We start from the raw sequence: 56,130 nt of genomic DNA, 5'->3' as shown, positions 1-56,130 counted from the left end.
TCTGCTTCAGAACGGAAAACTGGGCCTGGATGTCGCTCATGGCGGAGGCTCTATCTGGGGTGGATCGCGCCATCGGGCAGACGAATGTCTGTCACCGACGCGTGATGCGGAACAAGGGTGAGTGGTCCGGCTGGGTCGTCACGACGCCGAGCGGGATCACCGGAACCCTGTCGGCAAGCTCGATACGGAAGGCGCCGATCAACCGGGCCAGCGCCAGCACGGATTCGGCTTGCGCGAACGGCGCGCCGATGCAGACGCGCGGACCCGCGCCGAACGGCAGGTAAGCGAAACGGTCGGGCGCCTCGTTCGACATGAAGCGTTTGGGAATGAAGGCGTTCGGCTGATCCCACAGCTTCTCATGCCGGTGCAGCAGCCAGGGCGCGATCATGATGATGTCGCCCTTGCCGATCTCGACGCCGGCCGCATTGTCCTTCTCGCGCGCGGCGCGCGCGACCAGGAAGGCCGGCGGATAGAGCCGCATGGTCTCCTCGATCACCGCACGGGTGAACTTCTGGCGATCGATGTCGGCCATGCTGTCGAGGTGCTCGCCGTGGGTCTCGGAGGCAACTTCCTCCTGCGTCTCCGGATCGAGCGCGAGCAGATAGAGCGCCCAGAACAGCGCCGTCGCCGTGGTCTCGTGACCCGCCAGGATCATGGTCGCGACCTCGTCGACGAGTTGCGCGTCCGAAAAGCCCTTGCCGGTTTCGGGATCGCGCGCCGCGTCCATGAGATCGAACAGGTCGCGCGGCGGCGCGCCGTCCTTCTTGCCCATCGTGCGGCGCTCGGCGATCAGCATCGCGACGAATTCGGTCCAACGCTTGCGGAAGCGCGCGCGGGCAAAATCCATCGGGGTCGGCCAGGACACCGGCAGCAGCATGTCGAGGAAATAGGGCCGTCCGAGCCGCGCGCCGTATTCCATGACGAAGTTGCGCAAGGTCGGGCCGTGACGGTCCATGCCGAACGAGAACATCGTGCGTCCGGCGATCTCCAGCGTCATACGCTGCATCGTCTCGCGCAGATCGACCGGCTCGCTTGTTCGCGCATCGAGCTTTGTGATGGTCTCGTCGAGCACCGCGGTCATATGCGGGACGAGATTTGCGGTCGCACGCGGCGTGAAGGCCGGCGCGAGCGTACGGCGCTGATGCGCCCAGGCGTGGCCTTCCGCGATCAGAACTCCTTCGCCGAGCACCGGACGCAGCATGCGGATCCCCGCCGGCGTGCGCGTGTAGTTTTCATAATTGCTGAGCAGGACATGCCGAATTGCATTCGGCTGATTCAGAATGAAGCTGTTGTGGAGGAAAAAGCGGCCCTTGATGACCTCTTCTTCGTAGGCACGCTGGCCCCAGGTCGCGATCATGTTCTGCTTGAGGACCGCGACCCGGCCGAGAAACGACATGTCGTCGGGCGCACGCGGCGGGGTCGGAGGGATGATGGGCCGACGCACACTGGCGATGTTCATGGCTCTCTCCCGCAGATATGACCCAAGCCAATAGCTAGTAAGTCAGCTCGGCAATCGCAATCCTGTTCTCGGAGGCGGGCCAGGCACGCGCCACAATTCGTTCTTCGCCGAACTGGGCCACGACGTTACGCCCGGCCTCCGCGGCCGGGAGCCGCAAGGTTGCTGCCGAATCCGTGGGCACACCCGGCTTGACGTCGGCCGGCTCCTTGCCGTCGAGCAGCACCACGTCCCGCGGCAGGCCGAAATAGCCGCGCGGGCGTGACATGATCACGACGGCGCCGGCATCCTTGTCCGCCGGCCCGAGCGGGCGCGCGGCACGCAGATGCACGACATCGGACGAGCGCGGGAAGGGCGTGCGGTAGATATGCGTCGTCGGCGCGTCCGGCGATGTCAGGACGAATTCGAGGAACCAGGAAGGCTCGACCTGCGCCGGACCCCAGCGGCCGTCGGCGCCGGTCTTCGCGCTGTGCACCGCGCTGCCTTTGCGCTCCCCGGTATCAGGATCAACGCGGAAGACATCGACGGTTGCACCTGCCACCGGGCGATTGGTCGACACGCCGCCTGGCGTACCGGTCACAAGGCCGCTCAAACTGACGCTCTGCTCCGGCACAATCGCGATGCGCGCGGGCTCGCGGCCGGCAATGAATTTGTAGATCTCGCGGAAGGCGCGCGGGTGAAACGCCACTTCGCGATGGTCGAGCGCGCCGAGCACGAGATTGGTGGCGCCCTTCAACTCCGGCCCTTCGACGGTAACACCGGTCGGCGTGCCGGGCTTGCCGATGAAGCGGCCATCCGCCTGGGCGTATTTGTCCATGCCGTCGCTGCGCAGCGTAAGGAAGGCAACACCCGGCGTCACCTCGCTCTCGCCCTCGTTGAGACCGCGCAGAAATGTGCCGCGGCCGTTGAACTCGTTGTTCGGCTGGTCATCGGTCGCGAACACGCCGTGATTGGGTGTGCCGCACAGCACGGCATGGCTGACATCGCCGGCACCGCCGTTCCTGATGACGTTGCGAATCGCATAGCCACCGCGCGAGCTGCCGACCAGCGCCACGCGGGCCGCGCCGGCGCGGCGCTTCAATTCCGCGATGGCCGCCGCGAGTTCGCGGCGCTGGTCCTCGGTCGAGGAGCGCCCCGCTTGCTCGACCTTGTCGTCGCTCCGCGCATTGGGATCAGTGAAGTTGATCGCCATCATGCGATCGCGCGCGACGCCGTTGGATTCCATTCGCCACAAGGTCGTCATCCAGAGCGCGTCGTACTCGCCATTGCCGTGGACGAACAGGACCGGCGGCACCTCGGCAGTCTGAGCCGCGGGCACGGTCTGGGCCAGCGCGCCTGTCCGCAAGCTCGCAACCGCGAAAGGCAAGCTGCCTACTCCCAGCAGGATCGACCGTCGCGACAGCTTCATATGTTTCTCCGGAAAAACCATGTCTTTGTGCCGCTTATAGCGGCCTAACCACTGGACAGCGAAGGACTTTCGCAGGCATCACTGGACTTGCCGGAATCACCCAAAGACCATTCCAAGACCACTTCTGCCAGCCCATATGGAAGGGGATATGACCGAGCAGCCGAACCGTCAGAAATTCGCCGGCGACGGCATCGCCGCACCCCTGCGGTACACCGTGTTCCGGCGCATCTGGCTCGCCAGCCTGCTCTCCAATCTTGGCCTCTTGATCCAGGGCGTGGGCGCGGCCTGGGCGATGACGCAGATGGCGGCCTCGGCCGACAAGGTGGCGCTGGTGCAGACCGCGCTGATGCTGCCGATCATGCTGATCTCGATGCCGGCCGGCGCCATCGCCGACATGTATGACCGGCGCATCGTGACCTTGATTTCGCTCGCGATCGCGCTGATCGGCGCGACTGCGCTGACGGTGCTGGCCTGGCTCAAGCTGATCACCCCGGAAACGCTGCTCGTGTTCTGCTTCGTGGTGGGCAGCGGCAATGCGCTGTTCGGGCCGGCGTGGCAATCCTCGGTCAGCGAGCAGGTGCCGCCCGAATCACTGCCGTCAGCCGTCGCACTGAACGGCATCAGCTACAATATTGCACGCAGCTTCGGTCCCGCGGTCGGCGGCGTCATCGTCGCCTCGCTCGGCGCGGTGGCCGCGTTTGCCTGCAACGCGATCCTCTATCTGCCGCTGCTGGTGGTGCTGCTGCTCTGGCGGCGCAACACCGAGCCCTCGCGCCTGCCGCGGGAGAAGCTCAACCGCGCGATGGTCTCGGGCTTCCGCTACATCACCAATTCGCCGCCGATCAAGATCGTGCTGTTGCGCACGCTGGTGATGGGCCTGATCGGCGGCGCCATCATGGCCCTGATGCCGCTGATCGCGCGCGATTTGCTGCATGGCGGCGCGCAGACCTACGGCATCATGCTGGGTGCCTTCGGCATGGGCGCCGTCGTCGGTGCGCTCAACATCCATGAATTGCGCAAGCGCATGAGCGGTGAAGCGGCGATCCGCGCCTGCACCATCTCGATGGCATTTGCGATGGCCGCGCTCGCCGTGAGCACGGAGCCGGTGTTGACGGCGGCGGCGCTTGTGCTCGCCGGTGCGGTCTGGATGGCGGCGGTCGCGCTGTTCAACATCGGCGTGCAGCTCTCGGCGCCGCGCTGGGTCGCGGGCCGTTCGCTCGCGGCGTTCCAGGCCTCGATATCCGGCGGCATTGCGATCGGCGCCTGGGGCTGGGGCCATCTCACCGATTATGCCGGCGTCGAGGTCGCGCTGCTGACGGCCGCCAGCCTGATGCTGATCTCGCCGGTGCTGGGCATTTGGCTGGCGATGCCGCGCGTCGGCGCCCGCAACGAGGACGCGGACGTGCTCGCCGATCCGGAAGTCAAACTGTCGCTCACGGCGCGCAGCGGGCCGCTGGTGGTCGAGATCGAATATAGGGTGAGCCAAGAGAATGCACGCGCCTTCCACAATGTGATGCAGGACGTGCAGCTCTCCCGGCAGCGCAACGGCGCCTATGGCTGGTCGATCGCGCGCGACATCGCCGACCCCGAATTGTGGACCGAGCGCTACCACTGTCCGACCTGGCTCGATTACTTGCGCCAGCGCAACCGCTCGACGCAGTCCGAACGCGCGTTGCATCAACAGGCGATCGATTTCCACATCGGCCCCGATCCGGTGCGGATCCGCCGCATGCTGGAGCGTCCGTTCGGCTCGGTGCGCTGGAAGGAAGAGACGCCGGATCGTGCCGGCGCCGAGGTGCTGCCGGTGGTCGCGAGCGCGGCGGGAAGCAGCACGTAGGTTTTGGCCTGTAGCCCGGATGGCGCGAAGCGCAATCCGGGACGATCTCACCGCGCGGGCAGACCCCGGATTTCGCTCAGCCGGGCTGCGACGGCACGTCTTACTGCCCGTGATCCGTCAACACCTTGTCGCAGGCTTTGCTGAGGCGGGTACGGTTCTGCTTGAGGCAAGCGAGCACGGCGCCATCGCCATTGTTCATCACGGCACGGCAGAAGCGCGTCACATCGCGCGCGCAGGCATCGTGGCCGGGCTGCTGTTGCGCTGAGGCGCTCGATGCGCACAGAATCAAAGAAACAATGAAAAGAAATCTGGTCATCGCGTAATGCCTCTTACCCCAAGGATGTGCGGGCGAAGCTAGTGCGACGATCCTGGAGCCGCAACGGCTTTATTGCCGAGCGGGACTGGCGCGCGTGGCCCCGGCTTGACGCCGGGAGCACATCGCGAGGGGAGCCAACAACGATCGCCGTTGCGCGTTGTCCTACTGCTTGTCCTGGGCGTCAGCGACCTTGCGTGAGGCGCCCTTTGCGAGGTCCTTGTCCATCACCGCGCGGCAGCCGGCGCTCAGATCAGAGCGATGCTTCATCATGCACGCCGTGATCTTCGGGACGTTGGGGATTTCCGAGGAGCACAGGCGGAAGGCATCGCCGGTGCACTGCTGCTGCGCCTCGGCCGAGAAGGCGAAGCTCGCGGTCGTCGCGACGATCGAGACGATCGCGGCAAAGCCCAGAGCCAGGCTGGTGTCGCGGATCCTACTCGTCAGCAATTTCGCAGAGAAAGACTTGGCCGAAGAAGATTTGGTCATTTGAAGCTCCCATTGGCGCCGCTGGAAGCGGGGCCCGTTGTTGGTGGGAACTACGATGCTCCGGCAAAACAGTTTCCACTGTGATGACGGTCACGGGTGGCCATCCATCTGTGACCTCCGTCACATGGCGCACCTCGCTGAAAATCCGGCGCAAACGCCGTCGTGTTGGTGTCACGTTAACTGTTCCTTCGCATTAATGGCTCGTCGCGCGGGAGATTCCGCAGGGTTGGTTGCGTAATTGGAAAGAATAGCGATGCGTAATGCGTTGGGCCTGATGCTGGCCAGTGTAGTTGCGGCGGTCGTGATCGCCGTCGGCGGTTGGTTTTATTATTCCGCGCGCGCCGATCAGGGCGCCCCCAAAACAACGGCCGCCCGTGCCGCCGATCAATTGCCGGCACAGGCGAAGCTCGCCGCCAAGGATGACGTCGAGACCACCGCGGCGATCGCGGCCAGGCCGACGGCAGTTGCTCAGGCAGCGGCGCCTGCGCCCGCTCCGGCCATGCCGGTGCAGCAGCGGTCGACCTGTGCCAATCCGAACGCGCTGGGCGTTGCCCGCGTGGTCGAGATCGACACCACCGGCGGACCCGGCTTCGGCTTCGAGCATTTCAAGCAGTTCGACTTCCTCACCGACAAGGAGGTCGTGCTGACCTTCGACGACGGTCCGTGGCCGGTCAACACGCCCGCGGTGCTGAAGGCGCTCGGGGATGAATGCACCAAGGGTCTTTTCTTCTCGGTCGGCAAGCACGCGACCTATCATCCCGAAATCCTGCGCCAGGTGCTGGCCCAGGGCCACACGGTCGGCACGCACACGTGGTCGCATGTCAACCTGAACAGCAAGAAGATGACGGAGCAACAGGTCAAGGACGAGGTCGAGAAGGGCTTCAGCGCGGTGAGGTTCGCGCTCGGCACCAATCCGGCACCGTTCTTCCGCTTCCCTCAGCTTCAGCACAATCCGGCGATGGTGAGCTATTTCGGCACCCGCAATGTCGCGATGTTCTCGACCGACATCGACTCCTTCGACTTCAGGAAAGGTGCCACGCCGGAGAAGATCGTCGACAACGTGATGACCAAGCTCGACAAGCTCGGCAAGGGCATCATCCTGATGCACGACTTCCAGAAGCACACCGGCGAAGCGATGCCGGCGCTGCTCGCGCGGCTGAAGGCTGGCGGATACAAGGTCGTGCAGATGAAGGCCAAGGCGACGCTCCAGACGCTGCCGGAATATGACGAGGCGCTGCTGAAGGACCTGAAGGTACCGACCTCGAGCGCGCGTCCGATAACGAGCGTGGTGCAGACGGTGTCGCAGTAAGCCCGAACCGCTTCCTCAATACGCGCATGGCCGGGCTCTTGCCCGGCCATTTGCTTTTGCAGCGGGTCGCGGCCTTACCAGTAGATGCCGTGGCGGTGCAGCTCGCTGATGATGCGGCCTTCGGTCCACGTGCGCTTGTGCTTCGGCTTGCCCGCCTTTGCGGTCTTCGTGGCAGTCGCCGCCGGCGCTGAGGTCGTCGTTGTCGCGGTCACGGCAGGAGCCGTCGCCGCGGCGGGAGCAGGGGCCGAGACTGCCGGCGGACGATCGACGTATTTCGGAGCTTCCGTGGCTGGCGCGACTTCGCTGATTTGTGTCATCGGGGCGATGGTCGTGGTGGCCTGCGGAGCGGCCGTCGCCGTGGCCAGCGACAGGCTGCGGTCGGCGGCATGGGCAGATGCAGAAGCCAGGACCATGGCGGCAACCAGAATGATCTTGCGCATGTGAAATCTCCCCGTGTTTGCGTGACCGGGAAATTAGGGGAGATCTGATCTGCGTTATGTGACTGTCATCACGTAGACTGCGCTCGGTCTTGAACCCGCGATCAGCATCCGCGGCGATCAACCCGCAACGTCATGTCGCGTTTGACGATTGTTTCCAAATATTTCTGATTGTGGCAGACGCTCGACACGTATCAAAAGGCGTGCCGAGTCCGCCCGTTGTGACCTTCATCAAGCGAGTGAAGCGTAAGCTGCTGCCGCCGCGAGAGGTTATTCAGGGGTACGAGAACCCGGAACTGGTTGAAACGATTTTCCTGAAGACAATCAACTACAACCCGGACAGCGACTGGCCGCTGGTCGCGGGCATAAACACGGTTCTGGATTTCGGCGGAGGCGCCGGCCTGCATTACAAGGTGGCGCGCCGGCAATGCCCGGACATTCGATGGGCGGTGGTTGAGACGCCAGCAATGGTGCAGCGCGCCAAGGAGCTTGGCACCGATAGGCTGATGTTTTTCGAGCGCATCGACCAGGCCGCCGACTGGCTCGGCACTGTCGATCTCATCCACTCGAATGGGACCATACAGTACGTCCCGGATGCATTGGAAACCGTCAGAACGCTGTGCTCGGTTCGGCCGGCAATGTTGGCATGGTACCGCGTTCCGATCAGCGAAGAGACCCGGCGAGAGGTTCAGACCTCGTACCTGAGCGACAACGGTCCAGGATCGTCGCTCGCCTCCAAGGAGAAGCTCGTCAGATACGAGCGCAACTGGATCTCCGAGCAAGCATTCATCCAGGCTCATGAGGGATTTCGCATCACTGAGCGGAGCCCGGATCCCACCGAGCGCGGCACGCAACAATTCAGGTTCGCGCGGGTCTAGCTTGCGACAATACGGGGGCGATGTGTTTGACAAGTTTGCAGACTGGTTACGTCAGACGGCCTTTTTCTCGACGGCTATCGACATCGCGCGCCAGACGTTACCGGAGCCCGCGCTGATCTGGTTGCGCACGCAGATGGTGCGCAATCTCCGTGGAACGCCTGGCGAGGTGTTCGGCGAGATCTATCGTCGCAACGTCTGGGGCTAAAAGGAAACCGCTTCCGGCGGCGGATCCACGCTGCACAATACCCAGAGGGTGCGAGAAAGCCTTCCTGGTCTGGTTGGCGACCTCGGGATCCGTACCCTGCTCGATTTGCCTTGTGGTGATTTTCATTGGTTGTCGAAGATCGAACTTCCAATTTCTCGCTACATTGGAGGAGACATCGTTCCGGAACTGATTGCGCGAACGGCTGACCAATACAGTCGCCCAGATCGCACGTTCCTCCGGATCGATCTCTGCAACGATCCGCTCCCGGAAGCTGACCTGCTGCTCTGCCGCGATTGCTTCATTCATCTGTCCGAAGAGATGATTTTTCAAGCAATCGACAACATTCGTCGATCCAACATCAAGTATCTCCTGACGACCACTTACCCGGCGGGCCGAAATCGTGCGATCCGCACGGGTGACTTCTTCTCCATCGATCTGAGCGCTCCGCCCTACAACTTCCCGCCGCCGATCAAGGTGCTGGACGACTACGCCCCACCGTTCGACCGGCGGCAACTGGCGCTGTGGGAAATCGAAAGCCTGCGCAAAGTCTGAGGCGATGGCACGCCGTCTCGCGGCGAGGCTGCTTCGGAGGATGAAACAACGGCGCGGAAAACAACGGAAAATCAGAGTGATAAATGGTGCCGCAAGAGGGATTCGAACCCCCGACCCCGTCATTACGAATGACGTGCTCTACCAACTGAGCTATTGCGGCGAACCCTACCGGGACCCGCGCAATGCAGGTCCCGATACGCGCGCTCCTGATATCGGGCATGGCCCGAATTGGCAAGGTGGAGCGGGCTTCGAAATGTGCCTCACGCGCCCCAGCGGGACCAGAATCCGCGCCAGCCGCCGGCCTGGGCCTTTGCATGGGTTCTGGGCGTGCCGATTTGTTCCGCAAATTCATCGCTCGGACCCTCGTCATCAATCCCGGGATCATCGGGGGCGCGGACTATCGGGATGACGGCCTGGATCGGGGCCGGCGCAGGCTTGCCGAGGTCGGCGCGGGTCCGGAACACCGGCGTTGCCGCCTCCGGCGATGATTCGGCCGCCTCAGGGGCGGGATTGACCGGCTCGGCAGCCGGCGTGACCGCAGGCTCTTCTTTGGCGGCCTCCCCGGTCGTTTCCTTGGCCTCAGGGGGCGAATTGTCCTGTGCGGCGGGGACCGGATCCGGTGCAGCCGCGGGCGGTTCCACCGGGGCTTCGCTCGGGGCTGCCGTCACCCGCTTCGGCGGCGGGGCGGCCAGCATGGCTTCCTCGAAGGCCGAGGATTCGATGGTGGCGCCCTTGTCGGAGGGCAGGCTCGCGACCGGCGTTTGCCACTGGAAGGCATCGAGACGGCCGGTGACCGGCGAGACCGGACGCCAGCGGTCGCTGACATAGCCGTCCGCGGTCCAGGCCGGATCGTGACGGGCGCGCACCGCGCGCAAGGTCCAGGCGCGGGCACGGCCGCCGTCGCCGTGCTCGGTGCGCTCGAGCTCGGCCATCAGCAGCGCGACGCGCTGGGTCGGATCATTGACGTAGGGTGCCAGCACCGCGCGCGCACGCGCGAACTCGGAGGCGTCGATCGCGGCGCGCGCGATCGCGAGCTGGCCCTCGACATGGCCCGCCTTGTCGGCGGGCGTCTTGGCCGCCAGCGTCTCGACCCGCTGCAAGCGCTGCCGCGCAGAATCGCCGAGCTTCACATGCGCGTAGGCGTCAGCGAGATCCGGATGCGGATTGGCGAGCCACGCGGCCTCGACCAGCTTCATGGAGCGGCGCACCTGATGCGCTTCGCTCTCGAACTTCGCCGCAAGTACCGCGGCCGGCACCAGCGTCGGCGCGAGCTTGATGGCCTCCATCACGCTCTCGCGCGCCACGTCGCGGTCCATGGTTTCCAATTCCAGCGCGCGGGCCGTGAGCAGCACGCCGCGCTGGCGACGATAGGCCGCCTTGTCGATCAGGCCCGCGGACAGATTCGAATCGAGGATCGCGAGTGCGCCGCTCCAATCGCCGCGCGCGCAGCGGAAGCCGAGCACCGCGTGCGAGGCCCAGGTCGAGGACGGCGACAGCTTGATCGCCTCCTCCGCGATCATCACGGCGCCGACCGCATCGTCGGCACGCTGCGCCTCGATGAACAGGCCGCGCAGGCCGAGCAGCCGGGTATCCTCGCGCTCAGCCATGACGCGGAAGACGCGCTGGGCCTCGTCGCGATTGCCTTCGAGCTGGGCCGACTGCGCGTGCAGCAGCAGTGCGAGCGGATCGTTCGCGGCCAGCCGCCGCGCGGTATCGGCGTGGCGGCGGGCGAGGGCGGTATCGCCATGACCGATCGCGAGCAGGCCGTGGGTGATGGCATGGCGGCCGCGCGCATGGCGTTTCTCGTGACGGCGGCGGCGCAGGCGTCCCGGCGCGCGCCAGATCATCGTCACGATGCTCCAGACCAGCACGACCGCCGCCGCAAAGACGCCGAGCAGAAACACGAACCTCGGAAGCGTCGTTGACGCGCGGAAACCGCCCGCGGTCAGGACGAGATCACCGGGCTGATCGGCAACCCAGGCCGCGCCGGCCGCCGCCAGCGCGATCAGGACGAGGAAGAGGACGATGCGAAGCATGGCGATCCCTATTACGCGCTGATTATTGCGCGAACCTTTACTGAGCAGGCTTGACCAGATCGGGCTTGGCGAGATCCGCCATGGCATCGTCGGCGAATTTGCGGGAGGCGCCGAGCGCGGCGTCGCGCGCATCGGCCTTGTCGAGCCAGGCCTGTGCCGGTGCACGATCGGCCTCGGGCAGCGTCTTCAGCTCGCGCCGCGCTTCCGCGAAATCGTTGCGAAGCGCCGCCGCCGTCACCCGTGCGACGATGGCGCCGCGATCATTGCCGACGCCGTCGGTGCGCTCGATACGAACGAGTTTCGAGGCCCCCGCCTGGAGGCGCTCGACGATGCCGGCACCGGCGGCCGGGGCTTCCGCCGGCGGCGAGAGCTTGGGCACGATGTTGAGCAATTCGCGGCTCAGCGCGACCGGCGTCGGAATGCCTGACGACGCAAAGGTGTCGAGCGGCTTCAGCATATCGGGCTTGGCCGCGAGCGACCGCGCCGTGGCCAATTGCGATTCGTAGGGATCGCCATGCCGAACCGCGACGTCGAGCAGAGCCGCCGCCACGACATGGCGCAGGGGCTTGTCATTCGTCGCCTTGTTGTCGGCAATCTTCTCGCCCTGCTGTGCGAGCTCGGCGCGCTCCGTCTTGCTGGCGCGCTCCAGCTGCGCAATGCGGTCGCTGAGCGCGGCAAGATCGGGCGCTGCAGCGCGCGGTGCCGATTTCACGTCGTTGGCGGTCTTGTCGGACTGTGCGCGCAGATTGGCGATGTCACTGCGCAAGGCATTTGCGGATTTCTCCAGTGCATCGATCCGCGCCACCGTGGCCGGATCGGCGGCGGGCTTGCCCGCCTTGGCTTCGACCGCGGCGACACGTCCGCTGAGCGCGTCGACCGTCGCGCTCGTGACTTGCGGCGCGGCCGGCGGCGCCTCCACGGCGGGCCAGCCCAGCATCCAGCCGACGGCAATCACGATTGCGGCTGCGACCGCGCCGGAGAACGGCGCAATGACCCAGGGCGAAACCGGCGCCGACGCGGGAGCGGAAGCAACCGCGGCCTCCGCATGCGCGGGCTCCGGGTCGGGCCTGGCCTCTTCGGATTTGGACTCTTCGACCGTGGCCTGCTCTGGCGTGGCCTGCTCCGGCGTTGGCTGAACCTCCGGTTCGGCGGCCGCCGTTGGCTGCGGCTGGGTCGAGATTTCGGTTGCCTCAAGGTCGATGGTGGGCGGGGTGCGCTTGGCACGGCCTGACTCGGGAGCCAATCCTGCGTCTTCAGGCTTGTCGTCGGCCATCGTGACGGTTCCTCACACTCAAATGCCCTGAACGGACCCGATCGCGTCGGATTCGGCCCGACCTCTTACGCCAAACGGGTCCGCAAAGCACGCTCCAAGGTATCAAATAGGGCATTTTCGTCCGGCGTCGCAGCCCCCAGAACCTGCGACGCGCCGGCATCGCGCAGCACGCTGGCGACCGTCTCGGACAGGCAGCATTGCGGGATCGCCAGCGCCGAGATTTCGACGCCTTCGTCCCGTGCCGCATCCAGGAAGGCCCGCGCGCTGCGGCGGGAGTAGTGCAGCACCGCCTCGATCCCATGTGCGGCAAAGCCATCGCAGACATCGCGCGGCAGGATCTTGACCGGAGTCATGCGATAGGTGGTCTGCGTCACCACGCTGAAGCCCTCCGCGCCAAGCTCGCCGCCGAGATCGCGCGACAGATCCGCGCCCGCGAGATAGAGCAGCGTGCTTTTCTTCTTCAGCAGCTTCTCGCGCGCGCTCTGCATCACCTTGTCGCGCAAGGCCGCGGCATCGCCGCCGGCGACGATCACCTCGGCGAAGCCGGCGTCGCGCGCCGCAGCAGCCGTGTGCTCGCCGACCGCAAACAGCGGCAGCTCCAAAAGGCCAAGGTTCTTTAAGCCAAGATCCTGCAATTGCGGCGCGACGGCGCGGATCGCGTTGGCCGACGTGACGATGATGGCGCCGTAGTCGGCCTCACTCTCGTCATGGAAGGCGACCGGCTCGAACTTGAGCATGGGGGCGAGCAGCACCACATGACCCCGCGCCCTCAAATTTTCCGCCGTTGCCTCATTGTCGGGATGCGGCCGTGTGACAAGAATGGACATCGCTTGTGTTCCCGAACCGCGTGGCGGTGACGCATTCACGAAGGCGGCTGCGCGTGACGATTGCGCAAGTGGACCCCGGAATGCTACCGGACGTACCAGAACTCTGCTTTACGGATGAGCGCAAGGGCGCAAATTGGATAACAATTCGCCAATGCTGGTACTGGGCATCGAAACCACCTGCGACGAGACCGCCGCGGCCGTGATCGAGCGCGCGCCCGACGGCAGCGGCAAGATCCTGTCCAACATCGTGCGGTCCCAGATCGAGGAGCATGCCCGCTTCGGCGGCGTGGTGCCGGAGATTGCCGCACGCGCGCATGTCGACGTCCTCGACGGCATCATCGACCGGGCCATGCACGAGGCCGGCATCGACTATGCGCAGCTCAACGGTGTCGCCGCCGCGGCGGGGCCGGGGCTGATCGGCGGCGTCATCGTCGGCCTCACCACCGCCAAGGCGATCGCGATGGTGCACGACACGCCGCTGGTCGCGGTCAACCACCTCGAGGCGCATGCACTGACGCCGCGCCTCACCGACGGAATTGAATTTCCCTACTGCCTGTTCCTCGCCTCGGGCGGGCATACCCAGATCGTCGCCGTCACCGGGGTCGGCCAATATGTACGGCTCGGCACCACCGTCGACGACGCGATGGGCGAAGCTTTCGACAAGGTCGCGAAGATGCTGGGCCTGCCCTATCCGGGCGGGCCACAGGTCGAACGCGCGGCGGCAACCGGCGATACCACGCGCTTCGCCTTCCCGCGCCCGATGCAGGGACGGCCCGATGCCAATTTCTCGCTGTCGGGATTGAAGACGGCGGTGCGCAACGAGGCGAGCCGGTTAACCGAGATCGCGCCGCAGGATATCAGCGATCTCTGCGCGAGTTTTCAAGCCGCAGTGCTCGACTCGACCGCCGACCGGCTGAGCGTCGGCCTGAGGCTTTTCCGCGAGCAGTTCGGCGCTCCGCATGCCCTCGTCGCCGCCGGCGGCGTCGCGGCCAATCAGGCGATCCGCGGCGCCCTGCATGACGTCGCGCGGCAGGCCGGGACGCAACTGATCATGCCGCCGCCCGCGCTCTGCACCGATAACGGCGCGATGATCGCCTGGGCCGGCGCCGAGCGCCTGGCGCTCGGCATGATCGACACGATGGAAGCCCAACCCCGCGCACGCTGGCTGCTCGATGCCAACGCCACGGCGCCGGCCGGTTACGGCAACACGCGGGCGGGATTCTAGCTATGACGGCGTTCCGGTCCGTCGCGGTGATTGGTGCGGGCGCATGGGGCACGGCACTGGCGACGGTCGCGGCGCGCGCCGGGCGGAACGTGACGCTCTGGGCGCGCAACAGCGAACATGCCGCGCGAATCGCCTCGACCCGCGACAATCCGCGGCTGCCCGGCGTGCGGCTGGCGCCGGAGATCGTCGTGACGCACGAGCTTGCGGAGGCCGCGCGCGCGGACATGGTGCTGATCGCGACGCCCGCACAGCATTTGCGCGGCGCAGTCAACATGCTCGCCTCGCATCTGACAAAGCCGGTGCCGATCGTCGCCTGCGCCAAAGGCATCGAGCACGGCACCCATAAATTCATGACCGACGTCATCGCGGAAGCCGCACCTCACGCGCCGCCGGCGATCCTGTCGGGCCCGAGCTTTGCCGACGACGTCGCGCGCGGCTTGCCGACCGCGGTGACGCTGGCGGCGAAGGATGAAGCGCTGGCGAGCGCGCTGGTGCAGGCGCTGGGCTCGGCGACCTTCCGGCCCTATCACACGACAGATGTCCGCGGCGTCGAGATCGGCGGTGCGGCCAAGAACGTGTTGGCGATCGCGGTTGGCATCGCGGTCGGGCGCAAGCTCGGCGCCTCCGCCCAGGCTGCGCTGACGACCCGCGGCTTTGCCGAACTCACGCGCCTCGGCCGTGCCCTCGGCGCGCGCGGCGAGACGCTCACGGGCCTGTCCGGCCTCGGCGATCTGATCCTGACCTGCTCGAGCCCGCAATCGCGCAATCTCGCGCACGGCCTTGCGCTGGGCCGCGGCGAGCAGCCTCCCGCGGGCAAGCTTGCCGAGGGCGAGTTCACCGCACCTGTGTTGATCGAACTCGCAGCTTCGCACAACATCGAGATGCCGGTATCAGAAGCGGTCGCTTCGATCCTGAGCGGTCGGAGCACGATCGACGCCGCGATCTCGGGGCTGTTGACGCGCCCCTTCAAGGCAGAGGAATGACGTCTTTCTCGTCATGCCCGCGCTTGTCGCGGGCATCCACGTCTTGATATTGAATTGGTGGCAGAGACGTGGATGGCCGGGACAAGCCCGGCCATGACGAACGGATAGGACGCGCGATGAACTACTGGCTGGTGAAATCCGAACCGTCGGTATGGTCCTGGGACCAGCAGGTGGCGAAAGGCGCCAAGGGCGAGGCCTGGACCGGCGTGCGCAATTACACCGCGCGCATAAACCTCGTGAACATGAAGAAGGGCGACAAGGCGTTCTTCTATCATTCCAACGAGGGCAAGGAGATCGTCGGCATCGCCGAGATCATCAAGGAGGCCTACCCCGACCCGACCGACAAGACCGAGAAATTCGTTTGCGTCGATATCAAAGCCGACAAGCCCTTGAAGACGCCGGTGACGATGGCCGCGATCAAGGCGGACAAGAAGCTCGCTGATATGGCGCTGGTGAAATATTCGCGCCTGTCGGTGCAGCCGGTGACGGCGGAAGAGTGGAAGCTCGTCTGCAAGATGGGCGGGATGTAATCGACTTCAACGGTAGGGTGGGCAAAGCGTAGCGTGCCCACCAATCGAAACCGGAGCTTGCCGTGAGATGGTGGGCACGGCGCGCAAGAGCGCACTGCGCTTCGCTCCGTCGGGGCTACGATATCCGGGCTTGCGTCGCCGGTAGCGTAAACACCTCGCATGGCGAAGCGATGCCGCGCAGCGGATGCGATCCGAGCGCGACGAGAGGCGTGTCCGTCTCCGCGGCAAGCGCCCCCGATACCAGGACGGTCCGTTCCAAGGGCTTGCACAATCCCTCGAGCCGGCTGGCGAGATTGACGGCGGGACCGATCGCCGTGAAATCGAGCCTGTTGGCGGCGCCGATATTGCCCCAGAGTATTTCGCCGAGATGAAGGGCCGCTCCGAACGCAAGCGGCGGCAGTCCTTGAGCGCCGCGCTCCCCGTTGAGATACGCCATGCCGGCTTCGGCTGCGCCTGCGGCACGCAGGGCGGCGTCGCAGGCGCGGCGCGGTGAGGCCTCGACCACCGGGAAGATTGCGAGCACGCCGTCGCCGATGAATTTCAGCACCTCGCCGCCGAAGGCATGAACGGCACCGGCGATGCGATCGAACCAGGCGTCGAGCGCTGCGATGACGTCGGCCGGCGGTGTGGTTTCCGACAAGGTCGTGAAGTTGCGCAGATCCGCATAGAGCAGCGCGGCTTGAATGGTCTCGCCGAGATCGCGCCGCAGCGGCGCCGCCAGCACCCGCTCCGCGCTGCGCTTGCCGAGATAGGCATCGAGCGTCGCGCGCAACGTGGCGCGCGCGGCGAGTACGGCAAGCGGCGTCGCGGCGAAACGCGCAGCCTGGCGCAATTGCTCGATCTCGTCTGCGGTGAACGGACGCGGCCCGATCCAGCCGAGCTGCGGCCCATCCTGTCGCCCGACCACCTCTTCGTGCACCTCGCCGCCCGCGATGTCGCGCAGCCAGCGGCGGCCGGCATCATCGGGCGGGTCGGGCGCCAGCCCACTTGGTGCGAAGCCGAGCGCCTCGATGACCCGGCCGTTCTCCGCGCGCCACAGCCAGGTCCGCTTCGCGATCAGCGGATGCGGCACCTCCAACGTCAGGCTGCCTGCCGCAAGCGGCACACCGTCGGCGACCAGATGAGCGCCGAGTTCCGCGAGCAGACGGTCGGCCCCGGGGCAGTCCGAGGCGGCATCGACGAGCCAGGCGAGGGTCCGGGAGAGTTGCATGGCCCGATGATGGCGAAGGTGGCCCGTCTTTGTCACGGGCAATCCTTGACGCACCGCTCCACCGCCGCCATGTGGCCAGTGTCAGCCCAGGGATGATCGCCGATGACCGAGCCGTTCGTAGTGCGACGCGAAACCCAGATCGCAGCCCCCCGCGCCACCGTCTTCGCCTATTTGACCGACCCCGAGAAAATCCTGAGCTGGATGGGCTCCGACGCGACCACGGAGCCGCACCCTGGCGGGCTCTATCTCCTCAAGGGCATCGGCCCGCGTGGCGGCGTCGGCCGCGGCACCTTCCGCGAGGTCGTGCCGGTGCATCGTCTGGCCTACACGTTCGGCTGGGAGGGCGGTCAGGAAGTGCCGCCCGGCTCGAGCCTGATCGAGATCGACCTGATCGAGCGCGACGGCGGCACGCTGCTGCGCATGACCCATAGCGGGCTCCCGACCGAGGAACAGGCCGCCGCGCACGCGAAAGGATGGGCGCATTATCTGGGCCGGCTCACGAGCGCAGCCGCGGGCCGCGATCCCGGTCCGGACAAGGGTATCTCAGACAAGATGTAGCTCTCGTAGGGTGGGCAAAGCGAAGCGTGCCCACGCGGCCTATCAACAATGTCGTGAGAATGGTGGGCACGGCGCTTCGCGCCTTTGCCCACCCTACGGCACTCCCGCTTAAACCGCCGCGGTCGCCACCACCTGCTGCAAAAGTTGCTCGCGCCTGGCCTGTGAACGCTGGCCCTTCATGGTCGCGGCGAAGCGTTCGAGGATGCCGTCCTCGAAGGCGGTGACGATGGTGTCGTGGACGTAGCTCTTGCGGCAGATGGCCGGCGTGTTGGAGAGCTTGTCGGCAGCGGCGCGGATCGCGTCCAGCACCTGCTTCTTGCGGCCGCGCTGGCTGGTCGCCGGCGTGATCCGCGACAGCGATTCCACCACGACTGCGGACGCCATCAGCGTGCGAAAATCCTTCAGCGAAATCTTGATGCCGGCGATCTCGCGCAGAAACGCGTTCACCTGCGTGGTGCTGACCGCGCGCACGATGCCGTAGGCGTCGCGATACTGGAACATGCGCTTGCCGGGAACGCCGTTCAGAATGCCGATGGCGCGCACCAGCTTCGCAGCGTCGCACTCTTTCCGCACCGCCTTGCCGCCCTTGGCCTTGAACGTCAGCACGAAGGAGTCGTCCTCGAGCGTAACGTTCGACTTCAGCATCGTGGTGGCACCGCGGGTGCCGTTGAGGCGGGCATAGGATTCGTTGCCGGGACGGATCGCGGTGCGCGCGATCAGCTCAATCACGGCCGAGAGTGCGAATTCACGCGTCGGCTCGTCGCCCGACAGGAACGCGGAGACCTTGCGCCGGATCTTTGGCAGCGCGCCAACAAGCTTTTCCAGCCGGTGCGCCTTGCGGTGCTCGCGGACCTTTTCCCAATCGGCGTGGTAGCGGTATTGCAGCCGGCCCGCGGCATCGCGTCCCACCGCCTGGAGATGCGAGCTCGGATCGGCGGAGTAGCGCACCTGGCGATAGGCCGGCGGCACCGCCATGGCGTGCAGCCGGCGGATAGTGCGGGCGTCGCGGATATGCGCGCCGTTGGGACGGACGAAGGAATAGCCCTTGCCGCGCTTGATGCGCCGGATGGTCAGCTCGTTCTGGTCGCCGAGCCGCAGGCCCAGCTCCTTGGCGATCGCCTCAACCGAGGTCGCAGGCGCGGTGTCGAAGACCTTTTTCGGGCTGAGACGGGCGGAACCGGCCGGTTTCGGCCATTGTCCGAGGGCTTTCGCCAGCGCGACAGCAGCAGGATCGGCCGAAGCGAGCCGCATCGTCCCGAGATTCTGCTGATCCATCATAGTCTTAAGCCTTAGCCCTGTCTGTTATCGGTCAATGCCGCTGTTCTGATTTTTGTTCCAAGGGTCTCTTGGACGGTCTCGTTGGACCCGGGTTGGCCATTTAGGGTGTTCCGAACCGCATTGCGAGTCCCGAATCAGTGACAGACGGTTTCTAAATACCTCCTGCGGCGCATGGGCGCCCTGCACGGGCCTCTTCCGGCGATTTGGTAAAGACCTGGAAAGCCGCGCCGGCCTGTTTCAGATCTGCGACAGTCGCGCCAGGCGGCGTTGATCTTCCGCATGGCTGGCCGCTCGCCGAAGGTCCAGCTTGTGCTCCTTGTCGGGTCCGGTTAGGCGGACGCATAATCGGTTCAACGATGACGTCGGCTCGCCAGTCGCCTGGGCTCGGCTTGCCGTATCTGGAGGGAAGCATGTCCGAGAAGACCTACGACGTCCCCGCGGAATGGGCCAAGCGCGCCTGGATCGACCAAGCCAAGTACAAGGACATGTACGCCCGCTCGATCGCGGACCCGAACGCCTTCTGGGCCGAGCAGGCCAAGCGTATCGACTGGATGCACGCGCCGACGAAGATCGAGAACGTCTCCTTTGCCCCCGGCAACATCTCGATCAAATGGTTCGAGGACGGCATCCTCAACGTCGCCCATAATTGCATCGACCGGCACCTGCACAAGCGCGCCAACCAGACCGCGATCATCTGGGAGGGCGACGATCCCTCGCAATCCCGGCACATCACCTACAAGGAGCTGCACGACGAGGTCTGCCGGATGGCCAACATCCTGCGCACCCGCAACGTCAAGAAGGGCGACCGCATCACCATCTACCTGCCGATGATTCCCGAAGCGGCCTACGCGATGCTGGCCTGCGCGCGGATCGGCGCAATCCACTCCGTGGTGTTCGCGGGCTTCTCGCCCGACAGCCTCGCCCAGCGCATCAACGACTGCCAGTCCAAGGTGATCATCACTGCCGACGAAGGTCTGCGCGGCGGCAAGAAGGTGCCGCTGAAGGCCAATGTCGATGCAGCGCTCGCCAAGGCCGATGGCGTCGACTGGGTCGTCGTTGTCAAGCGCACCGGCGGCACGGTCGAGATGAATCCGTCGCGCGATCTCTGGTATCACGACGCCGCCAAGATGGTGACGACGGAATGCCGGGCCGAGCACATGCACGCCGAGGATCCGCTGTTCATCCTCTATACGTCGGGCTCGACCGGCCAGCCCAAGGGCGTGCTGCACACCTCGGGCGGCTATCTCGTATTCGCCGCGATGACGCATCAATACGTCTTCGACTATCACGACGGCGACATCTACTGGTGCACCGCCGACGTCGGCTGGGTCACCGGACACAGCTATATCCTCTATGGGCCGCTGGCGAACGGTGCGACCACGCTGATGTTCGAAGGCGTGCCGAATTATCCGGACAATTCCCGTTTCTGGAACGTGATCGACAAGCACAAGGTCAACATCTTCTACACCGCACCGACCGCGATCCGCGCGCTGATGCAGAGCGGCGACGAGCCCGTGAAGAAGACGTCGCGCGCAAGCCTCCGGCTGCTTGGCTCGGTCGGCGAGCCGATCAATCCCGAAGCCTGGGAGTGGTATCACCGCGTCGTCGGCGACGACCGCTGCCCGATCGTCGACACCTGGTGGCAGACCGAGACCGGCGGCATCTTGATCACGCCGCTGCCGGGCGCGACCAAGCTGAAGCCGGGCTCGGCGACGCAGCCGTTCTTCGGCGTCGTGCCTGAGATCGTCGATGCCGACGGCAAGGTGCTGGACGGCGAGACATCAGGCAATCTCTGCCTGACGCGATCATGGCCGGGCCAGATGCGCACGGTCTATGGCGATCACGCCCGCTTCGAGCAGACCTATTTCTCGACCTACAAGGGCAAGTATTTCACCGGCGACGGCTGCCGGCGCGACGCCGACGGCTATTACTGGATCACCGGCCGCGTCGACGACGTCATCAACGTCTCCGGCCACCGCATGGGCACCGCGGAAGTCGAGAGCGCGCTGGTCGCGCATGAGAAGGTGTCGGAAGCCGCCGTGGTCGGTTACCCGCACGACATCAAGGGCCAGGGCATCTACGCCTATGTCACCCTGATGGCCGGCGTCGAGCCGACCGACGAATTGCGCAAGGAGCTCGTCACCTGGGTGCGCAAGGAGATCGGCCCGATCGCCGCGCCCGACCAGATCCAGTTCTCGCCCGGCCTGCCCAAGACCCGCTCCGGCAAGATCATGCGCCGCATCCTGCGCAAGATCGCCGAGGACGAGCCGGGCAGCCTCGGCGATACCTCGACGCTCGCCGATCCGGCCGTCGTCGACGATCTCGTCAAGAACCGGCAGAACAAGAAGTCGGCGTAAGCCACGCTCTCGTGCCCCGGAGTCAGCGCAGCGCTTCTTCAACGGTGCGCTGCAGAGCCGGGGGCCGATCCAACGGCAGAGCGCGTGGCCTCCTGGGTCCCGGCTCTGCGCAGCAGCGCCAAGGCGCTGTGGCGCGTCCGGGACACAGAGCCCCCCTCGAAACAACAGCCATTCACACCCTCACGCACTTGTCAGGGCGCGCGGCGCCGCGCCCGCGTCTTTCCAGCCAAGTGTTGTTTTCTTGTCATTTACTTTATTTCGAACATTTTCTTTGTTCCGCGTGCTGGCGGGCCCTTGGCGGCCGCGCGTGGAAACCATCCGGTTAACAGGCGCGATTAAGAATATCCGGGTAAGCGGGCAATTGCCGGTGCTGCGTAGTTTTGGACGATCCGTTCGGGGCAGAGGAAAAATTGATGTCGGTAAGGATTGCTGTGGCGCTCGCCGCCACCATCGGGGCAGGGGTCTTGATGTCGACGGCCGCAGAGGCGCGGCCGGAAATGGTTGGGACGCACGTCGCCAACTATTCACCCGGTACCATCGTGGTCAAAACCAACGAGCGGCGGCTCTATCTCATCCTCGATGACGGCCACGCCGTGCGCTACCCGGTCGGCGTCGGCAAGTCCGGCAAGCAGTGGGCCGGCACCACCCGCATCGACGGCAAGTATCGCAATCCGGCCTGGTCGCCGCCCGCCGAAGTGAAGCGCGACAAGCCGCAGCTTCCCGACGTGATCCCGGGCGGCTCACCGCATAACCCGATGGGCGTCGCCGCGATGACGCTGGCCGGCGGCGAGTATGCCATCCACGGCACCAATGTGCCGGGCTCGGTCGGCGGCTTCGTCTCCTATGGCTGCATCCGCATGCTCAACGACGACATCACCGATCTCTACAGCCGCGTCTCGGTTGGCACGACGGTGGTCGTGACGCGCTGATCTCCAAACTCGTAACAGAATTGAAAGAGCCGCGTCCATCGACGCGGCCTTTTGTTACCAGAAGCGCCAGCCGCGCGCGCACCAGCCGTCGCGATGGCCGCCATTGTAGCTCCGCGCGTAACCGCCCGCGAGCAACGCGGCAGATACGTCCGCAGTTCGCCTTGTCGCGACATTGGCGAGAACACGGCCGTATTTGTCGGGGCCGAGATTGGTGATCGTCACGCCGCCCTGGCCGAGCAAATCGCGCAGGGCGCCGGTCGCCGCTTGAGCCTTGTCCAATTCATCCTGGCAGGATGCCTTCATCTCCGGCGCATCGATACCGCGCAGGCGAACGCGCGCAACGAGAACGCGTCCGTCGCGCTGGTGCACGCGAGCGAGAAAGGTATCGCCGTCGATCGTGCGAATGACGTCGACCGGCTGACGGATGTCCGGATTGGCCTGCTGCAAAATGATCTGGGCATCTCGCGATTGACCGTCGATCGCATGCGGGAAGGGCCAGTTCATCCCGTGCCGGAACGTAAGCACGACGGCCACCACGATTCCGACCACGAACATCCACGGCAACAGCCCCGAGAAGTGACGGCCGAACGGCGAACCACTGTATGAGGGCCGGTATGGATGGCTAGGATCGAAGCGCGGCATCCGCGCACGCTAGGGCTGAGTCGGGCGATCCGGCAAGATAGCCTCAAAAGACAGCCTCAAAAGTCCGAGGCGATACCTTTGCGCTCCCAATCGCCGTAGCGGGTGGGCTCAGGTCCCTTCGGTCCCTGCAATTCCTTCGGCGCCGCCGCGGCGTGGGCAGCAGCAGCCTGCCGGCGCGCTTCCGCCTCGGCCAGCGCGCGCTGGGCGGCCGGCGGGAGCGGCTTGCGATCGGAAACGGGGGGCTGGTCACTCATCTCGGCGGTTCCTAGCGCAGGATCACGGGGTGTGCGACGTCCAATAACGCATTGCTGAGATGGTCATGGTGGGCTGTAAACGCGAGAGGCCATTCTTACATTTGGCATATTCGCATGCCAAAGATAGGTCTCTCGAGGCATGCGCCCATTGCGGCGGAACTGCCGCTCGCCAAGAACCTTAAGCCGCATGCCATCTCAACGTTTCGCTCCTCCGTCCGAAGTGCCCGGTCTCGCGGCGCGGCGGATCGCCGCTGACATCGTCGACGGCGTGCTGCACAAGCACCGCACGCTTGACGATCAGCTCGACGGCAGCGGTGCCCATCCCGGATTGAAGACGCTCGCCGACCGCGACCGCGCGCTGATGCGCCGCCTGGTCGCGACCGTACTGCGTCGGCTCGGCACGCTCGGCCATGTGCTGTCCCGCTTGCTCGACAAGGGCATTCCGTCCGAAGCGCCGCGCGCGCAGAGCGCGCTCCTGATCGGCGCCGCCCAGATCCTCTGGATGGACGTGCCCGATCACGCCGCGGTCGATCTTTCCGTCCGCCTCGTCCAGTCCGACCGGCGTGCCGCGCGTTATGCCGGCCTCGTCAATGCCGTGCTGCGCCGCTGCGCGCGCGAGGGCAAGGCGCTGGTGGATGAAGTTGCCACGCAATCGCTGGACCTGCCGCCCTGGCTGCTCGCGCGCTGGAGCGCGCATTACGGCGAGGCGACCGCAAGAGACATGGCGTTGGCGCTCGGCCACGAGCCCTCGCTCGACCTCACCGTGAAATCAGACGCCGCGCAATGGGCGAGCCGGCTGCACGGTGAAGTGCTGCCGACCGGATCGGTGCGCACGGTGCTGCACGGCGCCGTGACCATGCTGCCCGGCTTCACCGAGGGGCAATGGTGGGTGCAGGATGCCGCCGCCGCGTTGCCGGCTCGGCTATTTGGCGACATCAAAGGCAAGTCCATTGCCGATCTCTGCGCCGCCCCGGGCGGCAAGACCGCGCAACTGGCACAGGCCGGCGCGCATGTCACGGCGATCGACCGCTCACCCGCCCGGGTGGCGCGTCTGCGCGAGAATCTGACGCGGCTGTCGCTCCAGGCCGAGACTGTCGTCGCCGACGCCGTGGAATGGGCCGGCCCTGCCGAGGGTTTTGACGGCATCCTGATCGATGCGCCCTGCACATCGACCGGCACGATCCGCCGCCATCCCGACGTCGCCTGGCTCCGGCAGGAATCCGACGTCGCCGCCCTGACCGCGCTCCAGCAGCGGCTGCTGAAGAAATCCGTCTCGCTGCTCAAGCCGGGCGGGACGCTGGTCTACTGCACCTGTTCGCTGGAACCCGAAGAGGGCGAGCAGGCGATCGCGGCGCTGCTGGCCACGGAGGGCGGCCTGCGCCGCGTGCCGATCGAAGCTTCCGAGGTCTCGGGGCTCAGCGAGATCATCACCACGGAAGGCGACCTGCGCACGCTGCCCAGCCACCTGCCGAACGCCGATCCCAAGCTCGGCGGGCTCGACGGTTTCTACGCAGCCCGGCTCGTTAAATCCTGATTTTGCACCGGTTTTTGCGCCAGCGCTGATTCGCGACGCTTCAAGGTGGTGTCAGACGTCCGATTTTGGGATTAAGAAGGATTCGTCGTTCATCCTCTCCCCCTTCAAGGCAAGGCGTGTCGGTCGCTCAACGCAGACGTATCTCGACGCTGGTGATGAACCGCTTCGCGCGGAACGTGCTCGCGCGCGCGAGCGGCGGTTCCGTTGCGCTATCGCGGGTCTGGCCCGGCCGTACCGACCGGCTGATCATCGCGCCGCATGACCTGCGCACCGCGGATGCGACCCGCGCCGCTGAGATCTATGCCGGCCGCTTCGTCTTCGCCGGCAAGATCGTCAATTGCCACGGCCGCTCGATCTTCGATCTCGAACCGCCGTCGGAAGACTGGGAGGTCGCGCTGCTCGGCTTCGGCTGGCTGCGCCATCTGCGCGCCGCCGACACCGCGCTGACGCGCGCCAATGCGCGCGCGCTGGTCGAGGACTGGATCGCCAACCCCGCCAACAAGCGCCGCGCCGTCGCGCGGCGTGCCGACGTGCTGGCGCGGCGTGTGATCTCGCTGCTGTCGCAGGCGCCGCTGGTGCTCAACGACACCGACAACAAATTCTACCGCCGCTATCTGCGGGCGCTGGCGCGGGAGATCCGCCTCCTGCGCTACACCATGGTCAACATGCCCGACGGGGTGCCGAAGCTCCAGGTGCTGATCGCACTGTGCTACGCGGCGCTGTGCCTTGCCAACCAGGCGGGACAGATCCGCAGTGCCTCGAAAAAGCTCTCGGACGAGTTGCAGCGGCAGATCCTGCCCGACGGCGGCCACATCTCCCGCAATCCGGGCGCGCTGATCGAGCTCCTGATCGACCTGTTGCCGCTGCGGCAGACCTTTGCCGCGCGCAACATCGCGCCGCCGCCGGCGCTGCTCAACGCGATCGACCGCATGATGCCGATGCTGCGCTTCTTCCGGCACGGCGACGGCAATTTCGCGCTGTTCAACGGCATGAGCGCGACGCCCTCGGACCTGCTCGCCACGCTGCTCGCCTATGACGACACCCACGGCGCGCCGATGGCGAACATGCCGCATACCGGCTTCCAGCGCCTCGACGCCGGCCAGACCACGCTGATCATCGACACCGGTCCGCCGCCGCCGGCCGGCGTCAGCCACGACGCCCATGCCGGCTGCCTGTCGTTCGAATTGTCTTCCGGCATCAGCCGCATCGTCACCAATTGCGGCATGCCGACCACGGGCCGCGACAATTGGCGGCCGTTCGCACGCGGCACCGCGGCGCATTCGACGCTGACCTATCACGAGACGTCCTCATGCCAGTTCGTCGAGATGTCGGCGATGAAGCGCCTCCTGCACGGTTCACCCGTCACCAGCGGCCCCGTCGAGGTCGAGAGCTATCGCGAGACCGTTCAGAACGGCACGCTGCTCACGACCTCGCATGACGGCTATCTCGCGAAGTTCGGCGCGATCCATCGCCGTGTGCTGATGATCGCCAATGACGGCGCACGCATCGACGGCGAGGACACGCTGTCGCCGCCGCAGGGCGGACGCTTCAAGGGCGCGGATGCCGATCTCGCGCTGCGCTTCCATCTGCATCCGGCGGTGAAGGCGAGCCGGCTGTCGGATGCCCGTGGCGTCATGCTGGTGCTGCCGAACCGCGACGTCTGGACCTTCGAGGCGCTCGACGACAAGGTCGACCTCGAGGACAGCGTGTTCCTGGCCGGCAATGACGGCCCGCGCCGCACCGCGCAGATCGTGATCCGGCAGGATGCGCGGCAGGCGCCGTCGATCCGCTGGAGCTTCGTCCGCTCCACTGCATCGCCTGCGGTCACCAATGCCCGCCGCAACGCCCGGCGCGAGCCGGAACTTCCGCTGTAAACGCGCACGATTCGGCCCCATCTCATCGTTGTGAAAACGGCCGAAAGCTGCTATCGAGCCCTCGCTCGCGCGACTGGCGACCTTGGATGGAGCACCATCGGGAAGCGCGAGATATAGAAGCCGCGCGCCTGGGCATAGACACTCCTTAAGACAGAGGATCTTGCTCATGACTGACCATCCCCGCCGCGTCACCCGTGCTCTTCTCTCCGTCTCCGACAAAACCAGCCTGATCGAGTTCGCAAAGGCGCTTGCCGCGCACGATGTCGAGCTGGTCTCGACCGGCGGCACCGCCAAGGCGATCGCCGCGGCCGGCCTCAAGGTGAAGGACGTTTCCGACCTCACCGGCTTCCCCGAGATGATGGACGGCCGCGTCAAGACGCTGCATCCGAAGGTGCATGGCGGCCTGCTCGCGATCCGCGACAACAAGGAACATGCGGAGGCGATGAAGGCGCACGGCATCGCGCCGATCGATCTCCTGGTCGTCAACCTGTATCCGTTCGAAGCGACCGTCGACAAAGGCGCGGGCTTCGAGGATTGCATCGAGAACATCGACATCGGCGGCCCCGCGATGATCCGCGCCGCGGCGAAGAACCATGACGACGTCGCCGTCGTGGTCGAGGCCGAGGACTACAAGGCCGTGCTCGACGAGCTCGCCGCCAACAACGGATCGACGACGTTGAAACTGCGCCGGCGGCTTGCCGCAAAGGCCTATGCGCGCACCGGAGCTTATGACGCCGCGATCTCGAACTGGTTCAACCGCCAGCTCGAGATCGACGCGCCCGATTTCCGCGCCTTCGGCGGCAGACTGATCCAGTCGCTGCGCTATGGCGAGAACCCGCACCAGACCGCGGCGTTCTATGCGACGCCCGACAAGCGGCCGGGCGTCTCGACCGCGCGCCAGCTCCAGGGCAAGGAGCTCTCCTACAACAACATCAACGACACCGATGCGGCCTACGAGTGCATCGGCGAGTTCGACGCCAAGCGCACCGCGGCCTGCGTCATCGTCAAGCACGCCAATCCGTGCGGCGTGGCCGAAGGCTCCGATCTCGTCAGCGCCTATCGCAAGGCGCTCGCATGCGATTCCACTTCGGCGTTCGGCGGCATCATCGCGATGAACCGCGCGCTCGACGCCGAGACCGCGCGCGAGATCACAAAGATCTTCACCGAGGTGATCATCGCGCCCGACGCCAGCGAGGAGGCGATCGCGATCATCGGCGCGCGCAAGAATCTGCGCCTGCTGCTCGCCGGCAGCCTGCCCGATCCGCGCGCGCCTGGCCTCACCGCCAAGACGGTGGCCGGCGGCCTCCTCGTGCAAAGCCGCGACAACGCGGTGGTCGACGACATGACCTTCAAGGTCGTGACCAAACGTGCGCCCACCGACGCCGAGATGCGCGATCTGAAATTCGCGTTCCGGGTCGCAAAGCACGTCAAGTCCAACACCATCATCTACGCCAAGGATCTCGCCACCGTCGGCATCGGCGCGGGCCAGATGAGCCGGGTGGATTCGGCGCGGATCGCGGCGCGCAAGGCGCAGGACGCGGCGAATGAGCTCAAGCTCGCAGAGCCGCTCACCAAGGGCTCGGTGGTGGCGTCGGATGCGTTCTTCCCGTTCGCCGACGGCATGCTCGCCTGCATCGAGGCCGGCGCCACCGCCGTGGTGCAGCCCGGCGGCTCCATGCGCGACGACGAGGTGATCAAGGCCGCCGACGAGCACGGCATCGCCATGGTGTTCACGGGCACGCGGCACTTCCGGCACTAACGCGATTTGCGTAGCCCGGATGGAGCGTAGCGAAATCCGGGTCTCACGTCTCAGCAACAGCGGCCCCGGATTGCGCTTCGCTCCATCCGGGTTACGCCACTAATCTCGCACCCGCATCAACAACCCCAGCCCCGCGACGAAAAACACCACCAGCACGGCCATGCCGGCCTTCTGGCTCGCCGTCACCGCGGTGATCATGCCGATCAGCAGCGGGCCGATGAAGGACGTTACCTTCCCCGTCAGCGCGAACAGGCCGAAATACTGCGCGATGCGATCCTTCGGCGCGAGACGGATCAGCAGCGTGCGCGAGGCGGCTTGAAGCGGGCCGCCGGCAGCGCCGATGAGACAACCCAAAACGAGATAAGCGCGCTCGGCCGCGCTCGAGAACAGGGGCGCGCCCGGAAGAGGCGGCGCAACCTTGACGAACAGGACGCTGTCCTTGTCGACCAGAAGAATCGCCGCCACCGCCAGCAACAGAACAAGCAGGCTGCCTGCGATGACGCGCTTCGGCCCGAGACCATCGTCGAGCTTGCCACCAAGCCATGCGCCAAGGGCGCCGGCAATCGCGAGCATGATGCCGAAGGTGCCGATCTGGATCGTGTGCCAGCCGAAGGTGCCGGCGGCATAGATGCCGCCGAACGCGAACAGCGACACCAGGCCGTCGGTGTAGATCATGTTGGCGAGCAGGAATGCCGCGAGCGATTTCCGCTGCGGCAGGCCCTTAATCGATTGCTTGAGATCCGACAATCCCTCGCGCAGCGCCTCGCGCACCGGATGCTTCGCCGGATAATCCGGCGTGAACAGGAACAATGGCGTCACGAAGATGATGAACCACAGCCCGGTCAGCGGTCCCACGATGCGGTCGCCCTGATGGCTGACCGGATCGAGCCCGAACAGCGGCTTGAAGCCGAGCAACGTGCGGCCGGTCTCGGGATTGGCGGCGAGGAAGCCGAGCACGATGACGAGGCTGACGATGCCGCCGATGTAACCCGTGGCCCAGCCGGTGCCGGAGAGCCGGCCGATCCGCTCAGGCGGCACCAGGGTCGGCATCATCGCGTTGTTGAAGACGGTGGCGAATTCCGCGCCGACGCTAGCGAGCGCGACCGCGGTGAGCAGCGGCGCAATGATGGTGGGATCGCCGGGCTTGCCGATCCACAGCGTGCAGGCCGCCAGCACCAGCAGTGTACCGAATCCCGCGATCCACGGCTTCCTGCGGCCCGAGGCATCGGCAATGGCGCCGAGCACCGGCGACATCAGCGCGATCGCGAGGCCTGCGGCCGCCATCGCAAAGCCCCACAACGACTGGCCGGTGGCGGCATCTGGCGCAATGCTGGTGGCGAAATAGGGTGCGAAAACAAAGGTCGTGATCAGCGTGAAATAAGGCTGCGCGGCCCAATCGAAGAAGATCCAGCTGATAACAGCGGCGCGCGGCGGATAGGTCCGCTGCGCGCCGGCCAAGCGCGCATCCGAGGCGATCGTCGTCATATTCCAGTCCCCATCACGAACAGTTTTGCCTCTGTTGGGGCAAAGCGTATAGCATTGAAGCGACGCGTGGGAACTGGCCTGAGGCCGCGACGGAAGCTTGATGATGTCGTCATATCCGACACGGCGGACATTTTTCGCCTTCATTGCCACTCTGGCGTTTGGTTTTTCGTCTGCCACCGCACAGGATGCGCGGCGAGCCTATGTCCCACCCGCGCTCGACACGGTGCACGCCGTTCCGTCCGAGCACGGCATGGTGGTGGCGCAGGAAAAGATATCGGCGCAAGTCGGCGCCGACATCCTGCGCCGCGGCGGCAACGCGGTCGATGCCGCGGTCGCCACCGGCTTTGCGATGGCCGTAACGTATCCGCGCGCCGGCAATATCGGCGGCGGCGGATTCATGGTGATCCATTCGGCCGAGCGCAACGAGGACATCACGATCGACTATCGCGAGACCGCGCCGGCTGCGACCACCCCGCAGATATTCCTCGGCGCTGACGGCAAGCCCGATGCCGCGAAGTCGCGGGATTCCGCGCTCGGCGTCGGCGTGCCCGGCACCGTCGCAGGTCTTGTGCTGGCCTTGGAAAAATACGGCTCGGGCCGGTTCACGCTGGCACAGCTGCTCGAGCCCGCGATTGGGCTCGCCCGCGACGGTTTTGTCGTCACCGACGACCTTGCCGACACGCTGCCGGGTTGGCACCGGCGGCTGGCGCGCTGGCCGTCGTCGGCCAGGATCTTCTCGCGCCCCGACGGCACACCGCTCGGCGAAGGCGACAGGCTGGTGCAGAGCGATCTCGCCGAAACGCTGTCGGCCGTCGCCGCACAGGGGCCGCGCGGCTTCTATGAGGGACCGGTCGCGGACAAGCTCGCCAAGGCCGTGACTGACGCCGGCGGCATCATGACGCCGGCCGATCTGAAATCCTATCAGGCGATGATCCGTGCCCCGGCGCACGGCACCTATCGCGGCTACGACATTGTCTCGATGCCGCTGCCTTCCTCCGGCGGCGTGGTGCTGGTGGAGACGCTCAACATCCTCGAGGGCTTTCAGCTGGCCGATCTGAAACAGGGGTCGCCGGCCTCGCTGCATCTGCTGATCGAAGCCATGAAGCGCGCCTATGCGGATCGTGCGCGCTATCTCGGCGATCCCGCCTTCGTCAATGCGCCGATCGACACGCTCACTGCAAAGGACTACGCCGCCAAGCTGCGCGCCGGCATCTCCACGGAGCGCGCCACGCCGTCGAAGCAGCTCGTCTCCGCCCCTCCCGCGCCGCGCGAGGGCACCAACACCACGCACTTTTCCGTCGTCGACGCCGGCGGCAATGCCGTCAGCAACACCACCACGCTGAATTTCAGCTATGGCGTCGGCCTGGTTGCCGACGGAACCGGCGTGCTGCTCAACAACGAGCTCGACGATTTCACCGCCGCGGTCGGCGCTTCCAACGCCTACGGCCTCGTCGGTTTCGAGCCCAATCTGCCCGGACCCGGCAAGCGGCCGTTGTCCTCGATGTCCCCGACCATCGTGCTCAAGGACGGCAAGCCGGTGCTGGTGACGGGCTCGCCCGGCGGCAGCCGCATCATCTCGACCGTGCTCCAGGTCATCGTCAACGTGCTCGACTACAAGATGGATGTGGCCGCCGCCGTCGCTGCGCCGCGGCTGCATCACCAATGGCTGCCGGACGAGGTGCGTATCGAGAGCGGCTTTCCCGGCGATGTGCTGTTCGAGCTGAAGGCGATGGATCACCTCATCGTCGAGCCGATGGGACAGACCTCGGCCAATTCGATTCTGGTGACGCCGAACGGTCCACTCGGCGCGCCGGATCCGCGTACCCGCGGCGCGGAAGCCGCGGGACAGTAGTCTCGCCGTTGCATGGCACGGCAGCGCGCGCCTGCTTGCGCGGGCTGCCCTGCGTGCTACCACCGCGCAGCTTTAAGGAACCGCCGGGGAAACGCACATGAGCACAGCCGATCCGACCCAGCGCATTGAGCGCGCGGAGATCGAAGACACCAGCCTTCTCGCCTTCTATCGCGACATGAACGCGCCGGAGCGGCGGACGTTCTGGGCCTGCGCCGCGGGCTGGGCGCTCGACGGCATGGACTTCATGATCTATCCGCTGGTGATCGGCACCATCATCGCGCTGTGGAAGGTCGATGCGGCCTCGGCCGGACTCGCCGGCACCGTGACACTGCTGGCCTCCGCAATCGGCGGCTGGCTCGGCGGCTATCTCTCCGATCATATCGGACGTGTCAGGACGCTCCAGATCACCATCATCTGGTTCTCGTTCTTCTCGCTGGTCTGCGCGGTCGTGCAGAATTTCGACCAGCTCCTGATCGCACGCGCCGTGCTCGGCCTCGGCTTCGGCGGCGAGTGGGCGGCGGGCGCCGTGCTGATGGGCGAGGCGATCCGGCCGCAATATCGCGGACGCGCAGTCGGTTCGGTGCAGTCGGGCTGGGCGGTCGGCTGGGGTCTCGCCGTGCTGTCGCAGGCAATCCTGTTCTCGGCTTTGCCGCCGGAGACGGCGTGGCGCTGGATGTTCGTGATCGGCGCACTGCCGGCGCTGCTGGTGTTCTACATCCGCCGCTCCGTCACCGAGCCGGAGATCGCGGCCGAGGCCCGCGCAAAACAGGCCGCGAGCGGCGATCGTCCGGCGCTCTGGGAAATCTTCTCCGGCCCGATCCTGAAGACCACGATCCTGGCCTCGCTGATGGCGACGGGCTGCCAGGGCGGCTACTACGCCGTCACCTTCTGGGTGCCGCAGTTCCTGACCAAGGAGCGGCATCTGTCGATCGTCGGTTCGACCGGCTATCTCTCGACGCTGATCATCGGCTCTTTCATCGGCTATCTCGTCGGGGCCTGGCTCGCGGATCGCATCGGCAGGCGCAATCTGTTCCTGATCTTCTCGATCGGCGCCATGGCCGTGGTGCTGCTCTACACGCAGCTGCCGCTCACCAACGAGATCCTGTGGGTGCTCGGCTTCCCGCTGGGCTTCTTCGCCTCGGGCTATTTCTCAGGGATCGGCGCGTTCCTGACCGAGCTCTATCCGACGCGGCTGCGCGGCTCCGGCCAGGGCTTCTGCTACAATTTCGGCCGCGGCATCGGCGCGCTGTTTCCGTTCCTGGTCGGCGCGCTCTCGGCGACGACGTCGCTCGCAAATGCGATCGCGATGTTCGCGGTGGTGGCTTACGTGCTGTTCTTCATTGCCGCCTTCGCGCTGCCGGAGACGCGCGGGCGCGTGCTGCACGCGGACTAGTCCGGCGTTATCACCCCGGGGCGGTGAGGAACCTTACCGTCCCACCTGGTACGGCCCGCCCTTTTCCAGCGCTCTGGCGTAGGCCGACCGCGCGTGGATGCGCTCCAGGAATGCCATCGCCTTTGGATGGCCGAGCTCGAGCCCGCCACGCGCTTGCGCGGCTTCGAGCGGGAAGCTCATCTGGATATCGGCGGCGGTGAACTCGCTGCCGGCGAACCACTCGCTCTTGCCGAGCTCGCCTTCCCAATAATCCATGTGCTGCTTGAGCTGCGGATTGACCAGCGCGGTGAGCGCCTGGTTCGAGACCTTGCGCACCAGTGGGCGAAGCAGCGCGGGTGCGCGCTTCGGCATCAGCGTGAACAGCAGCTTGAGCAGCAGCGGCTGCATCGCCGAGCCCTCCGCATAGTGCAGCCAATAAGTGAAGCGCAGCCGCTCCGGCGTGTTCGGCGGCGGAATCAGCCGGCCGTTGCCGTAGGTCGCAATGAGATATTCGATGATCGCGCCTGACTCGGCGATGGTGTTGCCGTTGTCGGTGATGACGGGCGACTTGCCGAGCGGATGGATGGCGCGCAGCTCCTTCGGCGCGCGCATATCCGGCTGGCGCTGATAGCGCACGATCTCGTAGGGCACGCCCAACTCCTCGAGCAGCCACAGCACCCGCTGCGAGCGGGAATTGTTGAGGTGGTGAACGGTCAGCATCGTTGAGGTCCCCAGGCTAGGCGTGGTCGGTCGGCCGCGCCGTTCGTGCCAGCCCGGGAACACAATGTCGAGCCATCCAGACGGATAATTTCACCCGGGTATATTGACGTCAGCAATTTACCCGGATATTAAAAGGCCAACGTCATCAATATGGCAATGATTTCAATGCAACGGACTTTCACTGCGTTCCAGGGCCATCGCCGCCTGGCGTCCGGGCCAGCGGGAGAGATCGCGCTGGTCGTCAAGCGGATCACGCCACCGCCGGACGAGCCCATCATCATCTTCGAGGACAGCACGGGCCGACCGATCGACTTCGATCTGCGCGGCGGGGATCGCGAGGTGCTGGCGCGGGTGGCAAAGCTTGTCCCGCCACCGGTCGAGGAGTCCGCGCCACCGAGCGAGCCGCGCGGGCGCGGCCGGCCGAAGCTCGGCGTGGTCGCGCGCGAGGTGACGCTGCTGCCGCGGCACTGGGAGTGGCTCGGAGCCCAGCCGGGCGGCGCCTCGGTCGCGCTGCGAAAGCTCGTCGACGAGGCAAGACGCGTAAGCGGCGACAAGGACCGCGAGCGGCAGGCGCGCGATGCGGCCTATCACTTCATGTTGACCATGGCGGGTAATCTGCCGCAGTTCGAAGAAGCGTCGCGCGCCCTGTTCGCGGACGACCGGCGGCGCTTCACCGGACTGATCGCCGACTGGCCGGTCGACGTCCGCGACCACATCGTCAAGCTCGCCTACAGCGACCGCGCTTAGGCGCAGCACTTTCTCTCACCCCATCGACGGCCGAGCCGCGCGCGCATCGCGCGGCAACGGCTTCGCACGCCCCGATGAAAGGCCTATCCATGTCCGCGCCAAAGCCGCTCTGGACGACATTCCTCCGCTTCCTCGCGCCGCTGGTGCTGAGCAACGCGCTGCAATCGCTGTTCGGGACCGTCAGCAACGTCTATCTCGGCCAGATGATCGGCGTCGACGCGCTCGCAGCGGTGTCGGCGTTCTTCCCGGTGATGTTCTTCCTGTTCGCCTTCGTCATGGGCCTGAGCACCGGCGCCACTGTGCTGATCGGCCAGGCCTTTGGCGCTGGCGAGCATGGCAGGATCAGGATCGTCGTCGGCACGACGCTCGCGATCGGCCTGCTGCTCTCGCTTTCGGTTGCATTGGTCGGCGGCTTCTTCAGCCGGCAATTAATGACGATGCTCGCGACGCCTCCGGACATCCTCGACCAGGCGAGTGCCTATGCGCGCATCATGCTGCTCACCATGCCGCTCGGCTTCGTCTTCCTGCTGATGACGGCGATGATCCGCGGCGTCGGTGATGCCGTGACGCCGCTGCTGGCGTTGGCCTTGTCGACCACCATCGGACTGATCCTGACGCCGATGCTGATCCGCGGCGCGTTCGGGATACCTGCCGCCGGAATCACCAGTCCGGCCTGGGCGGCAGCGATTTCCAACGCACTGACACTCATCGCACTGGCCGTCTATCTGCTGCGGACGAAGCATGCACTGGCACCGGATGCCGCGCTGCTGCGTCATCTGCGGCTCAATCGTGCCGTGCTCGGAAAGATCCTCGGCATCGGACTGCCGAGCGCGGTCGGCATGGTGGTGATGGCAGTCGCCGAGCTGGTGCTGCTCGGGCTCGTCAATGGCTTTGGATCGGATGCCACCGCCGCGTATGGCGCAGTCAACCAGGTGATGGGCTACACGCAGTTCACGGCAATGTCGATTTCGATCGCGGTCTCGATCCTCGGCGCGCAGGCCATCGGCGGCGGCAACAGGGCGCTGCTCGATGGCATCGTGCGCACCGGCCTCCTGTTCAACATTGTCCTGACCGGCGGGCTGGTGGGGCTGATCTATCTGGCGCCGCGGGCCGTGCTCGGCCTCTTCATCACCGACAGTGCCGTACTCGACCTCGCCGGGGGACTGCTTCACATCGCACTGTGGAGCTCGGTGCCGTTCGGCTTGGCCACCGTGTTTTCCGGAGCCATGCGCGCGGCCGGCGTCGCCTTGACGCCAATGCTGCTCTCGATCTTCGCCATTGTCGCAATCGAGCTGCCGGCCGCTGTGATCCTGAGCCGCACGATCGGCCTGAAAGGTGTGTGGGCCGCCTATCCGATCGTGTTCTGCGCCATGTTCGTTTTGCAGATGGGCTATTACCTCACGGTGTGGCGCAGGCGCGCGATCCAGCGTCTGATCTGACCGGATCATCAAGATATTATGGCCATCATTAAACGGTGGACCCGTGGCGCGCCCTGCGCCACAATGGATGAAAAGCCAGATCAAAAGCCAGGTCAGGGAGAACGATTTTGACCCGCACAGCCCCGCAATTCCTGTTCGATTTCGGCAGCCCGAACGCCTATCTCAGTCATCTCGCGATCCCGGCGATCGAGCAGCGCATCGGCGTCAAATTCGAGTACGTGCCGATCCTGCTCGGCGGCATCTTCAAGTCGACCAACAACAAGTCGCCGGCCGAGACGCTCGCCGGCATCAAGAACAAGCGCGAATTCCAGGCGGTCGAGACCGAGCGCTTCGTCAAGCGCTTCAAGGTCCAGCCCTATGTCATGAATCCGTTCTTCCCGGTCAACACGCTGAACCTGATGCGCACGGCGATCGCGGCACAGGCGGAGGGCGTGTTCGAAAAGTATGTCGAGGCCGCCTTCCACCACATGTGGCGCGAGCCGAAGAAGATGGACGACCCGGAAGTCGCGGCGAAGGCGCTGGCGTCCTCCGGCCTCGATGCCCAAAAACTGTTCGCGCGTGCCCAGGAGCCAGAGGTCAAGGGCAAGCTGATCAAGAACACCGAGGACGCCGTTGCCCGCGGTGCGTTCGGCTCGCCGACCTTCTTCGTCGGTAACGAGATGTTCTTCGGCAAGGAGCAGCTGCGCGAGGTCGAGGAGATGGTGTCGGGAAAGTGAAGCGCGCGAATGGCGCCTAGCGAATAGCGAGTGGAAATCGCGCCTGCTATTCGCTACTTCCTGTTCGCCATCCGCCAAAAATAAAGCCAAGTATAAAGCCAGGAATAAAACGGAGTTCTCCCATGCGTATCCTCGTGGTCGGCGCCGGCGCCATCGGCGGCTATTTTGGTGGCAGGCTGTTACAGGCCGGCCGCGACGTCACCTTCCTGGTCCGGCCGCGGCGCGCCAGCGAGCTCGCGAGCGCCGGCCTCGTCATCAAGAGCCCGAACGGCGACGTGACGCTGAAGAATCCGCCGACCGTTCAGGCCGACGCGCTCAAGGAAAAGTTCGACGTCGTGCTCTTGAGCTGCAAGGCGTTCGACCTCGACGACGCCATCAACTCGTTCGCGGCCGCGGTCGGGCCTGATACGGCGATCATCCCCATGCTCAACGGCATGAAGCATCTCGACACGCTCGACGAAAAATTCGGCAAGGAGCGCGTGCTCGGCGGCCTCTGCGCCATCGCGGCGACCCTGAACGAGAAGCGCGAAGTGGTGCAGCTCCAGCCGATGCAGTCGCTCAGTTACGGCGAGCGCGACGGCAAGCTCTCGGACCGGGTCAAGGCGATCGACGAGGCCTTCAAGAGCGGCATCAATGGCGCCGCCGCCAGCCAGAACATCATGCAGGACATGTGGGAGAAGTGGGTGTTCCTGTCTTCGCTCGCCGCAAGCACCAGCCTGATGCGCACCTCCGTCGGCAACATCCTCGCGGCCCCCGGCGGCAGGGACTTTTTGCTCGGCATGCTGGACGAGACCAGCGCGATCGCCACCGCGTCGGGCTACACGCCGGGCGGCCCGTTCTTCGAGCGCGTGAAGGGCAACCTCACCACCGAGGGATCGCCGATGACGGCATCCATGTTCCGCGACATCAAGGCGGGCCTGCCGGTCGAGGCCGATCACGTCGTCGGCGATCTCATCGCGCGCGCCGACGCCGCCAAGGTGCCGGTGCCGAAGCTGCGCATCGCGTATACGCATCTGAAGGCGTATGAGAGGCAGCGGGCGGGGTAGCTCCAAGCTCCGCTGTCGTCCCGGGGCGCGCAGAGCGCGAGCCCCGGGACGACAGCGGCGCTTGCCGCAACGACTCCGCGTTACTTGAAATACGCGAGATAGTGCGAGACGGCGGTGATTTCCTCATCGCTCATGTGATAGGCGACATCGGCCATCGCAGCACCACCGCCGCCGACGCGCTGGCTGCTCTTGTAGTCGTGCAGCGCCTTGACGAGGTATTCCTCGCGCTGGCCGGCGAGCCGCGCAACCGCCTTGGTGCCGGCGAAGCTATCCGTATGGCACGAGGCGCAGCGGCGGCCGACGGCGACTTGCGCGCCTTTTTTCGACAGGTCCGGATCCCCGTCTTCCGCGGCCTTCGGCGGCGTCATCTGCGCGAAATAGGCGCCGAAATTGCGGATGTCCTCGTTGGTGATCTCCTCGGCGATCGGCTGCATCTGGTCGTTCTTGCGCGAGCCGGCGCGGAAGAACACGAGCTGCCACTGGATGAATTGATCGGGCTGGCCGGCCAGCGAGGGGATGTTCTCCGTCTGCGAAATGCCGTTCTCGCCGTGACAGCCGGAGCAGACGGCGGCCTTCTCCTGGATCGCGGCATTATCGGCCGCCTCGGCTCGGACGAATGCAAGTGCTGCTAGCGAAAGCGTCACAGACAGAATTCCAAACCGAACGGCTCGCATGGTTGATTTCTCCGACTGTCATTGCCGGGCTTGACCCGCCTGCTTGGCGTAGGCCCGGCAATCCATCCTGTTTGCAAAGAGGTTTCTCGTTTGATGGATGCCCGGATCAAGTCCGGGCATGACGAACGCGTTCCGCTGCAAGCCTGTCACAAACAAACGAGGCTGCGACCGTCATCCGGTCGCAGCCTCGTGTCGTCCTACGCTACTTCTTGCTGTAGCTGATGCGATAGATCGCGCCGGCCCAGTCGTCGGCGACGAGGATCGAGCCATCCTTGGCGAGGATGATGTCGTTGGGACGGCCGAGATAGCCCTGGTCGCCCTCGATCCAGCCGGAGGCGAACACCTCCTTCTTGGCGTTCTTGCCGTCGGGGCCGACGATCACGCGCGTGATATTGCCGCCCTGGTACTTGTGACGATTCCAGGAGCCATGCTCGGCGATCAGGATGTTATTCTTGTACTCGGCGGGGAATTGATCGCCGGTATAGAACTTCATACCGAGCGGAGCGACATGCGCGCCGAGGTTCAGCACGGGCGGCGTGAACTCGGAGCACTTGTGACCCATCGCGAACTTCGTATCCAGCAGGTCGCCCTGGTGGCAGTAGGGATAGCCGAAATGCTCGCCGATCTTCGAGATCATGTTCAGCTTGTCTGAGGGCAGATCGTCGCTGATCCAGTCGCGCGCGTTCTCGGTGAACCAGTATTTGCCGGTGCGCGGATCGACGTCCCCGCCGACCGAGTTGCGAACGCCGAGCGCGTAGATCTCGGCGTTGCCGGTCTTGGGATCGACGCGGCGGATCTGCGAGACACTAGTCGGGGGCACGCCGACGTTGAAGGGCGGTCCGAACGGCAGGTAGAACCAGCCTTCCTTGTCGACCGCGATGTACTTCCAGCCATGCGCGGCATAGGAGGGCATGTCGTCATAGACGACCTTGCCGTCGCCGAGCTTGTCGAGATTGGCTTCGGCGTTGTCGTAACGGATCAGCTTGTCGACCGCGATGACGTAGAGCGCGCCATCCCTAAAGGCGAGACCGGTGGGCATGTTCAGCCCCTTCAGGATGGTCTTGACCTCTTTCTTTCCGTTGTTGTCCTTGATGGCATAGACGTTGCCGAGGCCGAACGAGCCAACGAACAGCGTGCCCTTGTCACCCCAGGCCATCTGCCGCGCGGCGAGAACGCCGGGCGCATAGACTTCGATCTTGAAGCCGGCCGGCAGCTTGATCTTCTTCATCATCGCGGCGAGCTCGGCCTCCGACGCGCCGGTCGGCGGGCCTGATGGCGGCGCGAGGCCCTTCTGCGCCTCGGTCTCGTCGCCGAGGAACCAGTCGTCCGGCGGATGGGTCCAGAACTCCTTGGTGCCGGATTCGTATTTCTTCAGCTGGCGGTTCTTGTCCTGCTGTTGCGCGCTGACTGCGCTTGTCCCCGCGAGAAGGGCAACCGCTGCAAGCGCCAGGACGGATTGAAAGACGGATTGATGGAATTTCATCACGTCACTCCCCTAAGGCAGCCGTCAGGGCTGCACGTTATTTTGTTTTGCTAGTCGAGAGGCGAAGTTCGGAGTCTGTCAGGACGACAGACGCAAAAAGGTTAGCACATCTGCGGACGGTGAGAAGCGCGTCGGGAGCACTGCAGTCAGACTCAATAGAAATTGAGACTGAACGCCACGAAGATTTGCACGGCGACGATCACGGTCTCGCTGCAACGCGGAATCAAAAAATGGTGCGTGACTGATTTGCAGGCAGCAGGAAGAGCGGTCGCACAAAATTGCGAAAACAACCCCATGCACAGTAGAACGGCTCACCCCGGTCTGCTCCCGGTGACGCCGGGCAGACATTTGATGCGTCGAGCAAAACGGCAAAGACGGCGATTACGAGGCGACGGGATAGGGTCCGTCGTCGAATACCGTGTCGTGATAGCCTTTCGACCCGATCTCGCGTGCCAGCGTGCTGCGAAAATCCGTCCCATCGCGCAGGCTGTTCAGGACATGCGCGAAGTCGAATTCGGGCCGCCAGCCCAGCTCGTGCCGCGCACGGTCGTTGACATAGACGCGGTCGATCTCGGGGAATAGCCGCCATCCGCGCGCCGCATAGAGCTGCGCGCAATCCGGGTAGAGCTCGCGCACGACACCGGCCGCGTCGCGCGCGAGCGCCGCGAGATGACGGGGCTCGAACGGGCTCGTCGCGGAGATGATGTAACGGGCAAAACCGATCTTCGGCGCGCGCTCGACGCCGAGGAGATGGGCGCTCACCGCGTCCGCTATATCCAGCCGTCTATAGAGCAGCTCGTTGGCCTGTGCGTTGTCCAGCGGGTAAGCCGAGCGCATCGCGGGATCGTCATCGTCCTCAGGGAAGAAGCGCGAGGTCCTCAAGATCACGACGGGCAGGCCGCGCTCGCGAAAGAACAGCTCGCACAGAGTCTCGGCCATCAGCTTGGTCGTGCCGTAGATGTTCTTCGGCACCGGCGCCAGATCCTCGGTGACCCACACCGCAGCCTGTCCGGCTCCGGGTCGAAGCTGCGAGCCGAATGCGCTGGTGGTGCTGGTGAAGACGAAGCTGCGCACGCCAGCGGCTAGGGCCGCCTCGAGCAGATTGAGCGTGCCGGTGACGTTGGTGTCGACAAAATCCTGCTTGCCGTGGGTCGCCACATGCGGCTTGTGCAGCGTCGCGGTGTGGATCACGGCGGTGACGCCCTCCATCTGGCGCCGCACGAAATCGGGATCGACGATCGAGCCGACGGCATCGGTGAAGGGCGATGGCTTCAGATCGATTCCACGCGCGGGGAAACTGCGTCCCCGGAGCATACGGAGAACGGCCTCCCCAAGGTGGCCCGCGCTGCCCGTGACCAGAATTGTCATTTGAGACCCAATACAGCCGCCAGCGGCGTGGAAAACCACGGCCCGACCCGGTTTGGCTGGATGCGTTGGGAAAAATTGGAGCGGGCGAAGGGGCTCGAACCCTCGACCCCGACCTTGGCAAGTTCGGTGCCTTTCATCCGAACAAGTAACCACGAGTAAGCCCCCAAGACTACTAGGTGTTGTCGCGGGTACGGAACTGGCGAAGAGCTAGTTCGGTGGAGTTCTGGTGGTAACACTCAGTTTCTGCTCCCCCGGAGCTCCCCGAGGGACCGGAAATGGCTGCCAGTAGTCGACGGAAGAGGTTTACTGATCAGGGGGTCGAGCGACTTAGGTACGACCCAAAGATCGCGCCCAAGAGCGGGCGCATGGAGATCACCGACGAATTATGCCCGGGTTTAATTCTCCGAGTGACCCCTAAGGGGGCGAAAACTTTCAGTGTGATTTACAAGGTCCCCGGGGAGGGTGGTGTGACGCCGTCAGGACGACTCCTAACGGGCAGGCAACATCGGATCACCCTCGGAGCAACGCCGCCACTCGACCTTAAGTCAGCGCGGGAACGAGCGAAGGAGATTTTGCGCGCAGCAACGGAGGGCCGGGACGTGCGTCAGGAGCGCATAGCAAGCCATGTCCGACTACATCACAATACCTTTGACCGAGCATTTCACCGGTTCATCGAGCAGGAAATCAAACCGAGCATCAGCTCATGGCGGAACGTTGAGCGTGTCCTACGGCTTCACGTTTTGCCGCATTGGGCTGGTAAAGGCCTGCATGAAATTCGTCGGAGCGACGCTCATGCGATTTTGGATGGTCTGGTAGCAAAAGAGTTACGAGGCGCCGGATCCGAGGTGCGCAAGCACCTGTCGCGCTTCTTCAATTGGGCGGCCGATCGCGAACTTATAAACGAGAATCCGCTAGCGGGTCTTAAGCGGAGCGATTTAAGCTCGAACGCAGAAGCGGGCCGTTCGCTGAGTGATCTCGAACTCAGAGCCGTTTGGCGCGCCGCCTGCGGCTTGGGATATCCATTTGGAGCGCTGTTTCGCCTTCTCATGCTTACCGGACAACGTCGCAATGATTGGGCTCGCGCGCGGTGTTCTGAACTCGACTCCCAGAACTTCTGGCTCGAGGTACCGAGGGCTCGCTACAAAAGCCGGCGTGATCACATAGTCCCCCTGTGCGCTGAGGCTTTCGAAATCCTCACAACTGTCCCGTCCTACAGATCCCCTGAGGCATTTCTTTTTTCCTCTCGCGAGGGACGAGTACCAGTCTCGGGGTTCTCAAAAGCTAAAGAGAGGATGGACAAGGAGGCGAGCGCAATGCTCAAACTCGAGCAGCGAGTGCAATCACTTCAGAGTTACCGGATCCACGACTTCCGAGTGACTTGTGAAACGAGGTTAGCGACCCTTGGCTTCAGTCAAGACGTTCGTGACGCCGTGCTGGGACACGCGAAGCAGGGTCTACAGAGAACATACAATAAATATGATTATCACGATGAGAAGAAAGAGGCTCTCGCTGCTTACGGACGCCATCTTGCGGAGATCGTCAGGTGACTAGTCGCAATCCACCGGACTTGCATGAGGAGATCAACCGTCGAATCAAACTGCATCCGCATCTAATCGCCGCCGCCGCGCGCGAAGGCGAAATTTCAGAATATGAGGATCAACTCATTGAAGACCTTAATAAGCTCAGACAATCGTATTCGGACACCAGGTTGTACGAGGAAGCACGTAAGACGCCGAAGCTTTACGAGAACCCAGAGCCTCTTCAACCGGGCGACGAATATTATGACGAAGAATGGGTTAGAAGCGGAGGATGGGGTCCGGGGATTTGGAAAGAATTATATCCGCCCGCGAAGGGACAACCGCCTCACGAAGCCCTTCGCCTCATCTACGATGACCTGAAAGAGCTTTGGACCGAGCTACGCTCCCAAATAGACCGAGCGGCCGGTCGCAAGATGCAATCCCGGGAGAAGAAGATACCAAGGCGAAAGAGGATGCTTACGTGGGCTCCGGTGTTCGCAAAAGAGTACGTTGAAATCGCAGGCGAAGTTCGGGAGCAAATGACACCGCAAAATCCATCCGCCAAGCTGTTTCTGACAGTGGCGAAGCTGTTCGATCCGTTATACACCGCCAGCAATTGCTATTCGGTCGTCGAACGCGTCAAGATCGAAAGAAAGTCGCCGGAAGAAAAACTTAAGCTTAGGGAACGTCGCAGAAAAGCGGCGCGCATCTTTCGGGCGAAGCCGCAGTCCGAAAGATCCGCCAACCGCGCGAAAACTCGCACTTGACCTTCGTGTTGGTGCTTGGTTCTTTTTTTTCCGACGTGCCCACCCTACGCACCCCTGATGCTACTCAAAATCGCTCTTCAGCGCATCGGCGCGAGAGCCCAACCCTGCGCAGGTTGAGCTCGTAGGATCGTCACGTCCGAATCTTGCGCCCAGGCACCAGCTAATGAAAACGCGTTTGTTCGAATTTAGCGAGATCAAGAATGTTCGCCTAGCTGCCGGCAACTGGATCGTGCGCCTATCAATTTGCCGGCATGGCGTTTCACGTTACCAGGCAACGATCATCGGACTGACCGACAGGGCCAACCAATCTCTTTCCGACAAAAGATTATGGCTCGATAGCTGAACGCCTACCCAGAATCGCACCCCGTCGAATGGAAGTAGTGGCCGAAAAGACCCGCACAACTTGTCATTGCAAAGAAGAAAAGACTGAGTTACGCTATCCCATCCGAGGGAGGCGATGATGAACCTTGAGATGAAGCCTGCAAAACAGGGCGACTGTGGATTCGCTTGGGCTCTCTTTTCAGAATTCGCTCAGCAGAACATGTTCTCGGGGGCTCAGGGAAGGCGAGCTCCGAAGGACTGGCAGGAAGATCAGGAATTTCAAAGATTCGCCAAATACTGGGCGGCTGGTGAGCACTATTTGATAACTGTCGACGAAGCGCCCATAGGGTGGGCCGCCTTAGACAAGAACGGCAAAACCGTCGTAATTGAAAACTGGCACCTTCTTCCACGATGGCGCAATCGAGCGGTTACAAAGACCATTCTGAGCGAGCTCGTGCATCGGTGGAAGACAGAGGGACTTCTTGTCAAAGCCGCAGTTCTTGAGAACTCTCAATTGTCCTCCGTGGCTGAGGGTCTGCTAACGAAATTGGGCTTCTCGATCGAACGGTTAGAGAGCCACTCCAAAATCATGCATGTTGTTTAGGGAGGGGAAAAATGCTCCGAAGCTCTTGCCAGACGGACTTCATACTTTCCGATGTGGAGGTCGAAACACTGCGCCGTGCAGCGATCGAGAGGAATATTCATTTTAATCCAACGCGAAAGACGTACTCGGCCGCGGAACTGGCGGAGTATGGCATTGTGCGTGAAGCGTATAATTCGCCGGAGTTGCGAGAGCTGGGTGTCAACCCTAATAAGGTTGTGACAAGCTTCGATCTGGAAGCGGATCAAGCAAGAGATGCGCTGCTCGTGGACGCTCCCTTCGCCGACGGAATCAAGAAGTGGCAGCTTCCAATCGATATTTGCGAATGGCGAGTATTCATATCTGAATTTCCGCCAAATACCCTCGTTGAGCCGCACGTACACCCAGCTAACAGTCCAGAAAAACCTGGCGGCAGCCTAAGGACGGTGCTCAAGGGCTCGCTGACGTACGCCGGGCGAATTTTCAATCCTGGCGACTGGTTCTTCATCCCAAATGGAGTGCCGTATTCATTCCGGTCCGATGCTCGCATGGTCACGAAAGTGATGTACAAATACGCGTTCTTTGCCGTGGTGGAGGGAAATCGATTCTCTTCGCCACTTGCCATCGAAACGTACCGAAGCTCAACCGAGACGGCAGCTTGATTTATAGATTGTGAAGTCAAAGGGAGAATGAAATGGGTGCTCTATTCTTTGAGACCGAAGAAAAAGGCTTCCAGATTGTTATGGATCAATTTCGAGAAAAGCTCGAAGCCGCAGGTACTGGAATTGATGGCGAGACCGAGGTGGAGATCGTTATTCGCGGCAAGAGCACTCAAACGCTCAAGTTCAAGACCAAAGGAACCGATGAGCTGATTGAAATCCTGAAATTGAATACCGACTAATTGCTCGTCTCAGGAAAGTGGTACCTGATCTCGTTTCATATGGAGTTCACGAGCGCTCTCGGCCGGCAGCGGATGCGCTTGAACTAGCGACACAATTTCTCTCGGGAATCAACGCGACCGTGCGATATGAAGACGCAGGGGCTTCGGTAAAAACGAGCTTTTGTTATTTGGAGCAATCGGGTGCGGTAGTTTCGAATGGGTGCGGCAAGGGTATTGGCGTTCAGGCAAGAGCGTCTGCTCTGTTTGAGGCTATTGAACACTACTACTCAATATTCTCAAACCGGTATCGGATCGACGCACAAAGAGTTCTCGCACTAGTTGGAGACGATTCGTTTCTTGCTGGAGGAAGCCCAGAGTTCGAACGCATATGCAATGGCCATCAGCTGCTGTTGTCGCGAACTCTCTTCGAAGGATTTAGAAGCAGTCCTGTGCTTTACCCGACCTTTTTGACCGATCCTGGTTTCTTGCCACCAGAGGAGGTCGAGGAGCGATCACTATCTGCATTTGCGCTCAAGCGATATAGTACCAATTCTGGCGTTGCCGCGGGCACTTCGATTCACGAAGCTCTGCTGCATGGATTTCTTGAAACTATTGAACGTGACGCCCTCGGTATAGAACTCCTCAGAACGGTCATTCGGAAACAGCCTGCAGCCCTACGACGAGTAAACATCGCGAGTCTCGAGCCTAAGCTACGCGCTATATGTGAAAGCGTTGCAGGAGAGACTAGCGGAAATCTGAAAGTCTGGGACATCACAACCGACATTGGTGTTCCGGTGGCGCTGGCAGGCATTTATGTCGAAGATCCCCACCATTTTTCTTGCTTCGGTTCAGGAGCATCGCTCTCACCTCAATACGCAGTTGAGCGTGCAGTTCTGGAAGCGTTGCAGCACTTTCACTTGATCAAAATGTCTCATCAGAAGCCTACTAGGGCGTGCCAGCTCTCTCCAGGAGAGATGCCTAGGTATCTTCAGTGCGCTCTCTCCAAGGGGATCTTTTGCTACAGGGGGGGAGAAATTGCGGCGCCGACGATCCACAGTGATGCCTCGCAAGTTGAACAGACGCCCGAGGCTCAAATCGGTCGGATCCTCGATCGGCTAGAAAGAGTCAACGTGAATGCCTATTATCGCGTGATCGTTGACGGCCCCGTTTGGGTAACCCATGTTGTTGCCCCCCGATTAGAGCGATTTCATCTGGTAGCTCGAGGAGTCCCAGTCCTACCAGGAGCGCGCGGCCGGCGTTTTCTATCTGAATCCACGATTTGACGACCCATGCTGTGGGCGATCGCAAGTCTCAGTGAGCTTTACATCTAAGGTTATCTCAATCGAGTGCAATCCAGCCGCTGTCTGGAACGTGAGGCGTGTCGTAATCTCGAGGTAATGTGGCTGATCGGCCACCTAACTCCCGATCACAAAACGATCGCCGACTCCGGAAGGACAGTGGTGCGGCGATTGCAGTCATCCGAGCCAATTGAAGGCGGGGAAGTGCGTCCAAAGGCACCGCGCGTCGCTATGATCAAGGCGGCAACCGACATAGGCGCCTGCAGGTTATGCAAATCTGCGGAGAACAGGCTTAGGTGACTTTCAGCGATACCGACAACGCGGCGTCCCACAAACATGTTTAAGAATGCTTGTTTGTTGTGTGATTTGTGCGAGCTTAAAGCACCGCAAGCGTGCGCAGACAAACGCTCGTCCCGTCCAAACTTGTCTGTTGATGTCAGGTGACGTCGGCCTTGGCAACTTGACACCGCAACGCATCTCGCACCGTGAGGATCACGCTGTTCCAGTCGCCCGGAGTGGGTTGGCGAAACTGGCGCAGTTGAGGGTACCAAGGGCTGTCGTCGCGGTCTAACAGCCAGCGCCAACAAGTGTCGAAACGGTTGAGGAGCCAGGTCGGCTTCCCAAGCGCGCCGGCCAAATGTGCGACGGAGGTGTCGACGCTAATGACGAGGTCTAGCGCTCCAATCAGCGCGGCCGTGTCGGCGAAGTCCTGTAAATCGGCCGTGAAGTCATGCACCGCCAAGCGCAGCCTGGCATCAGCGCTTTGAGCGGCCGGTCAGCCCTTTTGTAACGAGATAAAGCTGACCCCCGAGACATCGCCCAACGGCGCCATCGTGGCGAAAGTGATTGAGCGGCGCCGATCAATGGCAATCAATTCTGGTTCCAACCGCAGGGAGCCGGCCCAGACGAGACCGACCCGAAGTCCATCGAGACAGGAAAGCCGCTCGCGCCAGCCCGCGATCAGTACGGGGTCAGCGGCCAAGTAGGGCGTGTCTGAGGGGATTGTTTCGAGTGTTGTTCCGACAGCGAGAGGAAGGCTCATCAGGGGACAGTGCATATCAAACGCAGGCAGCGGCTCGCCACGAGCAATAACTTGGAAAACCCCAGCAAGGCTGGAGCAAAGCCGCACCAGTGAGGGCTGGACTTCGAGAATCACCCGCGCCGTCGCTCCCACGAGCGACGCGTAGCGGCAGAACTGGAGTGTGTCACCGAACCCCTGCTCAGCGTGGAGAAGTAAGGTCTTTCCTGCGACCTCTTCGCCATGCCATTGCGGCGCGGCGAAGCCTCGGAGTTTGATCTTCTCCGCCGTGCCGCCGCGCCAGCGCCATTCAAATTCGCGCCAACCCTCCGCGTATTCCCCGCGCAACAACAGAAGACGCGAGCGAGCGAAATGAGCCAAGACATCGTCCGGCTGGAGCGCTTGCACCCGCTCATAACACGCCAGCGCCTCCGCCGTGCGGCCCAGGTCGCTCAGGGCGCCGCCGAGGTTGTTGAGAGTCTCAGGACAATCCGGCTGCAGACGCAGCGCCTCCCGGTAGCTTGCCTCCGCTTCCGCCAAGCGGCCGAGATCGCTCAGGACATTCCCGAGATTGTTGTGAGCCTCGGGATAGTCCGGCCGTATCCGGAGCGCTTTCCGATAGCTCGCCTCCGCCTCTGCTGGACGGCCGAGGCCCCGCAGGGCTCCGCCGAGGTTGTAGTGAGCCTTGAGATAATCCGGCCGCAGGCGCAGCGCTTCCCGATAGCACTCCTCAGCCTCCCCCGGGCGGCCCAAGTCGCGCAGGACCACGCCGAGATTGTTGTGAGCCTCGGGATAAGCCGGCTGCAGACGCAGCGCCTCCCGGTAACTTTCCTCCGCTTCAGCCAGACGGCCAAGGCCCCGCAGGGCTACGCCAAGAATGTAACAAGCCTCAGCGTGATTTGGTTCGATTGCGAGCGCCTTAGTGAGCAGTTTAACCGCTTCCAAAGCGTTTCCTTGTTGGTGGCGCAAGACACTGAGAAAATATAGCGCTTCAGCATTGTTGGGCTGAGTTTCCAGCGCTTGGAGATAAAGGGCCGCCGCCCGGTCAAATTTGCCTATTTGATGGTGGACCAACGCCTCTGCAACCGATCGCGGGCGCTCCGGCGAGGCTGCGGGCATCAAGCTTGGGATCGGACCGCTCCTGGATAGCGTAAGCCAGTTAGGAGTGCACGATCAGTTGATCGCCGTCGCAACCCAAATGGTGAGGACACTAAACATACGCCAACGTCAATTTCAAAGGTCTTCGATGTCCCATAACGCGAGGATGGCCAAGCGTTCCCAACCTCGCACCCTCTCGACGGAATGCCAGTTGGACGGCAATGTTCGGAACGCAACCAGCCGATTAGAGAGCGGCTCGATCGACAACGACGGGACGTTTTGTGATTCAGCTTTGTATAGCTGCAGACGTCCACCGCAGGTGCTTCTCCAGCCGGGACTGAGGTAGAGAAACGACGCTATCGTATCTTCTCTCGACGCAAAGTCATTGTGCACTGGAAATTCCGGTGTTGCATCATTCATCCGACGAAGTTGCACGTAGTTATCTCGATTTAACTTTATCTTCACGCCGAACGCGAGCGACAACAGTGCGATCGTCTCCTTAGAATATACTGCTCGCCAAGCGACTTTACTTTTGAGAAGCGAGAACTCGATCCTTCCGGTGCCACGGCTTTCGATTTCGTAGTCATAGTCCTCAGCACCAATCTCACGAAGGCATTCTTGGAACACCGTCGTCGGAAGAAAGTCATCAAGCACCAGATGGGGCCATGGGTCGAGACTAAGCGGCGTCATGCCTCATGCTCCCTTTTTGGCAAAACGGCTTCGTGTTCTTGCGCAGCCCGCGTCTGAGTTTCAGTCGAACTGAGATCTCGGATAGCTTGTCAGGGAGCGGGTTCTACTTATGAACGATATCGTGGAGTTTCTTCTCAATCTTTTTTAGCTCGTCAACGCTGATCTCGCCTTCGACCTTCTTGTCGAGCTGCTTGACGAGATCGGCGATATCTTCCGAAATACTTTCGAGATCGAGACGCTTGGCAACGCCGACATTTGAATCGCACATGTTAGCCTCCCAAAAGGTTGCCGGACCAGCTTTATACAATCTGATAAGCTAAAAGCGCAAGCAAAATCCCGTTAAACGCGAGTTCTCTCTCGCACGGCATACTCGCAAACCGACAGAGACGATGTCTTCAATCTTCAAGCCGAAAGTTTCGCTGACAAGGAGGCTGGAATCTGAGGCCACTTCAGCTCGGACGCGTGGCGCAGACAGCAAGCTGTTAGAATAATTAGCCTGACTGAACACTAGCAAAGCGTGTCTAAGAAACTGCTTTCCAGGCCTCAATTAACAGACGAGAGCGCAAGAGAGATGTTGCAGCTTAGTTGAACATCATCACGTGGGGAAAGGTCGGTGTAGGCAAGAGCCGGGCCGGTCAGCTGGCGATCTCCGGAAGGCTGACGGTTGGATCATCGCTCAGGGGCGAGGTGGTTTTCAGCGTCATGTGGCGGTCGCGCTGGACGGTCCACTCATCGTTCTGTTCGAGCAGGATCGCTCCGATGAGGCGGACGATAGGACTGCGTCGCGGCATCTTGACATTCGACTTCTGCGCGTTGGTCCGCGATTTGATACCCGCTTATTCCGGCTATGCTCAGGAAGGGCGTTCCTAGGTTAAGCCAGCGACAAGCGGCCATAGAGCGAGCCGCATAGATGGATCTGAATTTAGGCGTTGTAGGTAGTCCTGCACTAATGTCCGGCTGGCATCGTTCGTTATCCTAAGTCGCAGCGCTTCTGCTAGAACTGCAGCATCTAGGCCCCGCGGACCTCTTATTAAACACTCCTGCAGCAACTCACTGCAAATTCGCTTCGCGACATCTTCTTCTTCACTCAGCACGCGAACCAGCCGACGTCCTAAACCAGCATAGAAGGCATCATTTCCTTCATCGCCAAGGTCGCTATCTTGCTGGTCTTTGAAATCCGCAGAGACGGCGCCTGTCGCGATAGCGAGGTCGATCGGCTCGCGCAAGGAGATCGGAGACTCGATGCCCCTGAGAAACTGCAGCATCCGATCCTCCTGATCTAGGTCTTTTGCAAACCGAAGCGAAGCGTATGTCCAATTATGGACCGTAATTCGGTTCGGACTTGTCGGCTCCGGAATTGAGAATGGCGCAAGAAGCTTTGGGGTGTTGACTGCAGCCGACCACATATCAAAGATGTGCTTGAGGAGCACATTCCAATGCTCGTCCACATATGCCTCACCGAGCAGCGCAGCAAACTCTGCGCGACGACCGGCCAAGGCAATCACCGCTGCATAAGCATTCGCAACTCCCATCGCAGGTCGATTCGTGTTCACGGAGCTGAGAACAGCCTCCAACGCCTCAACGGCCGCTGTCACGCCTACTTTCCCTGACAATGACGGAATTGCTAACAAAGCTCTGATTTCAGCTGCATTAGAGCTGGTATTGAGCCGCTTCACCGATGGCACGAGTCGCCCTATGAAAGCCTCGCCCAGCTCAGTGATGACATTTACGTCCAACAAGGAGCGATCAAATCGCTCAAGGTTTTGGATAAGTCCGGCCGCGTCCGATCGACCGCCGGCGCTGAACGTGACAATGGCGTTTACTATTCGGCGACCAACCTCCGCATCAACATTTGCCAGAGATACCACCTCATCAGCGAGCAGGAACTGCAGTGCCGGCCCCACCACGGGCCACAACTGGGTCTCGGGCCTTATAGTAGCAAGGAGAGCCAACGTGTCGTCGATCAGCTCGCGCGTCTGATCTTTGGAAAACATGTCGATCGTAAGACAGGCAAGCTCAATGGTCTTCGCGTGCAGGTACCAATGAGCCTGCGGCCGAAGGCGCGTCACAATAGCTGAATGGATTGATCCAATACGATCGCGACAAAGCTCCGGCCTACTTCTTGCTAATCTGCCTAACGCCTCAAGCCCTGCTAGCGCTAGGTTTCTGTTAGAAGAGAACGATGTGCTTCCGTCTCGCGCCTGCTTTGAAAGAAAATCGACAATAACGTGGGCCAGCTGTCGTCGGTCCTGTGGAATCTTCTCCGCCCACCCCGTAAGCACAGAAATGGCCGACCGGTGCCGCTCGATCGACATGCCCTGATGTCTTCGACAAAGCGAAATGACCAGCTCAATCGCAGCGTCATCCACAAACCTTACGACCAACCTTTCGGACCAAATAATGTCATCAACATGAGAGCGATCTCCCGCTTGTATCAGAAGGCGCACAGACAGCTGAAAATCAACAAGATGACCTCTGCTAGGTTCGGGTTCGTCTACCAAAGTAAGAAGGATCTGAGCAAACGCTCCCATAGTATCTCGGGACTCAGTTGACAGTCCTAAAGCCATCTGACGTCGCAATACCGCCCAGCAACGCTTCCAAGCGCTGCCTCGGTTACGAGCCCCCGTCATCGAGAAAACCGACCAGTCAAGCCGATGCGATTCGTGGCTTAGTGGCGGCTTTAACAGCGCGGTCCGATCGTCGACAAACTTCAGTGCCAACGCATCGACGCTCAGCGCTGCGGAAAGAGCATCGAATGGAGCATTTAGCTTAAGCAGAGGACGCTCTTTAAGTGAGCCCCCGTCAAGGTTCTCACGCAAGAACGCGAAGGCTGCTTCCGGACCAGCGTTGACCCTCACCGCCGCTGCGATCGATTGGTCAACAAGATCAGCGAACTGCTCGGAGAGCACTCGCCAGTCTTCTCTGCTCTGACTTCCCAACCTATCGCGACACTTTCGATACAAGTCCTCGGCGACCGGCCAAGCGTCGGCATCAGCGCAAAGATCGCCGATATGCTTCAAGAGAAGCATTGCAAGTGGTGGATATAAATTACTGACCCGATTGATAGCAACAGATGGAAGCTCCGACCACTCCGCCTTGCCGGCTAAACAAGCTGAACCGTTACGCAGTAGATCGAGCAGCGCTTCGCAAACCTGGTCGTTGAGCGGCGACCGCAATTCACGCTGGCCAACACTAAAATCGCGGGTGCCCAACTCAAGAGCTTGCTCGAGAGATCGCGCTTTCAGTAGCTGTGCTGGGGTCGCGCCATCCTCTGGTGGAAACCCGTCGCTATCCGCTTGCCAAACGATATCTTGGATCGCGCGCTGAAGGTAAGCAGCAAGTTTCCCTTCAACTCTCTGAGGACGGACAATCCATCCATCAAGTCCGGGCATGGTGGGTATTTCGCGTTCGTCGAACAATTGATCAAACGACATCTGTCCGTCGCTCACCTCCTCCACTAACCACCAAATCAGATCGCGCAAGTTGTTAGCCGGCAAGAAGTGTCGAAGCGAAACCCAGCCAAACACATTCGCGCGCAACTGGCCGTGGAACGACGATGGCATTTTGTTTACCTCTGTCATGATCGCTCTCTATGAACTTAAACTGTCTGCCGGTAGCTGGACGTCAACGTAATGGAGGTTTACGTCGCGCAGACCTACAGTTGCTCCCCAAGGAGGAGCATGGCGAGGCAATCGATGAACGGTCATCCGCAGCATTCTTACCCGCGGCGGCTCCATGTCACGAGGACTAAGTTGGGCGATGTATCCCCGCACGCTCCGCTTCGGACCAACTTTGTCGGCTGGCATCGACCAACTATTATCTATATCGCCTTCGTTCTTGCCGTAAGTCGACAGCTCCATGAAATTTGGATTGATACCCGCTCGATTTTTCACAGGTAGGAACACTCCGGAGAGCCCTCCTATTTCACTGGAGTCGATCTGGTCGCTCGCGCCAAGCGACCAAAAATTTGCAAGAACAAACGCTGCGTGAGCATGACGTTGACAGCTCGGATCTTTAGCAGCACGAATGAAAGATTCACGGAACTGTTGATGCCACATCCTGCTTGCAATCATTCCTTGGCTTGTATTTTCAGACTGCGGCGTGCAAGTCGCAACAGAAACCACATCAACATAATCGGGAATGGCTTGACCGAAGCACGAACCGTTGCTGTTCACGGCATCAATCGGCAAATGCCCTGGTCGATCACTGTCAAGCTGAAGCGCATCAGAGCAAATAAGCGGCTGCATTGTTATGCTTAGTAGATTCGGATCACTCGGGATTAGCCTAACAAGACTAACTAAATCTCCCTGAGCCATATCCCGCTCGGGGAGCGCGCCTGCTTCAACTTTGGATCTAACCATTTTGGGATGGAGGCATATTCTAAGCTTTGCTCTCGCATCAATTGTGAACAGGCACGCCAAATTAAAGCGCTTCCCGACAGCTTGCCGCTTGATCCAGGAGAGAACACCTTCAAGATCTTCAAGTTCGACAGACGAAATTGATCGGAGTTCGGCCAAAAGATTCAAGATCGAAGCATTGTCGAACAAATGTTCCTCGTTGAGGTCCGGGCGTAATCCGACGTGGATACAGCCGAGCCGCTCAAAGCGGGAGAGTAAGCCGATCGTTCGGATAAAGTCCGCGACCGGCAGAAACGCTTCCGGAAATGTAACAAGGTCGAACCGCTCAATCACAGGCACGTTTGGTCTAAGATCACTGACCGGAGCATTGTCCGAGGTGAGTAAAGCCGTGATAGCCGAATCAAATATACCGCCGTGGGTAGTAGGCTCGATGAACGGCGGCTCCACTACGACAACCCGATAGTCTTTCTCGGTTCTTTCAACAGTCCAGTCAAACAAATGACCGATCATCTCAGCTCGCTGCAAACCTTCACCCTTTAAGAACTCTCGATGCCAGCGAGTTAACGCCGCAGTAATCCGGTTGATCAGAGCAGAAGTTCTAAAACATAGATCCTTTCTGAGCCCGTATCAAAGCAAAACGCTGACTTGGTACGCATGCTGTAGTCCGGGATAGAGACAGTCGCGCCACAACAGTATCCGTCCGGTGAAGGCCGCCTTGCCGAATGAGGCGTGTTGTTGAGAACTGTCCTTATGGACAGTGATAGGCGCAGTGCCCAAGTCGAACGGCTTGAGGTGGTGGACACGGGCCGGCGGCGGCGCTGGTCCGAGGACGAGAAGCTCAAGATCGTCCTGGAGAGCTTACAGGCGCCGCGCCAGGTCGCTGCGACGGCGCGGCGATATGGCGTTTCGCGCTCATTGCTGCTGCGATGGCGACGGTCGTTTCGGCCTGAGCCGAAGGATGCCGCCCATCAAGCGGGCTTCGTGCCGGCAATGGTGGTCGCGGAATCGGGGCCGACGTCTGGTCCGGTCGGGCCGGCCGGCATCGGCGCGATCGAGATCGAGTTTGCGGCGGGGGCTCGGATGCGGATCACGGGCACGGTCGACGCGGCGACGCTTAAGGCCGCCGTGGCGGCGCTGGCAGATGGACGCCTTCGGTGATCCCCATTGCGTCGGGCGTGCGGGTGTGGATTGCGACCGGCCACACCGACATGCGTCGCGGCATGAACTCACTGGGCTTGCTGGTGCAGGAAGCCTTCAAACGAGACCCGCACGGCGGCGACCTCTATGTGTTCCGTGGCAAAAGCGGCAAGCTGATCAAGATCCTTTGGCACGATGGACTGGGCATGTCACTTTATGCCAAGCGGCTGGAGCGCGGCCGCTTCCTGTGGCCATCGTCGGCTGATGGCGTCGTGACAATCACCGCAGCCCAGCTTGGCTACCTGCTGGAGGGTATCGACTGGCGGATGCCACAACATACCTGGCGACCGCAGGCGGCAGGCTGATCTCTGTGATTTGAATCGACGGCGCGATCAGCGGTTCGGACAGAGACCGCGCCTTGTGATTCTCTGGTCGGCGATGGGCGCCGATGATTCTCTTCCCGACGATGTGACCACGCTGCAGGCAATGCTGCGCGCCGAGCGAGCCGCTCGGTTGGCCGCGGAAGCCGAGGCCCAGGCGGGGACCTTGCTGATCGAGAAGCTCAAACTCACGATCAAGAAGCTCCGGCATGAGCAGTTCGGACAGTCCTCCGAGCGAGGCGCGTTGCTGGACCAGCTCGAGCTACAGCTCGCCGACCTGGAGGAGAACGCGGCGCAATCTGAGACCGCGGCGCAGATGGCAGCCGAGAAGATTGCGGTGCCATCGTTCGAGCGCCGCAAGCCAGCCCGCCGGCCGCTGCCGGAGCATTTGCCGCGGGAGCGCATTATCTATCCGGTGCCTGCCACCTGCCCATGCTGCGGCGACAGCCGATTGCGCAAAATTGGCGAGGACGTGACCGAGACGCTGGAGCTCGTTCCGCGCCAGTGGAAGGTGATCCAGCACGTGCGCGAGAAGCTCGTCTGCCGGGCCTGCGAAGCGATCACCCAGCCGCCGGCTCCTTCGCACCCGATTGCGCGCGGGCGTGCAGGGCCCAAGCTGCTGGCTCATGTCCTGTTCGCCAAGTATGGCCTGCATCTGCCGCTTCATCGTCAGAGCGACGTCTACCAGCGTGAAGGCATCGACCTCGACGTCTCGACGCTCGCGGACTGGGTAGGTGCCTCCGCCGCAAGCCTGATGCCTTTGGTCGATGCGATCCGGAGCCACGTCTTCGCGGCCGAGCGCATCCACGCAGATGACACCACGGTGCCAGTCCTGGCCAAGGGCAAGACCCGGACCGGACGGCTCTGGACTTACGTGCGCGACGACCGTCCGTTTGCCGGCCCAGATCCGCCGGCGGCCGTGTTCTTCTACTCGCCCGATCGTGGCGGTGCGCATCCGGAGCAGCATCTGGCGGGCTATGCCGGACTGATGCAGGCCGACGCTTACGCCGGCTTTGGCAGGCTCTACGAGG

The 56,130-nt window shown here is 62.9% G+C and carries 53 protein-coding genes, 1 tRNA gene, 2 pseudogenes and 1 riboswitch (2 of these 57 only partly in view); of the genes and pseudogenes, 30 read left to right on the top strand and 26 right to left on the bottom strand.

Going from position 1 to position 56,130, the window contains the following annotated elements:
- The 3 genes in view from AB7531_RS01845 to AB7531_RS01835 are tightly spaced (at most 51 nt apart) and all read right to left on the bottom strand, a layout consistent with a single transcriptional unit that may run on beyond the window.
- Positions 1–40, bottom strand: the 5' end (the start) of a protein-coding gene (locus AB7531_RS01845) for an adenylate/guanylate cyclase domain-containing protein (RefSeq protein WP_063980338.1). It extends 1,370 nt beyond the left edge of the window; 40 of the gene's 1,410 nt are visible here — the first part of the coding sequence; its start codon is at positions 38–40; the stop codon falls past the left edge of the window.
- Between the two features lie 51 nt (positions 41–91).
- Positions 92–1,459, bottom strand: a complete 1,368-nt coding sequence (locus AB7531_RS01840) for a cytochrome P450 (protein ID WP_063980337.1) — start codon at positions 1,457–1,459, stop codon at positions 92–94.
- Positions 1,460–1,493: 34 nt separating this feature from the next.
- Complete coding sequence (locus AB7531_RS01835) at positions 1,494–2,864, bottom strand: hypothetical protein (protein ID WP_063980336.1); 1,371 nt, start codon at positions 2,862–2,864, stop codon at positions 1,494–1,496.
- A 148-nt stretch (positions 2,865–3,012) separates the two neighbouring features.
- Between AB7531_RS01835 and AB7531_RS01830 the strand changes: the two genes are divergently transcribed.
- Positions 3,013–4,701, top strand: coding sequence for an MFS transporter (locus AB7531_RS01830; protein ID WP_063980335.1), 1,689 nt, complete (start codon positions 3,013–3,015; stop codon positions 4,699–4,701).
- Between the two features lie 100 nt (positions 4,702–4,801).
- Here the strand turns inward: AB7531_RS01830 and AB7531_RS01825 are convergent, their stop codons facing one another.
- Both AB7531_RS01825 and AB7531_RS01820 read right to left on the bottom strand, forming a co-directional pair.
- On the bottom strand, positions 4,802–5,017 hold the full coding sequence (locus AB7531_RS01825) for a hypothetical protein (RefSeq protein WP_063980334.1): 216 nt from the start codon (positions 5,015–5,017) through the stop codon (positions 4,802–4,804).
- 162 nt (positions 5,018–5,179) lie between these two features.
- On the bottom strand, positions 5,180–5,503 hold the full coding sequence (locus AB7531_RS01820) for a hypothetical protein (protein WP_063980333.1): 324 nt from the start codon (positions 5,501–5,503) through the stop codon (positions 5,180–5,182).
- A gap of 253 nt (positions 5,504–5,756) precedes the next feature.
- Between AB7531_RS01820 and AB7531_RS01815 the strand changes: the two genes are divergently transcribed.
- Positions 5,757–6,812, top strand: coding sequence for a polysaccharide deacetylase family protein (locus tag AB7531_RS01815; protein ID WP_063980332.1), 1,056 nt, complete (start codon positions 5,757–5,759; stop codon positions 6,810–6,812).
- Between the two features lie 74 nt (positions 6,813–6,886).
- On the opposite strand, the gene AB7531_RS01810 is transcribed toward AB7531_RS01815, so the two are convergent.
- A complete protein-coding gene (locus AB7531_RS01810; RefSeq protein WP_063980331.1) occupies positions 6,887–7,252 on the bottom strand; it encodes a hypothetical protein in 366 nt (121 codons plus the stop codon).
- 218 nt (positions 7,253–7,470) lie between these two features.
- Here AB7531_RS01810 and AB7531_RS01805 point away from each other — a divergent pair, with 218 nt between their 5' ends.
- The 3 genes from AB7531_RS01805 to AB7531_RS01795 all read left to right on the top strand — a co-directional run bounded on the left by AB7531_RS01805 (position 7,471) and on the right by AB7531_RS01795 (position 8,884).
- Complete coding sequence (locus tag AB7531_RS01805; RefSeq protein WP_187387859.1) at positions 7,471–8,127, top strand: hypothetical protein; 657 nt, start codon at positions 7,471–7,473, stop codon at positions 8,125–8,127.
- A gap of 22 nt (positions 8,128–8,149) precedes the next feature.
- Positions 8,150–8,332 carry a hypothetical protein gene (locus tag AB7531_RS01800; RefSeq protein WP_187387858.1) on the top strand — a complete coding sequence of 61 codons (183 nt, stop codon included), beginning with the start codon at positions 8,150–8,152 and terminating at the stop codon, positions 8,330–8,332.
- A 129-nt stretch (positions 8,333–8,461) separates the two neighbouring features.
- Positions 8,462–8,884: a class I SAM-dependent methyltransferase gene (locus tag AB7531_RS01795; RefSeq protein ID WP_063980328.1), complete on the top strand. Its 423-nt coding sequence runs from the start codon at positions 8,462–8,464 to the stop codon at positions 8,882–8,884.
- 84 nt (positions 8,885–8,968) lie between these two features.
- On the opposite strand, the gene AB7531_RS01790 is transcribed toward AB7531_RS01795, so the two are convergent.
- The 4 genes from AB7531_RS01790 to AB7531_RS01775 form a co-directional block, all read right to left on the bottom strand.
- Positions 8,969–9,044 (bottom strand) — tRNA-Thr (locus AB7531_RS01790).
- Between the two features lie 100 nt (positions 9,045–9,144).
- Positions 9,145–10,920 (bottom strand): heme biosynthesis HemY N-terminal domain-containing protein, encoded by a 1,776-nt coding sequence (locus tag AB7531_RS01785; RefSeq protein WP_063980327.1) that lies wholly within the window; start codon positions 10,918–10,920, stop codon positions 9,145–9,147.
- A gap of 37 nt (positions 10,921–10,957) precedes the next feature.
- Positions 10,958–12,193 carry a hypothetical protein gene (locus AB7531_RS01780; RefSeq protein WP_063980326.1) on the bottom strand — a complete coding sequence of 412 codons (1,236 nt, stop codon included), beginning with the start codon at positions 12,191–12,193 and terminating at the stop codon, positions 10,958–10,960.
- A 65-nt stretch (positions 12,194–12,258) separates the two neighbouring features.
- A complete protein-coding gene (locus AB7531_RS01775; protein WP_063980325.1) occupies positions 12,259–13,020 on the bottom strand; it encodes a uroporphyrinogen-III synthase in 762 nt (253 codons plus the stop codon).
- Between the two features lie 151 nt (positions 13,021–13,171).
- Here AB7531_RS01775 and tsaD point away from each other — a divergent pair, with 151 nt between their 5' ends.
- The 3 genes from tsaD (at position 13,172) to AB7531_RS01760 (ending at position 15,758) form a co-directional block, all read left to right on the top strand.
- A complete protein-coding gene (tsaD, locus tag AB7531_RS01770) occupies positions 13,172–14,245 on the top strand; it encodes a tRNA (adenosine(37)-N6)-threonylcarbamoyltransferase complex transferase subunit TsaD (protein WP_063980324.1) in 1,074 nt (357 codons plus the stop codon).
- A 2-nt stretch (positions 14,246–14,247) separates the two neighbouring features.
- A complete protein-coding gene (locus AB7531_RS01765) occupies positions 14,248–15,228 on the top strand; it encodes an NAD(P)H-dependent glycerol-3-phosphate dehydrogenase (RefSeq protein WP_063980323.1) in 981 nt (326 codons plus the stop codon).
- Positions 15,229–15,344: 116 nt separating this feature from the next.
- Positions 15,345–15,758, top strand: coding sequence for an EVE domain-containing protein (locus AB7531_RS01760; RefSeq protein ID WP_063985980.1), 414 nt, complete (start codon positions 15,345–15,347; stop codon positions 15,756–15,758).
- A gap of 115 nt (positions 15,759–15,873) precedes the next feature.
- Here AB7531_RS01760 and AB7531_RS01755 read toward each other — a convergent pair whose 3' ends face one another.
- Positions 15,874–16,968 (bottom strand): adenylate/guanylate cyclase domain-containing protein, encoded by a 1,095-nt coding sequence (locus AB7531_RS01755; protein WP_063980322.1) that lies wholly within the window; start codon positions 16,966–16,968, stop codon positions 15,874–15,876.
- Between the two features lie 102 nt (positions 16,969–17,070).
- On the opposite strand from AB7531_RS01755, the gene AB7531_RS01750 reads away from it, so the two are divergent.
- Positions 17,071–17,526 (top strand): SRPBCC family protein, encoded by a 456-nt coding sequence (locus AB7531_RS01750; RefSeq protein WP_063980321.1) that lies wholly within the window; start codon positions 17,071–17,073, stop codon positions 17,524–17,526.
- Between the two features lie 108 nt (positions 17,527–17,634).
- Here the strand turns inward: AB7531_RS01750 and AB7531_RS01745 are convergent, their stop codons facing one another.
- Positions 17,635–18,804 (bottom strand): DNA topoisomerase IB, encoded by a 1,170-nt coding sequence (locus AB7531_RS01745; protein WP_063980320.1) that lies wholly within the window; start codon positions 18,802–18,804, stop codon positions 17,635–17,637.
- Between the two features lie 410 nt (positions 18,805–19,214).
- Here AB7531_RS01745 and acs point away from each other — a divergent pair, with 410 nt between their 5' ends.
- Positions 19,215–21,161, top strand: a complete 1,947-nt coding sequence (gene acs / locus AB7531_RS01740) for an acetate--CoA ligase (protein WP_063980319.1) — start codon at positions 19,215–19,217, stop codon at positions 21,159–21,161.
- Positions 21,162–21,574: 413 nt separating this feature from the next.
- Positions 21,575–22,090 (top strand): L,D-transpeptidase, encoded by a 516-nt coding sequence (locus tag AB7531_RS01735; RefSeq protein ID WP_063985979.1) that lies wholly within the window; start codon positions 21,575–21,577, stop codon positions 22,088–22,090.
- 54 nt (positions 22,091–22,144) lie between these two features.
- Here AB7531_RS01735 and AB7531_RS01730 read toward each other — a convergent pair whose 3' ends face one another.
- The gene (locus AB7531_RS01730) at positions 22,145–22,732 is read right to left on the bottom strand and encodes a thermonuclease family protein (RefSeq protein WP_084794916.1); all 588 of its coding nucleotides are present in this window, start codon (positions 22,730–22,732) and stop codon (positions 22,145–22,147) included.
- A 56-nt stretch (positions 22,733–22,788) separates the two neighbouring features.
- Positions 22,789–22,986, bottom strand: coding sequence for a DUF1674 domain-containing protein (locus AB7531_RS01725; protein ID WP_063980317.1), 198 nt, complete (start codon positions 22,984–22,986; stop codon positions 22,789–22,791).
- Between the two features lie 187 nt (positions 22,987–23,173).
- On the opposite strand from AB7531_RS01725, the gene AB7531_RS01720 reads away from it, so the two are divergent.
- The 3 genes from AB7531_RS01720 to purH all read left to right on the top strand — a co-directional run bounded on the left by AB7531_RS01720 (position 23,174) and on the right by purH (position 28,153).
- A complete protein-coding gene (locus AB7531_RS01720; RefSeq protein WP_063980316.1) occupies positions 23,174–24,520 on the top strand; it encodes an RsmB/NOP family class I SAM-dependent RNA methyltransferase in 1,347 nt (448 codons plus the stop codon).
- 155 nt (positions 24,521–24,675) lie between these two features.
- The gene (locus AB7531_RS01715) at positions 24,676–26,394 is read left to right on the top strand and encodes a heparinase II/III family protein (protein ID WP_441280284.1); all 1,719 of its coding nucleotides are present in this window, start codon (positions 24,676–24,678) and stop codon (positions 26,392–26,394) included.
- A 59-nt stretch (positions 26,395–26,453) separates the two neighbouring features.
- Positions 26,454–26,535: riboswitch (ZMP/ZTP riboswitch) on the top strand.
- A 25-nt stretch (positions 26,536–26,560) separates the two neighbouring features.
- A complete protein-coding gene (purH, locus tag AB7531_RS01710) occupies positions 26,561–28,153 on the top strand; it encodes a bifunctional phosphoribosylaminoimidazolecarboxamide formyltransferase/IMP cyclohydrolase (protein WP_063980314.1) in 1,593 nt (530 codons plus the stop codon).
- A gap of 99 nt (positions 28,154–28,252) precedes the next feature.
- On the opposite strand, the gene AB7531_RS01705 is transcribed toward purH, so the two are convergent.
- Positions 28,253–29,638, bottom strand: coding sequence for an MFS transporter (locus tag AB7531_RS01705; RefSeq protein ID WP_063980313.1), 1,386 nt, complete (start codon positions 29,636–29,638; stop codon positions 28,253–28,255).
- 100 nt (positions 29,639–29,738) lie between these two features.
- Here AB7531_RS01705 and ggt point away from each other — a divergent pair, with 100 nt between their 5' ends.
- Both ggt and AB7531_RS01695 read left to right on the top strand, forming a co-directional pair.
- Positions 29,739–31,490, top strand: coding sequence for a gamma-glutamyltransferase (gene ggt / locus AB7531_RS01700; protein ID WP_231143752.1), 1,752 nt, complete (start codon positions 29,739–29,741; stop codon positions 31,488–31,490).
- 97 nt (positions 31,491–31,587) lie between these two features.
- Positions 31,588–32,883 (top strand): MFS transporter, encoded by a 1,296-nt coding sequence (locus tag AB7531_RS01695; protein ID WP_063980311.1) that lies wholly within the window; start codon positions 31,588–31,590, stop codon positions 32,881–32,883.
- 33 nt (positions 32,884–32,916) lie between these two features.
- On the opposite strand, the gene AB7531_RS01690 is transcribed toward AB7531_RS01695, so the two are convergent.
- Complete coding sequence (locus AB7531_RS01690) at positions 32,917–33,582, bottom strand: glutathione S-transferase family protein (protein WP_063980310.1); 666 nt, start codon at positions 33,580–33,582, stop codon at positions 32,917–32,919.
- A 165-nt stretch (positions 33,583–33,747) separates the two neighbouring features.
- Here AB7531_RS01690 and AB7531_RS01685 point away from each other — a divergent pair, with 165 nt between their 5' ends.
- The 4 genes from AB7531_RS01685 to panE all read left to right on the top strand — a co-directional run bounded on the left by AB7531_RS01685 (position 33,748) and on the right by panE (position 37,530).
- On the top strand, positions 33,748–34,329 hold the full coding sequence (locus tag AB7531_RS01685) for a DUF2239 family protein (RefSeq protein ID WP_063980309.1): 582 nt from the start codon (positions 33,748–33,750) through the stop codon (positions 34,327–34,329).
- An 89-nt stretch (positions 34,330–34,418) separates the two neighbouring features.
- The gene (locus AB7531_RS01680) at positions 34,419–35,768 is read left to right on the top strand and encodes an MATE family efflux transporter (RefSeq protein WP_187387856.1); all 1,350 of its coding nucleotides are present in this window, start codon (positions 34,419–34,421) and stop codon (positions 35,766–35,768) included.
- A 107-nt stretch (positions 35,769–35,875) separates the two neighbouring features.
- Positions 35,876–36,484 carry a 2-hydroxychromene-2-carboxylate isomerase gene (locus tag AB7531_RS01675; RefSeq protein ID WP_063980307.1) on the top strand — a complete coding sequence of 203 codons (609 nt, stop codon included), beginning with the start codon at positions 35,876–35,878 and terminating at the stop codon, positions 36,482–36,484.
- A gap of 122 nt (positions 36,485–36,606) precedes the next feature.
- On the top strand, positions 36,607–37,530 hold the full coding sequence (gene panE, locus AB7531_RS01670; protein ID WP_063980306.1) for a 2-dehydropantoate 2-reductase: 924 nt from the start codon (positions 36,607–36,609) through the stop codon (positions 37,528–37,530).
- 80 nt (positions 37,531–37,610) lie between these two features.
- On the opposite strand, the gene AB7531_RS01665 is transcribed toward panE, so the two are convergent.
- The 3 genes from AB7531_RS01665 to AB7531_RS01655 all read right to left on the bottom strand — a co-directional run bounded on the left by AB7531_RS01665 (position 37,611) and on the right by AB7531_RS01655 (position 41,055).
- Complete coding sequence (locus tag AB7531_RS01665) at positions 37,611–38,204, bottom strand: c-type cytochrome (protein WP_063980305.1); 594 nt, start codon at positions 38,202–38,204, stop codon at positions 37,611–37,613.
- Positions 38,205–38,406: 202 nt separating this feature from the next.
- Complete coding sequence (locus tag AB7531_RS01660) at positions 38,407–39,687, bottom strand: PQQ-dependent sugar dehydrogenase (RefSeq protein ID WP_166104978.1); 1,281 nt, start codon at positions 39,685–39,687, stop codon at positions 38,407–38,409.
- 381 nt (positions 39,688–40,068) lie between these two features.
- On the bottom strand, positions 40,069–41,055 hold the full coding sequence (locus tag AB7531_RS01655) for an NAD-dependent epimerase/dehydratase family protein (protein ID WP_063980303.1): 987 nt from the start codon (positions 41,053–41,055) through the stop codon (positions 40,069–40,071).
- A 275-nt stretch (positions 41,056–41,330) separates the two neighbouring features.
- Here AB7531_RS01655 and AB7531_RS01650 point away from each other — a divergent pair, with 275 nt between their 5' ends.
- The 7 genes and pseudogenes from AB7531_RS01650 to AB7531_RS01620 all read left to right on the top strand — a co-directional run.
- A complete protein-coding gene (locus AB7531_RS01650) occupies positions 41,331–42,602 on the top strand; it encodes a tyrosine-type recombinase/integrase (protein WP_441279874.1) in 1,272 nt (423 codons plus the stop codon).
- Entirely contained in the window at positions 42,599–43,339 is a 741-nt protein-coding gene (locus AB7531_RS01645; protein WP_441279873.1) for a hypothetical protein, read from the top strand. The genes AB7531_RS01650 and AB7531_RS01645 overlap by 4 nt, the downstream gene beginning before the upstream one ends.
- A 457-nt stretch (positions 43,340–43,796) precedes the next feature.
- Positions 43,797–44,264: a GNAT family N-acetyltransferase gene (locus tag AB7531_RS01640; RefSeq protein WP_441279872.1), complete on the top strand. Its 468-nt coding sequence runs from the start codon at positions 43,797–43,799 to the stop codon at positions 44,262–44,264.
- 11 nt (positions 44,265–44,275) lie between these two features.
- Positions 44,276–44,902 carry a hypothetical protein gene (locus AB7531_RS01635; protein WP_441279871.1) on the top strand — a complete coding sequence of 209 codons (627 nt, stop codon included), beginning with the start codon at positions 44,276–44,278 and terminating at the stop codon, positions 44,900–44,902.
- 32 nt (positions 44,903–44,934) lie between these two features.
- The gene (locus AB7531_RS01630) at positions 44,935–45,141 is read left to right on the top strand and encodes a hypothetical protein (protein WP_441279870.1); all 207 of its coding nucleotides are present in this window, start codon (positions 44,935–44,937) and stop codon (positions 45,139–45,141) included.
- 119 nt (positions 45,142–45,260) lie between these two features.
- The gene (locus tag AB7531_RS01625) at positions 45,261–46,403 is read left to right on the top strand and encodes a YcaO-like family protein (RefSeq protein ID WP_441279869.1); all 1,143 of its coding nucleotides are present in this window, start codon (positions 45,261–45,263) and stop codon (positions 46,401–46,403) included.
- Between the two features lie 48 nt (positions 46,404–46,451).
- Positions 46,452–46,591: pseudogene (locus tag AB7531_RS01620) on the top strand (transposase); the annotation flags it as partial.
- Between the two features lie 263 nt (positions 46,592–46,854).
- Here AB7531_RS01620 and AB7531_RS01615 read toward each other — a convergent pair.
- From AB7531_RS01615 to AB7531_RS01585, 7 genes and pseudogenes are all read right to left on the bottom strand, one after another.
- Complete coding sequence (locus AB7531_RS01615; RefSeq protein ID WP_441280283.1) at positions 46,855–47,154, bottom strand: glycosyltransferase family 9 protein; 300 nt, start codon at positions 47,152–47,154, stop codon at positions 46,855–46,857.
- Positions 47,155–47,193: 39 nt separating this feature from the next.
- The gene (locus AB7531_RS01610) at positions 47,194–48,555 is read right to left on the bottom strand and encodes a tetratricopeptide repeat protein (protein ID WP_441280282.1); all 1,362 of its coding nucleotides are present in this window, start codon (positions 48,553–48,555) and stop codon (positions 47,194–47,196) included.
- 114 nt (positions 48,556–48,669) lie between these two features.
- Positions 48,670–49,224, bottom strand: coding sequence for a 2OG-Fe(II) oxygenase (locus tag AB7531_RS01605; RefSeq protein WP_441279868.1), 555 nt, complete (start codon positions 49,222–49,224; stop codon positions 48,670–48,672).
- Between the two features lie 103 nt (positions 49,225–49,327).
- Positions 49,328–49,492, bottom strand: a complete 165-nt coding sequence (locus AB7531_RS01600; RefSeq protein WP_441279867.1) for a hypothetical protein — start codon at positions 49,490–49,492, stop codon at positions 49,328–49,330.
- A 367-nt stretch (positions 49,493–49,859) separates the two neighbouring features.
- Positions 49,860–49,997: pseudogene (locus tag AB7531_RS01595) on the bottom strand (IS256 family transposase); the annotation flags it as partial.
- Positions 49,998–50,090: 93 nt separating this feature from the next.
- Entirely contained in the window at positions 50,091–52,805 is a 2,715-nt protein-coding gene (locus AB7531_RS01590) for a hypothetical protein (RefSeq protein WP_441279866.1), read from the bottom strand.
- A gap of 9 nt (positions 52,806–52,814) precedes the next feature.
- Entirely contained in the window at positions 52,815–54,092 is a 1,278-nt protein-coding gene (locus tag AB7531_RS01585) for a hypothetical protein (RefSeq protein WP_441279865.1), read from the bottom strand.
- 240 nt (positions 54,093–54,332) lie between these two features.
- Between AB7531_RS01585 and tnpA the strand changes: the two genes are divergently transcribed.
- The 3 genes from tnpA to tnpC all read left to right on the top strand — a co-directional run.
- The gene (gene tnpA, locus AB7531_RS01580; RefSeq protein WP_135172928.1) at positions 54,333–54,740 is read left to right on the top strand and encodes an IS66-like element accessory protein TnpA; all 408 of its coding nucleotides are present in this window, start codon (positions 54,333–54,335) and stop codon (positions 54,738–54,740) included.
- Positions 54,737–55,084, top strand: a complete 348-nt coding sequence (tnpB, locus tag AB7531_RS01575; protein WP_441279864.1) for an IS66 family insertion sequence element accessory protein TnpB — start codon at positions 54,737–54,739, stop codon at positions 55,082–55,084. The genes tnpA and tnpB overlap by 4 nt, the downstream gene beginning before the upstream one ends.
- A gap of 73 nt (positions 55,085–55,157) precedes the next feature.
- Positions 55,158–56,130 carry the 5' portion of an IS66 family transposase gene (gene tnpC / locus AB7531_RS01570; RefSeq protein ID WP_441280281.1) on the top strand. 599 nt of this gene lie beyond the right edge of the window, so 973 of the gene's 1,572 nt are visible here — the first part of the coding sequence; its start codon is at positions 55,158–55,160; the stop codon falls past the right edge of the window.

Origin of the sequence: Bradyrhizobium sp. 63_E2_N1_3 (assembly GCF_052076005.1) — a bacterium.
Classification (GTDB): Bacteria; Pseudomonadota; Alphaproteobacteria; order Rhizobiales; family Xanthobacteraceae; genus Bradyrhizobium; species Bradyrhizobium barranii.
Note: the sequence above shows the minus strand (reverse complement) of the source record. Positions and strands in the feature narration are given on the sequence as shown.

What these genes read in the sequence shown, in the direction of transcription:
- AB7531_RS01705 (WP_063980313.1), bottom strand. Translation starts at nt 29,638, where the DNA reads ATGACGACGATCGCCTCGGATGCGCGCTTGGCCGGCGCGCAGCGGACC.
- tnpA (WP_135172928.1), top strand. Translation starts at nt 54,333, where the DNA reads ATGGACAGTGATAGGCGCAGTGCCCAAGTCGAACGGCTTGAGGTGGTG.
- AB7531_RS01785 (WP_063980327.1), bottom strand. Translation starts at nt 10,920, where the DNA reads ATGCTTCGCATCGTCCTCTTCCTCGTCCTGATCGCGCTGGCGGCGGCC.
- AB7531_RS01610 (WP_441280282.1), bottom strand. Translation starts at nt 48,555, where the DNA reads ATGCCCGCAGCCTCGCCGGAGCGCCCGCGATCGGTTGCAGAGGCGTTG.
- AB7531_RS01775 (WP_063980325.1), bottom strand. Translation starts at nt 13,020, where the DNA reads ATGTCCATTCTTGTCACACGGCCGCATCCCGACAATGAGGCAACGGCG.
- AB7531_RS01830 (WP_063980335.1), top strand. Translation starts at nt 3,013, where the DNA reads ATGACCGAGCAGCCGAACCGTCAGAAATTCGCCGGCGACGGCATCGCC.
- AB7531_RS01690 (WP_063980310.1), bottom strand. Translation starts at nt 33,582, where the DNA reads ATGCTGACCGTTCACCACCTCAACAATTCCCGCTCGCAGCGGGTGCTG.
- AB7531_RS01840 (WP_063980337.1), bottom strand. Translation starts at nt 1,459, where the DNA reads ATGAACATCGCCAGTGTGCGTCGGCCCATCATCCCTCCGACCCCGCCG.
- AB7531_RS01760 (WP_063985980.1), top strand. Translation starts at nt 15,345, where the DNA reads ATGAACTACTGGCTGGTGAAATCCGAACCGTCGGTATGGTCCTGGGAC.
- AB7531_RS01810 (WP_063980331.1), bottom strand. Translation starts at nt 7,252, where the DNA reads ATGCGCAAGATCATTCTGGTTGCCGCCATGGTCCTGGCTTCTGCATCT.
- panE (WP_063980306.1), top strand. Translation starts at nt 36,607, where the DNA reads ATGCGTATCCTCGTGGTCGGCGCCGGCGCCATCGGCGGCTATTTTGGT.
- AB7531_RS01750 (WP_063980321.1), top strand. Translation starts at nt 17,071, where the DNA reads ATGACCGAGCCGTTCGTAGTGCGACGCGAAACCCAGATCGCAGCCCCC.
- AB7531_RS01695 (WP_063980311.1), top strand. Translation starts at nt 31,588, where the DNA reads ATGAGCACAGCCGATCCGACCCAGCGCATTGAGCGCGCGGAGATCGAA.
- acs (WP_063980319.1), top strand. Translation starts at nt 19,215, where the DNA reads ATGTCCGAGAAGACCTACGACGTCCCCGCGGAATGGGCCAAGCGCGCC.
- AB7531_RS01605 (WP_441279868.1), bottom strand. Translation starts at nt 49,224, where the DNA reads ATGACGCCGCTTAGTCTCGACCCATGGCCCCATCTGGTGCTTGATGAC.
- AB7531_RS01665 (WP_063980305.1), bottom strand. Translation starts at nt 38,204, where the DNA reads ATGCGAGCCGTTCGGTTTGGAATTCTGTCTGTGACGCTTTCGCTAGCA.
- AB7531_RS01720 (WP_063980316.1), top strand. Translation starts at nt 23,174, where the DNA reads ATGCCATCTCAACGTTTCGCTCCTCCGTCCGAAGTGCCCGGTCTCGCG.
- tsaD (WP_063980324.1), top strand. Translation starts at nt 13,172, where the DNA reads ATGCTGGTACTGGGCATCGAAACCACCTGCGACGAGACCGCCGCGGCC.
- AB7531_RS01735 (WP_063985979.1), top strand. Translation starts at nt 21,575, where the DNA reads ATGTCGGTAAGGATTGCTGTGGCGCTCGCCGCCACCATCGGGGCAGGG.
- AB7531_RS01825 (WP_063980334.1), bottom strand. Translation starts at nt 5,017, where the DNA reads ATGACCAGATTTCTTTTCATTGTTTCTTTGATTCTGTGCGCATCGAGC.
- AB7531_RS01835 (WP_063980336.1), bottom strand. Translation starts at nt 2,864, where the DNA reads ATGAAGCTGTCGCGACGGTCGATCCTGCTGGGAGTAGGCAGCTTGCCT.
- AB7531_RS01655 (WP_063980303.1), bottom strand. Translation starts at nt 41,055, where the DNA reads ATGACAATTCTGGTCACGGGCAGCGCGGGCCACCTTGGGGAGGCCGTT.
- AB7531_RS01715 (WP_441280284.1), top strand. Translation starts at nt 24,676, where the DNA reads ATGAACCGCTTCGCGCGGAACGTGCTCGCGCGCGCGAGCGGCGGTTCC.
- AB7531_RS01640 (WP_441279872.1), top strand. Translation starts at nt 43,797, where the DNA reads ATGATGAACCTTGAGATGAAGCCTGCAAAACAGGGCGACTGTGGATTC.
- AB7531_RS01815 (WP_063980332.1), top strand. Translation starts at nt 5,757, where the DNA reads ATGCGTAATGCGTTGGGCCTGATGCTGGCCAGTGTAGTTGCGGCGGTC.
- purH (WP_063980314.1), top strand. Translation starts at nt 26,561, where the DNA reads ATGACTGACCATCCCCGCCGCGTCACCCGTGCTCTTCTCTCCGTCTCC.
- AB7531_RS01755 (WP_063980322.1), bottom strand. Translation starts at nt 16,968, where the DNA reads ATGCAACTCTCCCGGACCCTCGCCTGGCTCGTCGATGCCGCCTCGGAC.
- ggt (WP_231143752.1), top strand. Translation starts at nt 29,739, where the DNA reads ATGATGTCGTCATATCCGACACGGCGGACATTTTTCGCCTTCATTGCC.
- AB7531_RS01685 (WP_063980309.1), top strand. Translation starts at nt 33,748, where the DNA reads ATGCAACGGACTTTCACTGCGTTCCAGGGCCATCGCCGCCTGGCGTCC.
- AB7531_RS01650 (WP_441279874.1), top strand. Translation starts at nt 41,331, where the DNA reads ATGGCTGCCAGTAGTCGACGGAAGAGGTTTACTGATCAGGGGGTCGAG.
- AB7531_RS01765 (WP_063980323.1), top strand. Translation starts at nt 14,248, where the DNA reads ATGACGGCGTTCCGGTCCGTCGCGGTGATTGGTGCGGGCGCATGGGGC.
- AB7531_RS01630 (WP_441279870.1), top strand. Translation starts at nt 44,935, where the DNA reads ATGGGTGCTCTATTCTTTGAGACCGAAGAAAAAGGCTTCCAGATTGTT.
- AB7531_RS01635 (WP_441279871.1), top strand. Translation starts at nt 44,276, where the DNA reads ATGCTCCGAAGCTCTTGCCAGACGGACTTCATACTTTCCGATGTGGAG.
- AB7531_RS01600 (WP_441279867.1), bottom strand. Translation starts at nt 49,492, where the DNA reads ATGTGCGATTCAAATGTCGGCGTTGCCAAGCGTCTCGATCTCGAAAGT.
- AB7531_RS01680 (WP_187387856.1), top strand. Translation starts at nt 34,419, where the DNA reads ATGTCCGCGCCAAAGCCGCTCTGGACGACATTCCTCCGCTTCCTCGCG.
- AB7531_RS01660 (WP_166104978.1), bottom strand. Translation starts at nt 39,687, where the DNA reads ATGAAATTCCATCAATCCGTCTTTCAATCCGTCCTGGCGCTTGCAGCG.
- AB7531_RS01820 (WP_063980333.1), bottom strand. Translation starts at nt 5,503, where the DNA reads ATGACCAAATCTTCTTCGGCCAAGTCTTTCTCTGCGAAATTGCTGACG.
- AB7531_RS01745 (WP_063980320.1), bottom strand. Translation starts at nt 18,804, where the DNA reads ATGATGGATCAGCAGAATCTCGGGACGATGCGGCTCGCTTCGGCCGAT.
- AB7531_RS01730 (WP_084794916.1), bottom strand. Translation starts at nt 22,732, where the DNA reads ATGCCGCGCTTCGATCCTAGCCATCCATACCGGCCCTCATACAGTGGT.
- AB7531_RS01725 (WP_063980317.1), bottom strand. Translation starts at nt 22,986, where the DNA reads ATGAGTGACCAGCCCCCCGTTTCCGATCGCAAGCCGCTCCCGCCGGCC.
- AB7531_RS01590 (WP_441279866.1), bottom strand. Translation starts at nt 52,805, where the DNA reads ATGACAGAGGTAAACAAAATGCCATCGTCGTTCCACGGCCAGTTGCGC.
- AB7531_RS01585 (WP_441279865.1), bottom strand. Translation starts at nt 54,092, where the DNA reads ATGATCGGTCATTTGTTTGACTGGACTGTTGAAAGAACCGAGAAAGAC.
- AB7531_RS01780 (WP_063980326.1), bottom strand. Translation starts at nt 12,193, where the DNA reads ATGGCCGACGACAAGCCTGAAGACGCAGGATTGGCTCCCGAGTCAGGC.